Raw genomic sequence first — 57,671 nt, forward strand, 5'->3', positions numbered from 1 at the left:
CTTATATTTTATGGGAAGTTTGGAAATTCATTAGCCCAGCACTATATACCAATGAAAAGAAGAATGCTAAGGTTTTTGTGTTGTTCTCTTCATTATTGTTTTTCCTAGGAGTACTGTTTGGTTACTTCGTAGTGATTCCTATGTCGGTTAATTTTGTAGCGACTTTTACCGTGAGCCCGATGGTTCTAAATCAGTTTACGCTAGATTCTTACATCGGAATGGTAAAGACATCCGTGTTAGCGAGTGGGTTATTCTTTGAATTGCCTATAATCATCTATTTTCTAACAAAACTAGGATTAGTTACTCCGTCCTTTTTAAGAAAATATAGAAAATATGCTGTAGTATTAGTGCTTATCATCGCTGCGATTGTTACACCTCCAGATGTAGTAAGCCAGACTATTGTTGCAATACCAATGTTATTAATTTATGAAGCAAGTATCTTTATTTCAGTATTTGTTTCCAAAAAAGAAAAAGAATAAAAATGGCAGATATCATCGAAGAATTCAATGAGTACCGTTCTAGAATGAACGAAAAATTATTAGCTGACAATAATAAAATTGTAAAGCGTATTTTTAACCTAGACACAAATGCTTATGCACCTGGAGCTCTAGATGTAAAAACAAAAGAGTTATTAGGACTGGTTGCATCAGCAGTTTTAAGATGTGATGACTGCGTTAAATACCATTTAGAAACCAGTCACAAAGAAGGCGTTACTAAAGAAGAAATGATGGAAGCTATGGGAATTGCCACTTTAGTAGGTGGAACTATCGTAGTACCTCATTTACGCAGAGCATACGAGTTCTGGGAAGCTCTCGAAGAGTCTAAATAATTGTTAACAGCTTTAATTGTTGGTTTGTTTATTCGTTAATTTGTACCAATGAAACAAACCAACATTTAAATAGTTACATGCTGATAGTTTTAAACCAAAGAATATGATCTTAAGAGCCGAAAATTTAGTTAAAACATACAAAGGGAGAAGTGTCGTAAAAGGGATTTCTGTAGAAGTGAACCAAGGAGAAATTGTAGGTCTTCTAGGACCAAATGGTGCTGGAAAAACTACTTCCTTTTACATGATTGTGGGATTAGTAAAACCCAATTCAGGAAACATCTATCTGGATGATCTGAACATCACTGATTACCCGATGTACAAGCGAGCACAACAAGGTATTGGTTATTTAGCGCAAGAAGCTTCGGTTTTTAGAAAATTAAGCATTGAAGATAACATACTAAGTGTTTTACAGCTAACCAAGCTTTCAAAAGAAGAGCAGGTAGCTAAGATGGAAAGCCTAATAGAAGAATTTAGTTTAGAACACATCCGCACGAATCGTGGTGATTTACTCTCTGGAGGAGAACGTCGTCGTACTGAGATTGCTCGTTGTTTAGCAACCGACCCAAAATTTATCTTACTAGACGAGCCTTTTGCAGGGGTTGATCCCGTTGCTGTAGAGGATATTCAACGAATTGTAGCGCAGCTGAAAAATAAGAATATTGGAATTTTGATTACCGATCATAATGTTCAAGAAACACTAGCCATTACAGACAAGACCTACTTAATGTTTGAAGGAGGGATTTTAAAAGCCGGTGTACCTGAAGAATTAGTGGAAGATGAAATGGTACGTCGCGTTTACTTAGGTCAAAATTTTGAATTGCGTAAAAAGAAAATAGAGTTTTAAAAAGCTATCTCTAATGAAACAGCAAGGAAAACCTTCTAAGGAAACACTAGAAAGATGGCATAAAGACCCAGATAATTGGGTATTTGGCCTTTTTTACTTCAATAGAGAAGATCCAAGAATTTTCCCGCCAAAAAGAATTATTTGGACAGGATGGACGGTGAACTTTGCTAATCCTAAGTCGGTCTTTATTCTAATAGCTATAGTAGCCATAGCTGCACTTGCAGTCATATTAAAGAAATAAAAAATTACTCCACGGTGATAAACTCTAATTGTTGCAAGTCTCCGTTATAAATATTAACATCCACATTCCCACTGATTCCCGGTACGGAACCTTTTTCCGTGAACTGCCAGAACAACCAGTCTTCTTGAATTTTTTCTCTGTAGAAATTGTAATTAGCTATCCAAAAAAGATAATCACTAAATTCCTCTTTCAAGAAATCATCATAGTATTTTTCACCAGTGTAAATAATTGGTTTTACCTTATAATGTGCTTCTACTTTATTCAACCACCGTTTTAAACCAACTTTTAGCCTTGTTACAGATTGATTTTTAGGCAATTGTTCAATATCAAGAATAGGTGGCAAATCTCCCTTCTGTAACACTACGGTGTTAATAAAAAGCGCTGCCTGCTCAATAGAATTCTCATTAGGTCTGTAATAATGATAAGCACCTCTGATCATTTTATTTTTTTTGGCGCCAAGCCAATTCTCTTTAAACTTTTTATCCACGCGATCATTCCCAACGGTTGCACGTATAAAAACAAATTGAAGCGGGTATTTAGATTCTAAAGTATCCACAAATGACCAGCTGATATCCCCTTGATATTCTGAAACGTCAATACCAATTGCTTTACCTTGATGCTGCTCTAAAACCTGAAAATTCCTAACATCAGAAAGCCGTTTACTTTCAGCGGCTTCTTTTAAAATTTTAGTGGTTTTGAAACTAAAATAATACGCTAAACCTTCACGATAATGATAACCAAATGCTAAAAAAATAAAAACCGAAGAAATGAGAACAATATACTTTATGATTTTCCCACTAAAAAAGGACGCTTTCTTTTTAGACTTGTAATTTCTACTCCTGGTTGCTCTAATGGATTTCTTCCTCATTTAGCCATTACTTTTTAAGTAACTTGTTGTTTATTATAGATAAAAAAACATACATAATAATCACTAATGCAACTCCTAAAAATTGAAAGAAGACTAGTAAAAAAGCAGAGATCAACAAGAAGAATATTTGTAGCGTATTGTCTTTAAGTGTGAACTTTTTCACCTTTAAAGAAAACAACGGAATTTCAGCATTTAAAATATATGCACTACAAAGTGTGATTGCCAACAAAACCCATTGATTAGTTAAAATCTCAAGTAGTAGCAAAGAATCAGAAAATTTAATAATTAATGGTAAACTCATTATAAAGAGTGTATTGGCCGGAGTTGGCAACCCAATAAAAGAATCCGTTTGTCTGGTATCAATATTAAAATTAGCAAGACGATAGCAAGATCCCATAGTAATAATAAAACCAAGGTAAGCAAGCTCTGGAAAAGCTGCAATCTCATGCTGACTGTTTACCATCATGTAAAACATGACAAATCCAGGAACAACACCACTAGTCACCATATCCGCTAATGAATCTAATTCTAAACCAAGAGGACTGGCTACTTTAAATAAACGAGCAAAAAAACCATCAAAAAAATCAAGAAAAATTCCCAAACAAACAAAATAAAAAGCCGCTTCAAAATCCTGCTTAGAAGCAAAGACTACAGCAATACAACCGCATAATAGATTGAGTAAAGTAATTAAATTAGGAATATGTTTTTTAATGTTCATTTCAGTTTCATTTAAAGAAGTAAGCTTACAAAATTAATATAATATGTGAATGTCAGCCTCTTTTTAAACAGAGATTGTTAACAGCATGAGTCAGAAAATGATTTATTTAACCTTATGAAGAATATAGCTCAGTAAAAAATTATATTTTTGGTAAAAATATCAAACAGCCTCCTTGTAAAAACAATACAGTTGAAAAAAATTCAATTCCTAGTATTTCTATTAACTCTCACTGCTGGTCATAGTCAGACAGTCCGAAAATACTCCAATGAATTTATGAATATTGGTGTGGATGCTGCTGCATTAGCGATGGCAAATGCTGTTGTAGCGTCTACTTCAGATGTGAATTCTGGCTACTGGAATCCTGCAGGACTAATCAAACTAGAGGACAATCAGATAGGCTTAATGCATGCTAATTATTTCGCCAATATTGCTCAATATGACTATATCGCTTATGGTAGCCCGATTGATGAACGCAGTGCATGGGGAATTTCATTAATTCGTTTTGGTGTGGATGACATTTTAAACACCACTGAACTAATAGACAGCCAAGGTAATATTGACTACAATAGAATCAGTCTTTTCTCTACCGCTGATTATGGTTTTACATTTTCTTATGCTCGTAAATTAGCTGTTCCCGGCTTTCAATATGGAGTGAATGCTAAAATAATTAGAAGAGTCATTGGGCAGTTTGCTGATTCCTGGGGCTTTGGATTTGATGTTGGTTTACAATTCGAAAGAAACAATTGGCAGTTTGGATTAATGCTTCGAGATATTACCACTACCTACAATGTTTGGAATATTGATGAAGAGGAATATCAAAAAATTGCTGATGCGGTGCCTGGGCAGAACCAAGAGTTACCAGAGAGCACGGAGATTACTGCTCCAAAATTACAAGTGGGAATTTCGAAAAAATTTATAATTCGGTATGACTATAGTATTTTGGCTGCAGCCAATGCAAATATGCGGTTCTCAAAAACTAATGACTTAGTAGCTACAGAATATGTCAGTATCGATCCAGCAGTAGGATTAGAATTTGGATACACTGATTTAGTTTTTTTACGTGCAGGTGTAGGAAACTTTCAAAACAATTTACAGTTAGACAATACGACAAAAGTAGAATTTCAGCCCAACATTGGACTCGGGTTCAAATACAAAGGCATCCAAATTGATTATGCCTTAACAGACCTAGGAAATCAAAGTACAGCGATCTATTCAAACATTTTTTCGGTAAAAGTGGATTTATCCCTTTTTAGAAATTAAATATACTTATTAAATAAATTTAAGGCAATGCAGCATTCTATTTTAAAAAAAACAATCCTTTTTATAGCTATAATTCTTTCGGCTACTACAAATTTTGCACAAAGCATTACATTGTCTCAAGACGCACGAGTGAGTATCTTAACCTGTGGAACTGGAAACGAATCGTATTCACTTTTTGGTCACACAGCCATTCGTATTGCAGATCCTAAAAACTACATTGATGCAGTATATAACTATGGAGCTTTTGACTTTAACACCCCTAACTTTGCCTTAAAATTTATTAAAGGAGACCTTCAGTACTTTGCAGTAGCACACTCCTTTACTGATTTCATGAACGAATACAATTATGAAAAAAGAGCGGTGTATGAACAAGAGTTGAACATTAATCTAGCTTTAAAACAGAAATTATTCACTAATTTAAACAGCTCCTTATCGTCAGGAGAAAGTCATTATACCTATAAGTTTATTGATAAAAACTGTACTTCAATGGTCGTTGATATTGTAAACAAAACATTAAAAGGAAATGTCATCGTAAAACACGGAGATACTAATTTAACGTATCGATCCATCTTATATCCATATTTTGACAATCACTTTTATGAAAAACTAGGAACCAGTATTATTTTTGGAAAAAAGGTAGATCAGCAAGGATCGCAAATATTTTTACCTTTTGAACTGTTAAAAAGTTTAAAAGCCACAAAATACCAAAATAATCCTCTTGCCAAAGACAGCAAGACATTACTAGCCTTTAATGAAACAACCCCCTCTTCCTGGTGGAACAATGCTTATACTTATATACTGTTTTTGCTTTTTATAGTACTGATAAACCATAAGAAAATCGCACAAGTATATTTACTTTTAATCGCATTACTAGGGCTGTTTTTTGTTTTTGCTGGTTTTTATTCTGATCATCAAGAATTAGCATACAATTACAACATTTTATTATTAAACCCTTTATTGCTGTTTCTACTATTATTTAACTATAGAGACAAAATGAAATGGACGTATAATTTAGCCATTTTTAATCTGATTTGTTTAGTGGTTTATTTGGCGTTAATTATCAATAAGGCACATTTGCTTATCGTACTCCCTTTGATACTCACTAACGGAATTTTGTTAGCTAGAATAGCTTTTCAAAATAAAAAAAGCACAAATTCGATTCTTTAATATTTTAATTAAGCGCTTATTGCCCCCTATAGAATAGTATGGTTGTAATTGTTTTTAATGTTATATTTAAGTCTAGGTAAAAGCTTCTGTGTTTGATATAATAAAGATCATATTGCAACTTAGTCAAACTATCTTCAACTGTTTCCCCGTAAGAGTAATTTACTTGCGCCCATCCCGTAAGACCTGGCTTTATAACGTGTCTTGTTTCATAAAACGGCATTCGCTCAGCAATTTCCTTTACAAAGAAAGGGCGCTCTGGTCGAGGACCAATAATAGCCATATCGCCTTTTAAAACATTCACAAACTGAGGAAATTCATCCATTCTTGTTTTGCGTAAAAATTTACCGAAACTAGTCACCCTGCTATCATTGGATGTGGTATAAACAGCTCCATGACTTTCGGCATTTTTTATCATTGTCCGAAATTTCAAAATATTAAAAATTACTCCATCTTTACCTACGCGTTCCTGGGTATAGAATAACTTTCCTTTATTCCCTAGCAAGTTTCCTAAAAAAATAAGAGGACATAAAAAACCTCCAATAATTAAGCCTATAAACGATAAAACAATTTCAATTATTCGTACAACAGACAAATACAATTTGTTTTGGTTACTGCGGCTAAAAGGGAAAAAACGATAAAAATCCCTTTCAATATATTGTACCGGAATTCGTTGTGTTTTATTTTCATAAACCTGAGTATATTCTCTAATAATATTCCCAGATTCTAGTAAATGTAGTAATTGCAAATACAATTCAGTAGTTATTCCCTCAGTTCTCTGAGAGGCAATTACAATTTCAGAAACTTTGTTACTTTTTACATAATTAGATAGATCCTCTCGTCGTATATTTTGTACATAATGGGTTCGCGAAACTTCCTCTTCAATATAATCTGAACTTACGTAAGCAACAATTTTATAATTTGGATCAATATTTTCAAGTCCAATAATTAACTCTTCTACCTGATCATTATCACAAATTAATATGGCATTTTGAAAAAACCTATTAGAAGCTAAAAATTTAACATAGAAGATTCTCCACAGAAACAGTGAAACAATAATTACTACATAAAATGTAACTATTTGCAAACGATTGGGAGGCAATAAAGGAGAAACTATAGGAGTTAACAAGTACACTAGAACAGTTGTGGAAACAGTAAAGAGCGTACTCTTTAAAACCTGGAATTCATTACTTGCTACTTGTAGATTATACATTTCGAAAATAGTTCCGAAAAAATTAAGATAAACAGCTAATACAATAATCCATGGTAAGTTGGTCACCGAATCCAATAAGTATTCTATAGTAAATGCACTTCCTATTAAATACAAAGCTGATAAAACGACTAAAACATCAAAAAGACGAAGAATCATTTTTCTTTCTGATATTTCAAAATGTATTTTATTTTTCGGCATTTATTTATCGCATTTATTCGTGCAATTTACTCATTTTGCTTAAAAATTCTTATAAAAACGTATCTTTCTGTCAACAAATTAATATGTTAAATTGATGGGGGAAAAATTAAAATTCCTATTATCTACATTATGTTAATTCTCCATATTTTTTTAGACCTCTTTCTATTTTTTAGTTGATTTTAGTTGAACATTTAACAAAGAAAGAGAGTACACAAAAGCGGGAACAGCTGTTCGCATTGCAGCATGATTAATCGTTAAAAACCAAAAAGCTACAAAGCATAGCAAATACATATTAAATTTGTTTTCGACATATAATACTAACGGTGTTATAAATAGAATTAACAAGGCCAATATACCTAGTGAACCATGTTCAGCTAGCATCCTAGTGATTTCATCATGAGACAAAACCTTATCCCCTGTCTCTTTCTCCCTAACTTCTGCTCCTTTACCTACACCTACTCCAAAAAATGGATTTTTAAAAAATATATTAATCTCATTTTGCGCGACATCTTCTCTACCAGTGAATTGACTTTCTTTGGCCCTTCCTGCAGCATCTTGATTAGCATATCTTTTATCAATTAAACCTCCGGTTTGAAAAGAAGTATAACCCCAAGTTGCTATTAATGCTATTAAAATCAAAATAGCTACATAATTCAATTTCACTCTGCCATTTAAACCAGTTTTCAGATACAAAAAGAATAATAGTAAAACGATCATTAAAAAACCAGTAATCATTCCACCTCTTGAAAAAGTCACCATTCCTCTATAGGTAATGTTAAGTGCAAGAATTAAATTGATTAACAACAAGAGTTTTGATGGGGATTCTAAAATGATTCGTGAAAAAAAAATAAACATCCCTAATCCTAAAAAGGTGGCAACTTGATTTGGACCAAAACCTCCAGAGGTTTCAAAATTGGACTGTGTGCTAGTTATAACATCTTGGATATTTGGTGTGTAAAAACTTAAATAGACCATGCAAGAAACTATTGGCAAACCTATACTTAGCAATAGATTATTCATTTGTTTCATTGAAATAGCTCTACGATACGTATATAGAGATGAAACACCAAGACACACAGGTCCTGAAATATTGAACGCTATAGTTGTCCTAATATTACTGTCATAATTAAGGCTATACGTCGCTATTATTACTCCTGGTACTAATAGTAACAAAAAAAGCCAATACGGCAACGCGCCTTTTGAAAACCCACTGTAGTACATTCCTATTAAAATAAAAAATACAACAGCATACTTTGATATTTCATATAATGGATTTCCACCTGTCATACGCAAAAAGACTTCGCTCCCTACTACATAAGCTGCAATGATTAGTGCTTCATTATTTTTATTTTGAGTTTTTATAACATAATAAAAACCTATAATAAAAATAGAATACCCGTAAATTTTAGACACAAATGGAAACAGATATATTAAAAGACCAATACCAAGATGGAGTAAAATTAAATTGAGATAATTAATATCTACTTTAGTCATTTCCAATTATTTTATATTTTGAAATTATCAGTTTTAAAATTTTATATTCTGAAAAATTTTCAAGGACATGCATTTGTAATTTTTGCCCACATTGATCTCTCATTGCTTTATTCAACACTATAGAATTCAGTTGTTTTTTTAATTCTGATCTTTCTACAGGATTAAAAAGTAAACCTGTCTTTTTATCTATTATTATCTCTGGACATGAGCCCACGTTTGTTGACAATGTAGGCAAAGCAGATAAACCGTACTCTAACAAACTAACAGGAAAACCCTCAGATGTCGAAACCAAAACTCCTATGGTGGATTGGGACAAAATATTTTGAATATCATTTTTGGCTCCATAAATAAATACCGCATTTTCTAAATTATTGCAATCTAAAAATTCTTTTAATTGTCTCGAATAATCATCCTGATAATCTTCTCCAATCAAATGTAAACTCCAGTCTAACTTATTTAATTGTAAATGATAAAAACATTTAATTAAATCCAGATGATTTTTGGGCTTTTTAAGGTTTGCCAGACATACAATACGTTTACCTGGAACACCTTTTAATACAGTTGATTTTATTATATTTGGAAGGAGAATTGCAAAATTAGGAATATAAAATACTTTCTTACAAAATAGATGCTGTTTTACCCAAAACTCCAACTTTTTGTTTACCACAAAAACAGCACTAAAAAACAGTGAACAGAACATTAAGATCAAACCATCCTTTGAAGACTGCAGCACCCGAGCTCCATAGTGTTCATGCCATACAATCTTTATTTTAGGAGATATTAATTTTAACAAAACTGCTGTAAAAAAAGAAGTTCCATGAGCATGAACTATATTAACATTATTTTTAACAATGTATCTTTTTAACCGAAAAATAGATTTAAAATCTAATGTCTTTTTCTTTTCTAAAAATAAATATGAACATTCATTGCTTATCGTTTTTAAAAGTGGCCCTTCTTTTCGAGTCACCACTAATCCCGAAAAATCAATTTTATCAGCCAAAGCATTAGCGTAATTTACTGCCATACGCTCTGCTCCACCTGCTTCAAGAGAATCTATAAGTTGAACAATACGCATTAGCCGATTAATTTTTTAATTTCATATTCAAAAACATCAAGCGTATAGGTTTGAGACCAATCGAAAGCGTTTTTTTGTTTCATTTTGTACTCACTATTATTTTGCAAAACATCTGTTAACTTTAACGAATCCTCCTTGAGATCCATCGCTAACAATATACCTCTATTCTCATAATCCAACATAAAGGGAACGCATGAAACAGCAGATGCAATAGGCACAACTCCCCAAAACATGGCTTCGGCAATTGCCTTTGGCCAACCTTCACTTTCCGAAGGAAGCAGTACAAAATGACTTTGTTGGTATCCTTTTTTCAATGTTGCTTTATCCTGATTTCCTTTTAACGACACGATCCCGATCAAATTATTAACTGCAATATAGTCTTCTAGAACTGCTCGTTCTACACCTTCACCGTATATATTTAAACTAACATTAAAACCTTCATTTAATAGCTCTTCAACAAGTTGTATGGCATAAAGCGGATTCTTTCCTTTTACTAAGGCCCCAACAAAAATAAAATTAATAGTAGCTTCTAAGTTTTTTGCAACTAAACTTTCTTTTTCGTTTTCAAAATAACTAGCTGTAAAAAATGACTTACAATTACTAGTTTGCCCTTCCCAAACTCCATAAATTAAAACCTGCATATTTCTGGTCAAAAAAGTATTTTGAAGTATTTTTTGTTGGAGTTTATAAGTCCAAGGTTGTTTTGCTTTTGGATCCCAATTTCCAGCATATTTAGCCGTTTTTGATTTATTTGGAAAAAAAATCTGTACAATACAGCCCAACAAGCCTGTATTCCCGGGACATCTAAGATGGATATGATCGGCCTGACGCATCGCTTTATATATCCTAAACATATTTATTGGAATATAAAAAGTTGCTTTTGCTATTGATATTACTGTTGTAACATCAAAATTAAAAACAGGCTGAAACTTAATGTTATCCTTCTTATAATTTACATCAATTGCTGATCTTGTTTGATTTGATAAAGGCGCAACAATCACAAGCTCATGTGCTTGCTTTGCCCAAATATTCATTTCATAAACATAAGGTGCATAAGCAAAATATTGGTTTCCGTTTTTGATGTGTGGAACACTTGTGATAATGGTTAAATTCATCTTATTTTGGTTTATTAATCAACAAACTCCACCAACCTAAAGTTCTACCCAAGGCTTCAGTAAATGCTTCTTTTCTACTTGAACTTGTAATTACATTTGTAAAACGAATCACCGTTAATAAAATAGTAATGGCGTGCCATTTTAACCGATGTTGAATTGTTGGGTTTGGATTTTTAGTACGCCAGACATACCAGCCATTCCGTACCACCATTTTGCCATATACGTACTGATTAGGCCTACCAGCAGCATCATGGTAATGATTAAGTTTTGCAGCAGTATTCAAATATAATTTCCCTGTTTTAGCAACTCTCAATGTAAAATCGGCGTCTTCATACAAGCCATATCCATCAAAATAAGTGGAAAACTGAAGAGTATTAAAAACTGTTCTTTTAAAAGACGAAACACCTCCCATCAACATTTCTACAGGATATACTTTCCCGCTTGGAGGTAAAAACCCCACACTGCGTCCGTGCGAATACATGGATGAATATCCGGGCGGGCAATCACTATGGAGACCCATTTTTTTGCGCATCACAAAACGACTACCGTCTTTTTGTTTCCAGCCATCAAAATAATATTCTTTAATTGTTGGTTTATAATCATAGCCTACAAACTCACTTTTAGTTTCATTTATAATATAGCCTCCTACCCCTAAAGCTTCAGGATATACTTGATACGTTTTTAGTAGCTGTTCAAAATAATCGGCATCAAGTACCGTATCATCATCAAGAAAACAAACCACTTCTATCTCCTCACCCACACGTGCAACACCATAATTACGTTGTTTGGTTAGCCCTCTTTCGGTCTCTAAAACTTTAAAATATTCTAAATTACGAAAAGGATTCTGCTGTAAAATAGCTTGTGTTTCATCATTTTTAGAACCATCTACAATTAAAATTTCATCTGGATATAGGGTTTGCCCTTGTACCGATTGCAAAAGCTTCAGCAAAGGTTTAGGACGCATATACGTACAAACAATTAAAGAGAATTTCATCCTATGGTATTTAATTTATCCGCCCAATAAAGACTTCTTTCCCATTGCTTTTTAAAACTTTTAAAATAAGTATATGGATTTTTTATTGATTGATGCTGGTAATACTTATAAAACAAAATAGTCTTATACCCTAAATTTTGCTGTTTTGTTTTATGCATTATTTGAAACAACATTACAGTAGGAGATGGTTTTGGCTGAATTTCATCATGCTCCCAAGCTAGTTTTGGCTTAGTTCTAAAGCCACCCATTGGTGCTTTTAAGTGCATAATTATAGGCTCAGGCAAATACAACACATCAATACCTTGATTTCTAATTTGCATCCCGAAATCATTGTCTTCTCCATAACCAAATTCATAACCTTCATTAAATGAAATTTTGCTCAGGAGTGCCTTTTTAACAAAACTATTGCCCGCTCCAAAAGTTTCAGCTTGTTTTACATTCGAAATTAAAACTGCTTCTCTATTTTGAGGATAGGCCACCGAAACTGCATAAGCTCCATACTGCTCCAGTTGTACAAAAACAGATTCAATTAAAGTAGATTCAAAACGATTGTCATCATCCGCTAGAAAAACCCAGTCACTTTCTACCTCTTGCAATGCGAGATTTCTAGCATTACAAGCTCCTGCTTGATGCGTGAAAATATGTTTAATTTCAAAAGGCCAACTTTCCTTTACTAGATAATCTAAGTCGGAAACACTCTCATCAATTGGGTTTTGCTCTACAACAATGACCTTTTGCGGCAATACTGTTTGTTTTGCTAAATCCTTTAAAACATCGTGCAAGTATTTTTCCCTCCCTATTGTCGGGATAATAACATCAATGGTTTCCTGTTGTACAACATCCTCATTTGAGACGACTTTTATATCCTCTAAATTAATCTTACTTGCTACTCTTCTTTTATAAAACAGCGAAAGAAAAAAAGGGAAAATCGGCAGCTTCTTTTCGTACCATAATAAATTAAGAAACAATAAAAAGACCCAACGCGTTTTATAATGTTGTTTTACAAATCGAAACATAGTGAACGTTGACGCTGTTATTTCCTTATTATTGTTTTGGTCGAATAGCAATCTAGGTTCGTAATAGCACAGCAAACCTTTTGGCATTGCTAACTTTGCAATTGAACTCAAATAATAATCCAAATTATTTTGACAAGGAATACTTTCTAACTTGACAAGTACCGAAGCATGAATCATGCCCACAGCACTACTCATTTGCCAAGTAGGAAAACGCACTTTTTTATTGACATTTACAAATAATGACTCATCAACATACCCAATTTGATCACTTATAAAAAAGCTATCATTTGGATTAAAAGAAAGCATTAATTTATTGTGGTGAAACAACTTGTTTACAACCTCAACATTCAAACCCTTCGCGTAATCTACGTGACACCATACTAAAACAACATCCGGATTCTTAGCCGCTATTTGTCGCAATCCGAAAGAGACTGGAACGGTAGCGTCAAAATCAATCAGTTCTCCTAATTCATTTTCGACCCTTGAAATGGCCTTGTTAGTATGATATATAAAAATCAAATTTTATTGAATTACAGTTTTATAAAAATCCATGCTTTGCTTTGCTACAACAGCAATGCTAAATTTTGCTATTGCTTTTTCTCTGGCGGCTAAACCCAACTTTTGCTGTAAAGCTGCATTTTCTAGTATAGAATTTATCTTAGCAGCATACAGGGAGTGTTCTTTTGGGTGCACCAAAAATCCATTTATACCATCATCAATTACATCCGAAGCCCAGCCAATATTGGAAGCTACTATCGGTTTGCTTAACGCCATTGCTTCTATCCACGAGACTGGTAAAGCCTCCGCAAACGAAGGAAAAACACAAACGGTTGCTGCATTTATATGCTGCTGAATTGTTGTATACGGTACCGCTCCAACATAATTGACACGCAATAAAGCTTCTGGCGTAAACAGCTCTTGCATCATTTCCCAAGTGGAAGCAGCGCCCGAAATAATGTCTGACACATCTTTACCAACTATCATCAATTCTGCAGCTGGATTTGTTTCAATTAATTTATTAAAAATCAAAGGTAATTCTAGCAGTCCTTTTTTTCGAATGAGACTTCCAAAATACAAAACAGTATTGGGCATTATGACGCTATCCTTGTTTTGATCAAACGCACTGACGTCAATGGAATTAGGGATGATCGTAAACTTTTTATTTAGCCCAAAAACAGCATTGGTTTGATCAGCGGTAAACTGACTAACGGAGAGTAAGGCGTCAGCCTTTTGTAATGCGCGTTTTTCATGAAATTTATTTTTCCATTTTACCTTGCGATGGTCTAAATTACAGAAATAGGTATCAGAACCATTCAAACGAATCACTATCGGGCATTTTTTCGGGCTAATAAAAGAGGTGATTCCTGTCCAATCTGGTGCTTCAACTAAATCAATTTGGTTGCTTTTATACAATTGATTGATAATTCGTTCGATTTTTTTTCGAGTAAAAAACCAAGACAAGCCTTTGATTTTTATGTTCTTAATTTGCTGAATCACCACATTCTCATCCTTAAAAAAAGCATCTTGATCTTGTCCGTACACTATAACGCGTACTTGACAACCAGCCGCTACAAGTCCTACCGCCAGGTTCTTGATGCTCGTGCCTATCCCTCCTGAATTTCCAGTAAGAACATGCGGATATTCTGGTGTAAGAAAAGCTATTTTCATTTTTTTGATTTAAAAAAATCGTGTATAATAACATTCGTAAACAGGCGCGCGCCTTCATCATTCATGTGACCACAAGAAGAAAAATACTTGTTTTCTACCACTGCATTTTCGTAATTGTGAATTTCAGGATACGCTTTGTGTACTTTATCAAAATAATTCATGCCCGTAACATTCTCACACATAGGCGTCATAATGGCAATAAAATGAATATTATTGGCCTTGCATAACGCTTTTATTTCTTCGTAATATTTATTGTGAGGCAACGGTTTTAACTTAGTAATGTTGTTTTTCATATTCCCTTTGGTTTTCCCTAAAGAGTAATACCCTCCATTTAATATCAACTTTGACTTTTTTTGAATTGATGTAAAAAAAGTTTCCCTGACGCCTATTCTTGTTTCAAACTTTAAGTACCTATAAAAAGGAATATAATAGAGCTCGTTAAAATCTTTTTCGTTTTCAAAATGTTTACGTACGGTTTCAGAGCTATGCAAATACGGCAAGTATTTAGCTGATATCCCTTCGGCCTGATGGTCATTTGATAGATTCAAGTCCGCTTCCAGAATCACATTTTTGATTTCGTATTTTCGTTCGATCATTAATTTAAGTAATAAGGAAGCTTCATATAAATGCCCGCCACTCATCCCGTAATTGAATGTTATCAAGCCTTGTTTTTCGAATAAATCGGACACAAAATGATTATTGGCTCTTGACGATCCTAAAATAACCACATCATATTTTCGGGCAGCAGAATTAAAAACATAATCAATTTTTCCTCTGTTTTTAGATTGTTTGTAAATGGTTGTAAAACCAAAGTCTAGCGCAATAGCCACAACTACAAGAACGAAGCTTATTTTTAAAATAAAAAGTAAAAACTTTTTCATATCAATTAGTACTATATATTTTTAAAACTGGAAGTAGATAAATTCTTTGTAATCAGAGTAGGTTCCTAAGGCAATAATAGCAGCAATTGCTAAAGCGACCTTCAACCAACTGTTTTTACCCGAAAGCGGTTCTTCTTTGAATCGATTATTCCATTCGACCACAACAAAAAGAATAATCATCAACAGTAGTTCTTGGTTATAGCGCTCGTTAGTTAAGTATTGCAAACTAAAATTCCCCTCAGTGAATATTCTTTTGATGTACAAAACGGCATCAGTAATCGACTTTGCTCTAAAAAAGATCCAAACCAAGCACGCTAATGCAAAAGTGTAAAAGATGTGCAGGATCTCTTTTGCGGAAGCGAAATTCCATTGCAACTGAACCATCTCCATATTAGACCTATTTTTATTAAGTACTAAAAGCGGTAAGAAATACAAGGCGTTTATAAATCCCCAAGCCAGATACGTCCAGTTGGCACCATGCCAAAAACCACTGACTACAAAAATAATAAACACATTACGCACTTGTTTCATTTTAGACCCTTTGCTCCCTCCCAACGGAATATATAAATAATCCCGAAACCAAGAGGACAACGAAATGTGCCAACGACGCCAGAACTCGGCAATATCTCTCGAAAAATAGGGGTAATTAAAATTTCGAAGTAAATCCATTCCGAATAACTTAGACATTCCCAATGCCATATCCGAATAGCCTGAAAAATCCCCATAAATTTGGAAGGCAAAATAAACCGCTCCCAACACTAAGGACCATGAATTCATGTGCGTATAATTATCGAAAATAGCATTGGCATAGGTGGCACAAGTGTCAGCAATGACCACTTTTTTTACCAGTCCCCATATAAATTGATAAGCACCTTGCTTGGCTTTCTCATAGTCAAACGTTCTTTTGACCTTAACTTGAGGTAATAAATGCGTGGCTCTCTCAATAGGCCCAGCAACCAACAGCGGAAAATAACTCACAAAAAGGGAGTAATCTACAAAGTTGTATTCGGCTTTTATCCTTTTGTAATAAATATCAATTACATACGATAATCCGTGAAAGGTGTAAAACGAAATCCCCACAGGCAAGACCACGTCTAGCAAAAACGGACTTGTTTTAAGGCCGAAATCACTCAAAAGTGTGGCAAACGAACTCGCAAAAAAGTTATAGTATTTAAAAACAGCCAGAAATCCCAAATTGATTCCGATGCTCAACCAGAACCAGAATTTCCTGATTTTTTCGTTCTTGTTTTTTTCTATTTGGATTCCGGTATAATAATCCAGAAAAGTAGAAAAAACCAATAAAAACAGAAAACGCCAATCCCAACAAGAATAGAAATAATAGCTTGCTAGAATTAAAAGTAGATTTTGACTGCTTTTGGTTTTATTAAAAACAAACCAATACAACACAAAAAAGATGGGTAAAAAAACCGCAAAGCTTAGGGAGTTAAAAAACATAAGTTATAATAAATGAAAGGCGCAAATATAATATTTCGGGAGCGTTATACTTATTTTTAAGAGAGTAATTGCAGGTGATTTTTAACCATTTTATGGAGCGAGAAATCACTTAAATCTGCCTCAAATGCATCTTCTTTGATAGCTACCTTTGAACTTAAAATATTTTGAAGAATTGTTTTTAGTCCTTCCACATCTTGTTCTTGAAACAAAAATCCGTTTTGATTATTCTGTACCAATCCTAAAACATTTCCTTGATTAGCAGTAGTTACCACTGGTAAATGAGACAACAACCCCTCTAAAACCGCGTATCCAAAAGTTTCTCCATGCGATGGATGTATTAAATAATCATAGTTGGCATACAACTCTTTGAGATTAGAAATACTCCCTTTAAAACTAAAATAATCTTGCAAATTGTATTCTTTAATACAGTTTTCTAGATCAGTTTGGTAATAACCTTCGCCATAAATAGCGATGGTAAAGTCAAATTTAACCTCATCGTTCAATAATTTAACCGCCAAAATTAAATCTTGAATTCCCTTTTCTTTTCGCAAATGCGAGGCAACTATAAACCGATTATTTGTAACAAAACTAGTTTTCTGTTTAAAGTTGTCTTGCTGCAATCCGTTATAAACAAGCTTCGTTTTGGATTTTATTTGTATCCCAAAATCCTGGATCATCGCGTGAACCGAAAAAAGAGATACCCCAATGAAGTGATCGATATATCGGGAGTACAGTAATCCTTTGACTCTTTTTTCGACTTTCTTTTTTAACGGATACCCATGCAACGGCCTAGGGTTATGATCGACTCCTATTACCTCAGCAGTCGATAACTGTTTTATTTTTTTAAAAAACGACGTACACAATGCTACAAAATGAGTGATAATATGGGTGTAAGTAGGCTCGTGCTTTTTGCTGAAATTCAGAAAAAAAGCTTCGATACTTTGATTCCCGCTTGCATAAATAGTGAGCTTGCTATAGTCACCATGATTCGATTTATTGGGGAAAAACCAATCTATTTGAATATTATTCTGTTTACAACTGGCATCAAACTCCCAAAAGAAATAATCCATACCTCCTACACGTTCGGGAAGCAATTCATAATTGCAGAGTATTGCTATTCTCTTTAAATTATCCATTGAGTTGTGCTAGAGATTGAGCAATACGCTTACTTGTTCCTTCAAGAGATGTGCTGATTTGCATGGCTACCAACCCTTTTCGTTTAAGGCTTCGACCAGCAGGATTTGCTAAGGCTTCATTCATTTGTTCGACTAATTCCTTTTCGTCTTTAGCAATAGTAACTGCTCCGCTGTCGATCACTTTTTTATAATGATCGTAATTTAAAAATCGTTGATCATTGTACAACCCATTTTCAAGATTACCAAAAACAGTATTGATTACGGGTTTATCAAATAGCATAAAATCCAAACTCATAGTCGAGCACATATTCACATTGAGATCAGCATATTGCAATAGTGCGCGTAAATCTTTGATATCTTCTATAGAAGGAATGCGTTGTGACCAGGCTTCTGCATGGTTTTCACGAGTTAGAATCCACTTGGGATTATTCCAACTAATTTCTGGAAACTCCGCTTTGATTGTAGCAAACCGAGTTGCTTCTTCGGCTGGAGAAGTACGAACTACAAGTTGACAATTCGTTATCTTACCAGCTCGAATCGCTTTAACTATCGCTTTAACAACTATTGGATCATTCCCTCCAATACTAGCATCTGCACAGCTGAAGCAAATAATTCTCTTATTTTTATCTAAATCAAAAAGGGTATGAAATTCATCTTTAGAACAACTATATTGCTCCATTGTATAGGGTTCAAACTGAGGCGTACCTACCACTTTTACTTTATCAGTAGTAACATTAGGGTAAAAATGCAACAACTCTTTTTTCATCAAATTACTCCAAACTAAAAAAGAATCAAAGGTCCCTAACATCCTTCCTTTTGAAGCCAAATTGTCCCAACTAAAAATAAAACTAGTTGTTGGTATTTTATTTTTAATCGCAGCATATAAAAAAGGAGCTAAATAAGGCGGTCTTTGGTGGGTAAAGAACAATTGTGTTGGTCGGTCTGTTGCTAATAGTTTGATATACGATTTTGTTACTTCATGATTTGAAAAACTAAAAAACTGTAATTTTTCGATTTGCATAATACTCCAATCAGAGTGGATTACTCTCGTAACAGCATAAATACATTTTACTACAATAGCTCTCAATGAATTCTCTTTAGGATAACCTGATGTCAATGTGTCGCTCATTCCGTAAAAAGATTTAAATCTTTGTAAATGTGCCACTTCTTTCCATTTTCTAAAAAACCAAGTTAACTTAGGTTCCTCAAAAACTGTTAATTCTCTGACATCAACGCTTTCTATCAACTTTGTTGGGAAAGCACTAATAGGTAAACCCGAATAAATAGTTACTGAATCAAATTCCTTAGTTGCGGCTGCAATGAAGTCACTCATAATAAAATTACGAAAACCAACCCCATCAGTTATTACTATTCCTAGTTTTTTCATTTCTTTTGGAATTATTAGATTCCTCTAAATTGCTTTTGATGATTGATGGTCCAAAACGTTTCTTTTTCAATTACTTGTAAAAATAATGCACTGCTGTTTCCAGAACCAAAATCAGGATTAACAGCTACTGTTTGATGATCATCAATAGTTTTCAAAGCACTACTGATGCTCTCCACCGAATAATCTACATTCAGAATATCAGCATGAACGGCACGGTTTTGTTGTCTTGTTCCAATATTGATGATGGGCAATCCGTAGTATGGTGCTTCCCTGATTCCTGCACTACTATTGCCAATAATGAATTGTGCGTTTTTGAGTAAGCTTAAAAAATACTCAAAACGCAAGGAAGGAATAACTCTGAAGCGGTTATTATTTTCGAATCGTTTGTATGTCGATATAATATATTTACTACCCAAGTCATTGTTCGGATAAACAACTACATAATTATGATGATCGTCCAGCAAACAATTGACAATATTATCTGTGTACTGTTCCATTTCATTAGCTTCTGTAGTTACGGGATGGAACATCACTATAGCAAATTTTTCAAAATCAATTTGATAATATTCTTTAGCAACTTCAAGGCTAGGCAAGGTATTCGAAAACATGATATCAATATCCGGAGAACCAATCGTAAAAACAGAGGAAGCAACTTCGCCCATTTGTAGCAATCTTTTGGCCGCTTCCTCATTCGAAACAAAATGAATATGACTCAGTTTACTTACACTATGCCTAATCAATTCATCTACCGTTCCTGATAATTCACCACCTTCAATATGAGCTACTAAAATATTATTTAAGGAACCTACTATTGCACCCGCCAGCGTCTCTACTCGGTCACCATGCACCACGATTAAATCAGGATTTATTTTTTTCGAATAACTGGATAGCCCTTCAATAGTTTTCGCTAGTGTCAAATCCATTGTGGCTTCGTCGGTGTGGTTTTCAAACGTATAAATGTTTTTGAACTGACAGCGTTGGATTTCCAATAGTGTATAGCCGTATTCTTCCTGCATGTGCATGCCGGTAACAAAAACAAAAACCTCAAAACTAGCATGAACATCCAGAATTGAAATCAAAGATTTTATTTTTCCAAAATCAGCACGAGTACCTGTTAAGAAAATTATTTTTTTCATTAATTATTTTTAAATTCCTATTGTCAGGCGGAGCGGAGTCGAAGCCTTTTTGTCAAATTACGTTTTATATAAACCAGATTCTCGACTCCGCTCGAATTGACAATCGTTGTTGCATGCATCACTGTCAGGGGGAACGGAGTCGAAGCCCTTTTATCAAATCACGTTTCATCTAAATCAGATTCTCGACTCCGCTCGAATTGACAATTGTTGTTTCAATTACGACTGTCAGGCTGAGCGGAGTCGAAACCCTTTTATCAAATCACGTTTCATCTAAACTAGATTCTCGACTCCGCTCGAATTGACAATCGTTGTTGCATGCATCACTGTCAGGCTGAGCGGAGTCGAAGCCCTTTTATCAAATCACGTTTCATCTAAACTAGATTCTCGACTCCGCTCGAATTGACAAACGATATTTCTCGGCGGAGTCAAAGCCTTTACTCAATATCCTCCAATTTCAATTGCTCATCATTCTCTATATCCCTCAAAGCAATCTTCCCTATCAACTCATTAAATCGTTCAGCTAAAATTTCACCCGTTCCGGGGCGTTTTACCCAAATATTATCCATGGTAAACGGTTCTCCCTTTTTTATTGGTTTAATAGTACATACTGTAGCAAATGCAAAATCTATGGTGACTTGTTCTTCTTTGGCTGGTTCTTTAGTGCCACCTCGCATTTGCCAGATTTCATTAGAACTCACAATTAAATCCTTTGTTGCCTTCTCATCCATACTACACACAATATCTGGACCTGTGCGTTGCATGGTATCTGTAAAATGACGCTCTAGGATACTTGCACCCAAGGCCACTGCCCCCAAACAGGCATTGTTATTTAAAGTATGATCTGACAAACCAAAAACCTTATCCGGAAAAGATTCGTGCAGCTCTGTCATAGCGCCAAAACGAACCAAATGAATAGGCGTAGGATATAAATTAGTAGTATGCAATAGCGCAACAGGAACCTTGTGTTTATCAAATATAGATACTGCCTTTGTAACACTATCTATAGTATTCATTCCTGTACTCAAGATAACGGGTTTACCAAACGAAGCAATCTGCTCTAGCAAAGGATAGTTATTGCATTCTCCCGAACCTATTTTATAAGCCGGTACATTAAATTTCTCTAATCTGTTGGCTGCCGCACGAGAAAAAGGTGTTGAAATAAAGATCATTTTTTTACTTTCAACGTACTCTTTTAGACTAAATTCTTCTGCTTCATTTAAGGAACAACGTTCCATGATTTCGTATATCGAAACATCTGCATTGCCTGGAATAACTTTTTTGGCAGCACCACTCATTTCATCTGCTACAATATGGGTTTGGTGTTTTACTACCTCCACTCCTGCTCGATGAGCGGCATCAACCATTTCTTTGGCAACAGCCAAAGAACCTTCATGATTGATTCCAATTTCTGCAATGACTAATGGCGGAAAATCGGGCCCTATTTTTCGGCCTGCTATTTCTATATATGGGTTCATAATTGTGCTATCAATTAGTTTTTAGGAATTTTTGAAATAAATATTCTGCGTAGTCAAAATCATCTTGGGTGTCAATGTCCACAGTAGCAAAAATATGATGTACAAGATAAGGAAAGCTACTTTCATTCATAATTTCGCCCTTTACTATTTGTTTTGCTTGACAGATATACAATAGCCCATTTTCAAAATAAAGAGGTGCTAAATCCTGAGAACGCTGACCAGCTTTGTAATTCATTGGAATAAAACGGTCCTCAACAATATTCCCTAGTTTATACTCGTTGCGGCTTACCGTAAATAAGCTACTCGACTGATTGTTGCTGAATGTAACAAAGGCTTCTTTCAATAAATTTTCGGGACGCAATGGGTTTGTGGGTTGCAATACAATAACATTTGCAACCTCATCCTCAATAGACTCTAAAACATGTTGCAAAGCTGTTATGGTAGGTTCTAAATCTCCCGCAATATTTACCGGCCTATCGATGACTTGAACTCCTTGTTCTAGTGCTATTTTCTTGATCGAAGGATCATCTGTACTTACATATATTTCATCTACAATATCCTGATTTTTTTTTGCGTAAGCGATAGCATGAACAAAAAGCGGAATCCCTCCTAAAAGCATGATGTTTTTATTTGGTAGGCGTTTGGAACCGCCCCTCGCTGGTATGATGACAATGTTTTTCATATCACTTCTATTTAAAATTAAAACCACTTTTCACAACATCCTTATTTTTTGATTGCAAAATAAGCTTGCGTATGACCACATGATTCAGCTCTTTGTAAGGCAAACAATTTCAAAATAATATAATGCACCACATCTTTTACATAATTAAAATGAAAATAAAACTTTGGACGTATTATTTTCCCGATGGTTGCCATTTCGATAATTTCGAAGCCGTTGTTTTCTAAATGAAATTTTACAATATGCGGCAAGGGAACATAAACGTGATGTTCTACTAAATGTTTATCTTGAAAAGCATATAGCGCATTTTTAAACAGCATTGAGAACTTGCTTGCCGCGCTCAACGGATTTGGGGTAGTAATCGCAATGAACCCTCCTGTTACAATATGGTTCGCAATGTTCCTAATACCTAATTCTGGATTTGACAAATGTTCTAAAACCTCTAAAAAAACGACAAACCCAGGCTTTTTAGATGTTGCAGCAGCGGGGTTATTGAGATCCCAAATGACAGATGCATCAATTTTCCTGATATAATCGAAAGGTTGCCACTCCATTTGAAATCGCTGCGCTATAGGCTGAAACCACCCAAATCCGGCGCCAATATCACTTATTGTTTTATTTGGCAATTGATTAATTACCTGCTTTAATTTTGCCTCAACCCACTGACTGCGGTCTAGCTTTTTATAATTTATCATCCGTAATTTTTTCGTGGCTTGGTTGCCAATATATTTTTGTTGGGCTTAATTTTGAATACACTTCCCATTCTTTGGGAGACAATCTCTTGCCCTGTTTAAAGAGTTTAGGGAAATTTACAATTAAATCCTTGAATGCTAATAGCAACACCAACAGTACATTTAATTCTCCTTTGAATACTTTTCGTTTTAACTGCATCCAGATTGAATAACTAAATTTTCGTGGCACTAAATGCAATGGAGTAAACATAAAAAGCAAATACCAACCTGAACGCAAAGAGCGTCTTAAACGCAAATTATGATCCAAATCGTTCCTTCGGGCTTTGACATTTACACGATGTTGTACTAAAACTTGAGGTACATAATCAACAGACCAATTGTTCTTAAACAATTCATAAGAAGCAAAATCCTCTTCACCGTAAAACTCGAACCATTCTGGGTAATTTGCAATACTACGCCATGCCTCCATACGCCACACATGTCCGCAACCTACAAAACTTTGTACTACCTGGTCTTTTTCGTTTGTGCTGGTCGAAATAGGTGCTTCGAGCCCCCAAAAGATGCGAAACGCAAGTAAACCGGACGCTGGATTGGTATCGAAATAGGCGCTAATTATTTGCAAAGGATTTTGGGTAATAAAATGGGCATCGTCATCCAAAGAAATAGCGAATGGTGTTGTAACTAAATCAAGTAATCTATTCCTACTGTATATTAATCCTTTACTTTCTTTGTTTTGAATTAGTTGAATTAGAGGATATTGTTTTGCAATAAAATCATGGCTTCCGTCAGTCGAGCCATCATCACAAATTATATAGTTCACTTGATCATAGCTAAACAAAGCGGTACATTTAGCTAAAGTAATCCTAAGATCTTTAATTCTATTTTTTGTGGTTATTAGAATCGTGAAAGCAGGTTTTGTCAACTCCATTCTTAATACCTTTTAATCATGTGCTTGGGTAATTTTTTCCAACGTAAAAAAAGTGTAGTCAGCCAACCAAACGATAAAAATTTTACAAAAACTCTGTTTTTAGCAAAATGCACTACTGCATTGATGGGTTTTCTCTTTGTAAAATTGATGGTAGAAAAATCTATTTTTAGCTCGTTTTTTGCAGGTACGACCATCCAATCTTCATGCACATTACCCATGTGAAAGGCATAATTATCCTGAGTTGTTAATCGCCAATAGTCTTTTTTTAAAGGTAATTGATCCAGATAACCTTCGCTGTCTCCTCCCATTTTGTAACCTATATAACTCACTATATGTTCGAAAATATCTTTTTTATAAGTTGCCACAAAATGTCCTGATCCTATCAATACTTTCAAATCTGGATTAATGGTTAATGACAAATTATATTTTAAATAATCTTGATTATAGTTTCTATCCCATCCTATACTGTCATAAAAACGAATTAAGGCTTCTTGATTTTTAACGGGACTAAAGCACATTTTACCATTGAACAAATTAGCCAATAACACATTACCGCAATGGCCTTCATACATTTTAAATTGAGGCACTATACCCACTACGCCCGCTTGCGGTACCTGATCGAAAATCTTGGTCGTTTCATTTTGCCAACTATTTAAAAACAAAACATCGGCATCTGCAATTGTGACTAACGGAATTGCATTGCCTGCAATTCCTTTTAAAACAGCATTTAGTTTGCCAATATTCTCGGTATGTATCAATTCCTGAATTAGCTTTTGTTCGTATAAATCATTGAGGTAGACTTTTACGTCATTACAACTCCCATTATTAACAATACTAATGCATGTTTTAGCGTGTACCGTTGCCACTAACGAATGGACACATAATTGTAAGATCTTAAAACTATCTTTAAAATAACCTTCTTGATGCGGTATATACACCGGAACAACCACCTGATGTAGATAATCTGGTGCACTTAACAGCTGATCTTTATGTGGGTTATGACCGACTCTCATTGAAAACTTTTCGATACAAATTATTAACTTTTATATTATTAATAGCATAATCCAAACGTAGTTTGGCAATATTTTCATTGAAAGCATATGCTTTAGCAATTAATAACTTATTATTCAAAGCCTTACAGATGACAGAATATATTTCATTGTTACACTCGGGATCATTAATTAAAAAACCGTTTATACCATCAGCTATAATTTCAGCGGTTGCATTTCCTGGATTAGACTGAATAGGGAAAGCTCCCATGACAATAGCCTCTAAAAGAGTATTAGGTATACCATCTGAAATACTGTTGCCAATATATAAAAGGGATTGCCCCATTAATTGAAGTAATTCCTGTTGAGATAACTCGTTACGTGTGAAAAATTTAAAAGGCAATTTTTTATTTTCGATAAAAGAGCACACTTCTTGGTGAGCCCCAAATATTACGATTTCATATTGTGGATAAGATAACTGTATCTTTTCCATTTCTTGTACAACAATTAAAGCTCTTCCAAAAATATGTTGGTACCCTTTTATTAAAATTATTTTTCGCTCTGCAATTTCCTTTTTATGCTTCGCCAAAAATTCAACCATATATCCAGTTCCTCCGGGGATTACCTCATTAAGATATCCAGAAAAACCTAATCCAACTGCTAGTTTACAGTCACGTTCACAATCCGCTTGCAGGTAATCAACCCTCTGCAACACCTTTCTTAATTTCGCATTATGCCTGCTTAAATCTTTGTAATAATACAGGTCACTTCCCCAGCACGAATAGATCCATTTTAAATTAGGAAATTTCTTCATTGTCCTCAAAATTGGATACGAACAATTTTGCATTTCAAAACTGTGAACGACATCAGGATTAATTTCTTCTATTATTTGCTTTAATTTTTCGTCAATAGTAACTTCAAGCAAAGGCTGGATAATATTAAAAACTGTGGACATTTTTTTTTTCAAAAAATATTCCCCTTTTATATATGGCATTTTTCGTTCTTTCCATTTGGCATATTGCTTCACTCTGGGGCAAGTTTGTAATTCCCCTCTATCTAAAACATCAAACCAATATAAATCATGTTCAGAGTCTTTTAAATTCTCGATCCATCGAACAAAATGAATTGAATTCATCGAAACAAAAAGTATCTTCATTTGCTACAACAATTTATAACCTTTATTAAATATACGGAACACCAAAAAAGCAAATAAGGTTTTAAAAACACCTAAAAAATCAAACAAATATAATTGTGAAAATAGAAGACCTTTTAAATAATACAAGTTATGTTCGTCACGTCTAACCATTGCTTCCCGAAATAAATACTTATAACGATCTTTTATATACACCTGAACAATTGAAAGATCAATTAGATTATTGTTTTTTATTATTTGAGAATGTTTATGCCTAGCTCTAAACTCCGACTTAACTTCATCTATATCTAGCTTTTTAATTTGTTGGGACAATGATCTACTGTGAACTCTATACTTAATAAGTACTTCATCTAAATAAGTGATTTTAGGCTTTTGATATATCATTCTTAAATTAAAATCCCAATCGTCTAAATTTCTTATGGTTTCATCAAATAGTTCAATTTGATTTGCAAGAAATTTTTTTGTCCACATGGGCGGCGAAACATAAAACTGTACTTTTCCAATTAAATAATCTTGAATCAAATTTTCAGAGTAGATATTATTTATTTTGTCCCAACACCCTGATTCTGCATCAAAATACTCTAGTTTACAAACACTTACATCTGCCCCCAAAGACAAGGAATTTAATTGCTTTTCTAAGAAAGTAGGACACATCAAATCATCACTATCAAACCAATTGATGTAAATTCCTTGCGATAGCTTGTATCCATAGTTTCTGCAAGAATTGGCTCCTTTAGGTCTTTCTATCGGCCTAGAATAATAGCTAAAGCGAGAATCCAGTTCTACATACTTACTGATTACAGAAAATGAATCATCATTGCTATGATCGTCAATAATGATACATTCCCAATTTGAGTATGTTTGATCCACAATACTATCTAATGTATCGCCTATTAAATCGGCTCTATTATAAGTGGGAATAATTATGGAAACTAGTTCATCGTTGGGATCAAACTTTGAATTATTCATAATAAACTATAGCTAGTTAAAAAAATTAAACTTGTATCTATCATTTTTTATCTTTTAAATAAAAATAAATTAGTTGATTACAATCACTAATTCAAAGTAAAATTGTGTTGAGAAAAAAATTTAGATAAACTGCAAATTTTTTATTCTTTAACTCAAATTTGAATTCAGAAATTAACCGCTAAGCACTTCCAAAATCAATAATAAAATCCATATTATCCTTGAATTGAAACTCACTAAAATAATCCCCAAATGAAGCAACAATCTCTTTATTATCTAAACAACTTACAATTAATGCTTCTAGTTTTATTGCTATATCGATTTGATCATTACTTGTAGCCATGTATTTGTCATCATTTATAATAGTGCGTAATTCACATACCTTTGGCAATAATGCTAAAACTGGCTTATTTAGTGACGCTATAAATGGCGCTTTCCCCAGCAAAATATTGCTATAATCTAACACACTTTCTATTAAAACAATAATATCAGCTTCCTCTTTCTGTTCGTTTGCAGAATTTGAAAAATCCAAACTATCTAAAATATGAATGGTATCAAATACTTTGTATTTTTCTTTTAATCTATTATTTTCCGAGCTCTTCAAGCGGAGAACTAATTCTGATTGCTCCAAAATCAATTTGTTTTTTCTAATCAACGCTACGTATGCATCAATTAAAATATCTATGTTCCGACCAAATTGTAACCCTCCATGATAGGAAATTGAAATTGGTTTTTGTTTTTTCCGAACCTGAGTTACTTTAGACAAATCAAAAACGTGTTTATCATACTGATGTGGCAGTGTATAAAACTTTTTTTGATTACCATAAATCAATTGCAAATCTTTTGACAGTAAATGCGAGGGTGTTGTACAGCGAAAGGCCTTTTGAACAACAGAATACATTGATTTAAAATCAATTAAGTCTTTTTCTGTCAGAGGACCAGTTCCTGAGGAATCAAAAAACAGTGGAAACGGATCATGAAAATTAATAATAGCTTTCGACAAAATAGGCAAGCCTTCTAAACCTAAAATAGTTTCATACTCTAATCCTGCACTACGAACAAAAACCAAATCATACTCATATGCATTAATTTTTGATATCGCTTTTTTATATTGGTTTAATAAAAACAATTTATACAATGACTTTGTAAAAACTCTTCTATAAATGGCATTTGTAATTTTTAATAAAAAAGAGGGCTTCCTTTTAATCAGATATTCAGATATACTATTCACCGGCAAAATCTCCTTATCATACTCGTGTTTGTAGTACATGAAATAATGCACATCTAGCACTGCATTGGGATATAAATGGGACAACTTACCAATAAAAGAACGAGAAACGATCCCTTCACTAGTTCCTGAAACCCTAAGATCTTGAACAATTATTAATATCTTCATGATGTTTTTTTTAGAACCATCAGACCACTTTTCATCAGGAACTTCATATAATTTTTAAAGTAACCTTTGCTCAAGTACAACTTCGTAAAAAGCACCCAAAACCGAATGTTTTTTTTATTATATAAAAACGTTTTTTCAAGATTCTCTTGTAAAACAGGGATTTGGAGGTCTTTAAAAAATTCTTTCCTCTCCTTAAGGAGATAATAGAAAAATTCAAAACTAGCTTCGTTTTTTAAAACTAAATTATCAGCTCTGGATGTGATGTTATCACCACTTAACCTAAATTGCACAACGGCCTCATTAATCGTATAAATTAATCCAAAATTGGATACTTCGAGTACCGCTAAAACATCCGAAAACCAAGCCAAAGGAAGATCTTTAAATTTATGTGTGAGCAAAGCATCTTTATTAAAAATAAATTCACTCAACGAAGAGCGGGTGCCACCCTTAAACTTACGCATCAAAAAATCAGTCGAAGCCTCATACATAGGATGTGTATATATACCCGATATTGTTGCATCGTTCTGATCGATTACTTGCGTTGCATACCGAATCACTTTGCAATTCTTACTTTCAACTAGGTCTTTATTTTGGTAAAATAGTGCCACGCAATTAGCATCAATAGTATCATCGTCACCTAGAATTATTACCCAATCCTCTTCTTGGACTTGAGCCAAACAACGTTCCCATTGTTGTGTTAACGATATAGAGCCTAGATTAGTTTCGTAATACTTGTAATCAAAATCAAATTGACTTTGAAACTTTTCTAAAAGTTGTAATGGATCCTCATTACTAGCATCATTTCCAATATACACTTTAAAACGTTTGTCCGTTTGAAGCGCCAGCGATTGCAAAGTAGCTTCAAAAAAACGGATTTTATAATACGGAATAACAATAGCTAATACCAATGCTGTTACTTTAAAGATCTAAGATTTAAAAAGACTGCTTTTGCTAGAGATAGCAAGCCAATTTTTTTTATTATTTTTTTACACAATAAACCAAACTGATAGGTATTTGACTTTTTTAAATTCACTTCTCTTTCTCTCCAATAAGTCATCCCGTTATGATTCCTAATTATAGCCGATTCGTAAAGCATTTGAAATTCAGCTTCATTTAAAAAATCTTTTAAATAACGAATGGCTTCAAGCGTTTCATTAAAAAAACCTTTGATTTGTGTGCGCCCTTTAGGGTTTAAACGGTAAAAAGCCAATTGTTCATCAATATAGAAAGTCTTTGGGGATTTTTGAAATATTCTAAGCCAAACTATCCAATCTTCCTGAGCAGTTAGACCCTCAGGAAATACAACAGCATCAAATAAATCTGCCTTAAAAAACCAACAATGAATAGGAATTGTAAAACCATCATTCCAATACCTTGCAAGATTCTCAAAATTAAATTCAAAATAGGCTAATTTAGAGAAAGGCGGTAGTACATCTATAGTCGAATTGGTAAACATTGCATAATTACAGCAGCAAACTTGAACATTGTTTTTAAATATTGCCTCAAGAGAAATTTGTACTTTATCTACTGCTAGTACATCATCTGCATCTAAAAACTGAATATATTCTCCTTTTGCGAGTGTTAGCCCACTGTTTCTTGCTGCACTAACGCCTTTATTTACCTGATTTGTATATTTAAACCTATTGTCTTTAGCAACCCATTCCGTTGCGATAATTTCGGTACGATCTATACTGCCATCATTTATAATAATACATTCCCAATTTGAATACGTTTGATTAAAAACAGATTGCAAAGTTTCATCCAAGAATTGATCTTGGTTGTAGCAAGGGATAATAATCGAAACTAATAAATTAAACATCTAAGTAGTGAGTATTACTTTTTATATTTTTTTGTCTACTAATGATCACTTGCTTTATGGTAGTATTAAAAACTTTAATTTTTTTTACCAATCCTTTCACTGAAGTATAATTTAAAGTAAAAAAACTAATAATCAAACCTTTATAAATGCTGCTTTTCTCAAGATTTACTACTGAAGAATTAATCTCTTCATTAATATTAGCGTAGAAAACCATGAGGTTCTTCTGATACAATTTAAAATATTTCTCCGAATAAACATCTATTTTATCTTCATCATGCTTATTAGCATCATGCCTTATAAATGCATCAGCAACAACTCCAATTTGCAAATTATGATACAGCATTCGTTGACAATAATTATTATCTTCTCCATAATGAAAAAAGATTGGATCAAATCCTCCAATTTTCTTTATGGCTGCTATTGGTATAAGCCAACAAGCTGCTTGAATAAAGTCGATATTATAAATATCTTTGCCTTCTTTTTTTAAAACAAAATCAGAATAAAAAGAGCGGGACTTATCTTTAGCCATGAATTTAAAAAAATAATCTTCTAATAAATCACCCGAGTAATCTAATTGAATAGGACTCAAAATTCCGTATTCTGGATACTTTACTGCTGTAGCAATTAAGTTTTCTAAAGAGTTTTCGCATACAGATGTATCTTGATTTAATAAAAAAACGTAATCCATCTCTGTCTGCAAAGCATAACTCATGGCAATATTGTTTGCTCGACCAAAACCTAAATTATTACTTTGCTCTAAAAGTACAACACTTGGAAAATTAGACTTAATATGAGGAACAGTGCCATCACTACTAGCATTATCAACTACTATTAATGTTAAAGGAATTGCACTTCTTAAAACGCTTTTTAAGCATTCATCTATCCATTGCATTCCATTGTAGGTAATAATAATTACGCAAGATTTCATATTTTAACTAGCTCTAATAGTGATTTTATAAAACGAACAAAATTATATTTAGACATTGGATTAAGTAGGTACAAACTAAAACTAGATTGTAAAATCAGTTTTTTACTACCAGATTTAAAACAGTAATTTAAAAACCTTTTGGCTGCAAAAATTTCTGCCTCGACACTATAATTCGTATGTACTGACATAGGAAGTAAATCCTTATACAAACTATGGATTTTGATCGTTGAAGTGATCCATTGATTATTTAAATTACCCCAAGAAAAATGTTCAATCAGTACCTGATTTGTCGCACCTATTTTGTACCCCTTTTTTCTTGTTTCGATCGCTAAATTTAAATCATAATGATGAAATCCTTGCAACGTTTCGTCAAAAAAAATATTTAATTCTTTTCGTAATACTAAAAAAACACCGTCTATCAAGACTACCTCGTTCAAATTACTTTGTTCGAAACCTACATTTTCTTTTATTATTTTTCCATCTGTATAATGTTGAATAATATTAACTGATTTGTACTTATCCTCACAATCCCACCATCCAGAAGGTGTACTTGTTTTCTGACTGCTACCAGCAATTCCTAGCAAACCATACTGTGGATTTGCAGTAAATATTGAAGTAATCACTAATCCCCAATCTTTTGTATGAAAAAGTATATCGTCATGAATAAAACACAAATAATCACCTATACTCTTCCTTATTCCTAAATTATAAGCTTCAAAAATAGAATATTGGTTGTTAGAATTATCAATTACAATTAATTCATAAACAACACCTACACTTTCTTCAATATTTTTATAAAGTTGTTGATTAATTTTCTCAGTCCGTGAACAAATAATGATTGAAATCATGAAACTAATTTTTTTAGTTTCAATTTAATTTTTTTTCTTAATTCAAATTTCTTTGAAAAGAAATTAAAAATACTCAGCGATGTAAACAAAGCTTTTAATTTTTCTTGATTTTTCAGATATAGCAATACTTTTTCATATTTTAATTCTTTAATGATAGCAGCATTATTTAGAAATATTACATCGTGATTTTTAATATTCTGTTTTTTTAAATAGGTGATCATTTTTGATCTCATTAAAAAGTCAATATTTATTATCGAAATTCTTTTCTCATTAAGTGCCGCTTTTGCAATAACACTTTGAGAATGGTATCTAAAATAATTTAACTTTTGTGCATTGAATGCTACATTATTATTTAAAACAACCTTAAAATACAGTAGCCAATCACCGCAATATCTTAATTCATTTTCGACCATAATATCTCCTACTATTTCAATAGCTTTTTTTCTAATTAACAAGGCACTAGCATTAGGAATGACATTCTTAAAAATTAAAAATCTTTCTATGAAATCATTACCCTCTAAGCTAAAATTTTCACGAAATAGAATCGAGTCTAAATCATCTGTATGATTAATCCAACTACCAGTAATAACTCCTTCTTGATTGACTTTATTTGATTGACAATAAGACAAAGCAACTGATTTATTTTCTAGCATGGGTTTAATAATTTCCTCTAAAAAATTAGGCTCACAAAAATCGTCTGATTCTGCAATCCATATATATTCTCCTTTGGCTAATTGGAGTCCTTTGTTCCATTGTACAAAAGTGTTACCGGTATTTATTTCGTTAAAAACACAATGACTTACTTTAGGATGTTTACTATATTGGATCAGTATATGCCTGCTGTTATCTGTACTACAATCATCTAATAAAATAACTTCATAATTGGAATAGGTTTGACTAAAAATACTATCTAAACGTTGTTTGAGATAATTTTCATGATTATAATTTGGAACTATTACCGAAACTAGAGATTGGAATTGCATCAAGGCTATTTTTACATTAAACGATTTAAAACCTGCATTACCTTATTCTTTTTTAAAATCTCTAATAACTTATAACCTCTGGTATTTTTATATCTTAAAAAGCTACCTTCCATATTCGACATTTGTATCGTCTTCTTTACAATTATACCTTTTAAAAACAGTTGATATTCTACTCCGGATAAAATATTCAACCCTATAAAATCAAGAGCTTTGAAATAATTTTCCAGCATAAATTTTTCATTTCTAGTCATTCCATTACCATTCATTCTATAAAACACTAAAGCTTCATTAATAAATATAATTTGCGGATCGCACTTTAATATACTAAGCCACATTACCCAATCTTCTTTTGCTTTTAAAGTTTCGGGAAAATTAAAATTTTGAAAATTTTGTTTAGAGAATAAACCACAATGAATAGGTATAGTAAACTCAAAATCCCAATTATTTAAAATAGACTCAAAAGTAATATTTGAAACATCATAGTAATTAAGCGGTTCATAATATTGTTCAACATCTGTCTCAAAGGTTTTAAAAGTAGTCACGATTAGAAAATTAGATTTTAAAGGATCTTGGTCTATGATTTTTTTCATAGATTTCTCTAATTTTTCAAAATCTAAAATATCATCAGCATCCAAAAACTGAATAAAATCACCTATAGCAATTTCAATTCCTGCATTTCGAGCACTACTTAATCCACCGTTTTCTTTGTAAATATATTTAAAACGAATATCTTTAATCAGCCATTCTTTCGCAACTATATCAGTATCATCTGGGCTACCATCATTGACAATAATACATTCCCAATCGCTGTACGTTTGATCCAATACAGACTGTAATGCCTCAGGCAAATATTGCGCTTGGTTGTAACAGGGAACTATTATAGAGATTAAAATTTTTGTCATTTGTTATTTAGTAAATTTCGCTTAACGGATAAAGCTACCTTCCGAATATATTGTAATTCTATCTTTTTGTCTTTTATAACTTTATCGAATACGATTTGAAATCCTTTTATATACTGTGAACGATCAAAATGATAAAATTCAGAATAAGCAATCCAAGAAGATCTCCATAAATGAATGGTATAACTTTCCTTTTGCACGTGTTGTTTGAAATTTAAAATATCGTCCTTGTGTTCGTAACTGAGGGGATAAAAATATGCAGCAGGATAAATGACAATTTCATTTTTCCGCACAATTGTATCAAATGAAGCATTAAAATCATAAGCATGTTTAAAAATATTTGTTACAATTCTGGGAATTGTAATTAACCCAAAATCGATTTCATTTGAGATTTTAATAACTTTGTATTGTTCCAAACAATTATGAATAAATACACTTTTTCTTATTGTTCCTACTATTGCACAATTAATAAATTCTAAACATTCTGCTCCTAAAAAAGTTTTATTTGATAGGAGACCGTCTAATGATTTTAACAGTAGCATGTCTGTATCAAGATAAATACCTCCGTATTCGTAAAGTACTTTTAATCGAATGTAGTCAGAAACGAAAGCCCACTTCTTTAATCTATAAGCCTCTTTTACAAATGGTAAACTCAAATCAGAATTGCTTTCATTCCATTCTATTATTTCATAATCTGGCAAATGTTTTTTCCATGACCGCATACAGTCCTTAACCAATTTTGGCTTCTTAGACTTCCCAAACCAACAATAATGAACTACTTTAGGAATCATCAATATAATTTTATCTCCTTAAGGTCTATAGCTACCATATCATTTAACTCGTTAAACAGATAATAACCTTTAGATCTCAATAGTACTACTGATTTTTTTTGATCTTCATTTTTCAAATTAACGAACTCGTATTTTATCATAGAAGGCCTAATGATATTGAAATCTAGCATTTTGAGGACTTCAAAATCAAAACCTTCCGTATCTACCTGAAAATAATCATTTTTTTTATGGTTAAAGTTATCATTGATAATATTCATCAAATTATCTGCCTCAACCGTAATACACAAAACATCTTGAGTATCAATATTAAGTTTTTTATGATGCTCACTATCAAATGAAGCAATCCCCTTTACCCATTCAGGATATTTAGATACTGAAGCCGCTGCAATTTTATAGATTAAAGCTTGCTTGTAAATAGGATGAACCGCCTTGCTTATCTTTACAATCTCAGGGAAATCTCTATAATTATCTTCTAATTCTTTAAAATAGTCTAAAACTGGTTCTACAACAACTCCAGATGATTTCCTTTGAATCACAAAATCATATAAAAAATCAAAACTAACTCCATCATTTGCACCTATTTGAATAAAATTAAAATTGGCATTAACTGCGAAATTACTCTTCAAAATCCTTTCACTAGAGAACATTTTTACTCTAAAAAAAACAGCTCTTCCAAATCTATTACCTACTTTAACCGCAAATAATAGCAGTAAATTTATAATGTATATCATATTGTTTTGATACTTATTTTTTGGTGAAAAATTTTATTCCATGTTTTATCTAAAATTCTTCCTGAACTAAAAACATCTTCACCAACTACCTTAAACTTAATTGCATTCTCCAAGCATTCATAATTGGGCCCATCATCTCCAAAATAAAGATTTATCCAATAATCACCGTTAGCAAATAATGGAAAATCATCAATGATGATAATCGCACTACCTTTTCCTTCCTTAACAACAATACTAGTACCAAGGTGTTTATTATTAATACCAATGTATGATATTTGATCTAGATCTTTTATCACAATTCCTACTTCACCTTCAAAAAAATCTCTACTACTAACAAAATCCAGTTTTAACTTAAGTTGAGAACCAGTATAGACTACTTCACTTAACTTCCCATTACAGTAGAGTTCTGCAGTCTCAATTCCGTAATCACTGTTTTTATCTACATGATTTTTAAAATCATAAACACCGTAGGGAGTTTCATTTGAATCAACATAAGCGGACATGTAATACCTTGATAACGCCTCTTCAACTCCACCATCAAAAACAACTCCACCATTTTCCAAAACAATCCCTCTTGTACACAAGCTCTTTACCGCCGCCATATTATGACTCACAAACAAAACCGTTCGCCCACCTTGTTTAGAAATATCTTGCATCTTGCCAATCGCTTTTTTCTGAAACTCGGCATCACCTACTGCCAGTACCTCATCGATGATTAAAATTTCGGGCTCTAGGAATGCGGCTACGGCAAAAGCGAGTCGCACTGTCATTCCGGAACTATAACGCTTTACTGGCGTATCTATATAACGCTCACAACCAGAGAAGGCAATGATTTCGTCTATTTTGGAGGCAATTTCTTTTTTGGTCATACCCAGAATGGCACCGTTCAGGAATATGTTTTCCCTTCCCGTCATTTCACCGTTAAAGCCCGTTCCTACTTCGAGTAAGGATGCAACACGGCCACCAAACTTGATACTACCCGTTGTAGGAGCTGTAACCCGTGATAAAATTTTTAGCAGCGTAGATTTACCAGCACCGTTTTTACCAATGATACCTAATACTTCTCCGCGCTCCACTTCAAAATTAATGTCTTTTAAAGCCCATACGTACTCACTTTCCCCTTTGGTAGATCGGTCATTAGTATCACCTATCTTCAAATACGGGTTCTCTTTACCGCGTATTTTATGCCACCACCGATTTAAATCATGACTCAACGTACCAGTACCTACTTGACCAAGGCGGTATTGCTTAGAAATATTTTCAGCTTTTAATATAATGTCTTTACTCATTTTGATGCTTTTGACTATTTGAAGTCTTAAACTTTGTTTGTCATTGATGGTAATAATTTACATCATTTTAAGTATAATTTTACTTAACCATTTTGCATAGCTACGCAACCCTGACTCCCTAAAAAGAAAAAATCAGAAAAAATCCTATTAATGATATCCTGCTGTAATAATATTGTTATCAACCTCTTAAAAATCAACTTGTCTTAATCTAACAAACGAAAATTACAACTAAAAATAATTAAACGGTATCAATAAAGCTCTTCTCAGTCTTATTAAATACTAAAATACCTATTAAAAACAATGCTACTGTCACAACAAATGTATAAGCCAGTCCTCCATAGGAAATCTCCCCTACATTTAATAGCATGTAACGAGTTGTTTCAATAATATAAGCCAGCGGGTTATATTGAATTAACCACGCATATTCAGGCATTTTTTCTCGTACTAAAGCCATAGGATAAACTACTGCTGAAACATACATTAATAATTGCACTCCAAAACCTATTAGATAAGTAAAATCTCTATATTTTGTAACCATTGATGAAATAATCATACCTAAACCGAGGCCAAGAATTCCCATTAAAAAAATTAGAATAGGAAAGGCTAGACTCCAAAAATTCAAACTGATGGTTGCTCCTTGAAAGTAATAATAAATATAAAAAGCAATAAAAATAAAAAATTGGATTCCAAATTTTAATAAATTTGAAATGACTATTGAAATGGGAACAATAATTCTAGGGAAGTACACTTTTCCGAAAATACCTGCATTAGCACCAAAAGTGTTTGACGTACCAGTAAAACAAGCAGTAAAATAATTCCAAATTGTAATTCCAGCTAAATTGAAAAGGAAGGATGGAACATTTCCCGTAGAGATTCCCGCCAGATTATTAAAAATTATAGTAAATGTAATAGATGTGAATAAGGGTTGAATTAAGTACCATAGCGGTCCCAAAACTGTTTGTTTATAAACCGTAACTACGTCTCTCCTCACAAAAAGAGTAAGTAAATCGCGAAATTGCCAGACCTCTTTAATGTTTAGCGAGAAGAAATTATTTTTGGGTGTTATTTCAAACAACCATGTGGTATTATTTTCTTGGTTATTCATTTATTATTTTTAAATCAACATACACCTATAAGAAACATTTTTAAAATGGATTGGGTATGTTAAAGCACAATTGTAAAGTTAACGTCTAAATCTAATTTAAACAAAAAACACAAAGATATACTTTGTGTTTTACTATTATTTAATAAAATGAGATAATAATTATACATCTAAATTTTCAAATGTTGAATTCATACTTTTAAACTCTGGTACAATTTTCTTCATTTGAAAGACGATTGCACTGTTATCAAACTGACTTGAAATACTGATAAGTTCATTTATCTCAATATGGAGCATTTCGTACTCATGCAGGATTTCTTGTGCAATCATTATTTTACTATGATATGTTGGAATAGTTTTAGACGTGTTATTAAGTAATTCTTCAAATAGTTTTTCTCCAGGTCTTAAGCCTACTACCTTAATTTCGATTTCTTTATCAGGAATAAAACCTGCAAGCTTTATCATCTTTTTTGCTAAATCTAAGATTTTAACAGGCTTACCCATATCAAAGATGTAAATCTCCCCTCCATTACCCATAGCGCCAGCCTCGAGCACAAGCTGACATGCTTCTGGAATAGTCATAAAATAACGAATAATATCAGGATGGGTAATTGTTAGTGGACCTCCACTAGCAATTTGTTTTGTAAATAGGGGAACCACAGAACCATTTGATCCTAAAACATTACCAAAACGTGTAGTTATAAATTTAGTCGCGTTTTCATCGCCTTTTTCTTTACTTCTAAGTTGTAATGATTGTACATATTTTTCAGCTATTCGCTTACTGGCTCCCATAACATTACTTGGATTCACTGCCTTATCAGTAGATACCATTACAAACTTTTTAACCCCATATTGACATGACAAATCTGCTAAGTTTTTAGTCCCTTGTACATTTGTATGTATCGCTTGTGCAGGGTTATCTTCCATCAAAGGCACGTGTTTATATGCGGCAGCATGAAATACAACTTGTGGTTGATAAGTTTCGAAAATCTGGCTTAAAGCACTTTTATTTCTAACATCAGCAATAACCGTAACTATTTTGGCTTTAGAAATGATATTCGCAATTTCTAAACTCAAATTGTGTAAAGGTGTTTCTGCTTGATCTAAAATAATAACTTTTTTAGGATTAAAATTTAATACCTGCCTAACAATTTCACTACCTATTGAGCCAGCACCACCAGTTATTAGAATGGTACGATCTTTTAATTGTTTAGAAATCAACTTACTATCTAAGACTATCGGTTTTCTATCTAATAAATCCTCAATTTGAATCTTTTTTACCTTTTGAGATATCTCTTTTTGATTTTCCCAGTTCGTAATTACGGGTACATTATAAACCTTAAAATTATGTTCTAAGCACTGATCAACTAGGATAATTTGTTCTTCTTTTGTCAAACTTTTATCTGCAATAATGACTGCCTCAGCACCTACAGTGCGCATTAATGTAGGTAACTTCTTTTTTTGTATTAAAATTGGAAGATCCAGCATACGCTTTGAGGCGTTTTGATTATTCTTATCGACAAAACCTACAATTTTAAAACGAGATGGACTTTCAAATTTAAGCGCATTAGCAACAGATATAGCATTCGCATCTGTTCCATAAATGATCGCCCTTGTTAAGTTCGTTTGGGTATTTTCTGAAACATACAATTCAAAAGATTGTTTGACAATAACGCGATATAAGAACAATCCACAAAATGACAAAACAGTATTAATAAAAAGCCCCGTATTTAAAACAATTTTAGTATCATAAAATACATCAAATAAAAAGTTTATGAGTATAAAAATTAAAAATACTGAGGACTGTGAAAACACTATTTTGATAGCATCCACAAAGGAGGAATGTCTAATAATCCCTGAGTACGTTCTAAATAACCAAAAGAAAAATATATTAACAAGGAAAAAGCTGCATACAAAAAATGAACTGTGCGAAGTTAGTACATATTTTAACCCAGTACCTTTAAATATTAAAAAAGTAAAAATAAACGCAAATACTAAAACGAATGTATCAATAAGTACAATAATCCATCTAGGAAGATAACTTAGATTATTAATATTTAACCTCAAAACTTTTTCAAAAAAACTATGCTGTATTTGCTTTTTGAAATATCTTTTTATATTACCGTTCATTATATACGATGATTGTATTGTTTACCGCTTTCATTTTAAAAAGCTTATTTTTGTTTAAATGAATTAACTTTTCAGTCAGTAGAATGGATTATTATAAATCTATAAATTGACAGTTGTAGCGTAAAAGTAATTTATATTTGGTTTTTATCCTATATAAAATAGACTTTTCAATGGTTAATTAATCTTCATTAAATCTATAGATATTCTTGTGAAAAAATTGCTTATCATTTCATGAATTATTGATTTGATAAACGTCTATCCTTCGCAAATAATGATTTAACAGTTGTACTTATTCTTAATAAATCATTTTTAGTTATGCTATTCCCAGATGGCAAACATAATCCATTAAAAAATATTTTTTGAGCTATTTTACCACCGTAATAAGGATATTTTTCAAATATAGGTTGTAAATGCATTGGTTTCATTATCGCACGAGATTCGATATTTTCGACTTCTAGCGCCAGCATGATTTGTACTCGTGAAATTCCGTATGTTACTTCGGGATCAACTAAAATAGTAGTAAGCCAATAATTTGAAAAATAATCTTTATTGGGTTCACAAAAAACTGTTACACCATCAATATTGGCAAATAAATCAGTATAAAACTCATGAATACTTCTTCGTGTAACCACATGCTGTTCTAAAACTTCCATTTGTGCACGGCCGATACCTGCAGCTATATTACTCATTCTATAATTATATCCTATTTCACTATGCTGGTAATGTGGAGCGTTTTCTTTGGATTGAGTAGCTAAAAACAAAGCTTTATTTTTTAAAGCAATGGAGGAACAAACAAGAGCACCTCCGCCTGAGGTAGTTATAATCTTGCTACCATTAAAAGAAAGTATTTTCATATCACCAAAGCTGCCACACTTCTCGCCTTTATAACTGCTACCTAAAGCTTCTGCACTATCTTCTAATATTGGTATCATATATTTATCGGCCACCATTCGTACTGCGTCCACTTGGTAGGGCATTCCATATAGATGGACAGCTATTATAGCTTTTGGTTTTTTTCCGTTGTTTATTCTATCTATGATAGCTTCTTCTAAGGTAATTGGACATAGATTCCAGGTATGTAATTCGCTGTCAATAAAAATAGGGGTTGCACCTAAATACATTATTGGATTGGCAGAAGCAGAAAAAGTCAAACTTTGACAAATAACTTCGTCACCTGCCTCAACACCTAACATTATCAATCCTAAATGAATAGCTGCTGTACCCGAATTCAAAGCAGTCACATAATTTCCCGCACCTAAGTAATTCTCTAAATTTTCTTCGAATACAGTAATGTTTTCTCCAACTGTAGATACCCAATTGGTATCAATGGCTTCTTGAATGTATTTCATTTCGTTTCCTCCCATTTGAGGTGTAGAAATCCAAATTTTATTCTCAGCCATTTCTTAAAAATTAATAATCATTCAGTTTGTACTTTCACTGTAAGCAGAATAATATTTATGCCCTATTACTACGCACTTTACGAATAATGATTCCCCTACTCCCTAAATATACAAACGTCATCAATAGTAAAAAACCTACTATAAAAAGCAGTGACAAACTTTCTTTTGTAGCCATATATATCACAATGACATTGATTCCCAACTGAAGTAACGCATAAAAAAATGCGACAGCAACATGAGAATATCCCATTTCATTGGCCAGATACTGATACAAATGAGAACGATGAGGCTCAAATATATTTTCTTTCTTAAGCAACCTATTTACTATAGTAATGACAGCATCAGTCCCGTAAACACTAAAGAACAAAATGTATCCTAATTGACCCGAATCTGTAATTGTCTTTATCATAAAATAACCCAAAAAAAGTGCCATACTAATACTTCCCACATCACCAGCAAAGGTTTTTGCTTTTTTTCGAACATTGAATATTCCGAAAACTACACAAGACAACCCCATTGTGATAAGAAGTGGTAAGCTTTCTTCGTTTATTGGTAAGTAAGCAAAACTTATAATTGTAGTTAGTGCATACAATACCGTTATTCCGTTAATACCATCCATAAAATTAAAGGCATTTATCCAGCCTATCATTAAAACAAATACTATTGGAAGTAACCATATTGATTCATAAAACAAACCTAAATCAAAAAAAACTAAACTAACTGCAATTACGTGAGTAACAAAACGCGGTAATTGTGATAATGGTTTGATATCATCTATAAAACTAACCAAAGCTACTAACGTCACTGCTACAGTTAGTTTCCAGCTAGTATACCCCAAAGCAAAAGCTATGATCGCTGCTATTGGAAAAATAATACCCCCACCGCGCAATGTTATTGCCGTATGAGACGATCTACTATTGGGTTTATCAATAATATTAAAGTGATTTGCTATTTTAAAATAAATCAATTCAACAGCTATAAGCAACACTAATAATGCAATGTATTCCATTTTATGTACTGTTGTTCTACCATATAAGTAAAACAGTTAAAACTTAGTTTAAAATTTTTGCTTAATCAGACCCAGTAAGTATTCACCATAACCAGATTTTTTCAAAGGCTCAGCTAAATCTCTTAACTGTTGTTCTGTTATGAAACCTTGTCTCCAAGCAATTTCTTCTATGCAACCTACTTTTAATCCTTGACGTTCTTCTAATACTTGAACAAACTGTCCTGCTTGCATCAAACTGTTAAATGTTCCTGTATCTAACCAAGCGGTACCTCTACTTAATATACCTACTTTAAGTTTTCCTTGTTCCAAATATACTTTGTTCACATCGGTGATTTCATATTCACCACGCGGACTTGGCTTGATATTTTTAGCGATTTCAACTACTGAATTATCATAAAAATACAATCCAGGAACTGCATAATTTGATTTTGGTTCTAATGGTTTTTCTTCGATAGAGAGTGCTTTGAACTCTTTGTCAAACTCTACCACACCATAACGTTCTGGATCTGATACATGATAAGCAAATACAACGCCACCTTGCGGTTTTGTATTATAACGAAGCAACTCTTGCATATTAGAACCAAAGAAAATATTGTCGCCTAAAACTAAAGCTACATCATCATTACCTATAAATTCTTCTCCAATAACGAAGGCTTGTGCGAGACCATTAGGCAAAGCTTGCTCTGCATAGCTAAATCTACAACCTACCGCTGATCCGTCGCCTAATAATTTTTTAAAATTAGGTAAATCGTGCGGTGTTGAAATTATTAAAACTTCGTTTATTCCTGCCATCATCAAAGTAGATAACGGATAATAAATCATGGGTTTATCATAAACTGGCATCATTTGCTTACTCATGGCTAATGTCAACGGATGCAATCGTGTTCCTGAACCTCCTGCTAATATAATTCCTTTCATATTTTATTTTGTTATTAGTAATTCGAAGAGCGTGATCCGAATTACATTCTTATTTATTATTCACATATCTGATAAGACCAAAAAGCATCTTTTTGATTTTTTCAATTTGACTTAAGTAGCTTTCAACGGAATTTGTAAACTGTAATCGATTGGCTAAAATTAATTGTGTTTCTAATTCAGATAATGAGCCCATCGCAATATATAAGAATGGTATAAATTCTTTGTCCCCTTTTCTGCCTGCTCCTTCAGCAATATTACTCGGAACAGAAACTACTGCTCTCTTAATTTGACTTGATAGTCCGTATTTTTCTTCTGATGGAAAGTTTTTTGTTAACGCATAAATATCTTCTACGAGTACCATCGATTGTTCCATACATCTAAATCTTTATGATCTTTCATATTCTTAAATGATTTTAATCCAATTATTTACTCCTCCATTGATGACTATTTTTATTATTACGTCAATTGTATTAGTTTAAATTGAAAACCTAGTAAGGAATTACTATCAACTCATCAATTTACGAATTACAAATCACGAATTACTCATATTGTTTTTCATAATAAGTCGCGTATTCTCCAGAAGTGATATTATTCAACCAAGTTTGATTTTCTAAATACCAATTCACCGTTTTTTCTAATCCTTGCTCAAAAGTAACCGACGGTTTCCAACCTAATTCTTTATTGATTTTATTAGCGTCAATAGCATATCGTAAATCATGTCCTGGACGGTCTTTTACATAAGAAATCAATTGCTCTGATGTACCTGCTTCACGACCTAATTTCTCATCCATGATTTTGCAAAGTAATTTCACCAAATCAATATTTTGCCATTCATTAAAACCTCCAATATTGTAGGTATCGTGATTTACTCCTTCATGAAAAACCAAATCTATTGCAACTGCATGATCTTCTACAAACAGCCAGTCACGGGTATACTTTCCATCGCCATAAACAGGTAAAGGTTTATTTTGAATAATATTATTAATGAACAATGGAATCAATTTTTCTGGAAAATGAAAGGGGCCATAGTTATTAGAGCAATTGGTTAAAACATAAGGCAAATCATAAGTCTCCCCATACGCACGTACAAAATGATCTGAACTAGCTTTGGATGCCGAATAAGGTGAATTAGGATCATAAGCTGTCGTTTCAGTAAATAAGCCTTCAGGTCCTAAACTTCCGTAAACCTCATCTGTACTAATATGGTAAAAACGCTTTCCTTCCATATCATCTTTCCAGATCGTTTTGGCAGCATTCAATAAATTCATCGTACCGATGACATTTGTTTTCACAAATGATAATGGATCTGTAATGGAACGATCTACATGAGATTCTGCGGCCAAGTGCAATACACCATCAAACTGATGCTCTGCAAACAAGGCATCAATAAAAGCTGCATCAACGATATCTCCTTTTACAAAAGTATAATTTGGCTCGTTTTCAATATCTGTAATGTTTTCTAAATTCCCTGCATACGTCAATGCATCCAAATTGAATATTTGGTATTGCGCATATTTCTTTACAAAAAGACGTACTACGTGCGACCCAATAAAACCGGCACCGCCGGTGATTAATATTTTTTTCATTTTATTTTATATTTTCAATAATCGTCAATATCAGTGATTGAACAACTTTAAACATTAAACTTTAAACATTTTCTCAAACTATCCTTATAATCAGGCACCACTACTCCATAAACAGCTTTTATTTTAGTTTTATCCAATAAAGAAAAAGCAGGACGTTTAGCTGGCGTTGGGTATAATGAAGATGGTATACCTCTTACTTCACAAGTATCACCTGTTATTTCTTGAATAGCCAATACAAATTCATACCAACTAATATCTCCTTCATTAGAATAATTATAAATTCCAGGAATCCATTTACCACTAATCAATATGTCCATCATCGCTTGCGCCAAATCGGCAGCGTAAGTAGGTGACCCTATTTGGTCATTCACCACTCCCAGTGTATCACGCTCACTAAGCAAACGTTGCATCGTTTTTACAAAATTGTTTCCAAAACGACTGTACACCCATGACGTTCTAATAATTAACACATCTGGATTAACAGCCAAAGCGGCTAACTCTCCTGCGCGTTTCGTAGCTCCATATACATTGATCGAATTGGTAATAGCCTCTTCTTTCAAAGCAGTTGACGAAGTTCCATCAAAAACATAATCTGTCGAAATGTGTATCAACTTCACCCCATGCTCTTTTGCATAGGTAGCAACCACTTCAACAGCTAGATGATTCACTAGATCAGCTGATTCCGTTTCCGATTCCGCTTTATCCACAGCAGTATAAGCGCCACAATTCAATAGAATGTTTGGTTGGATAGTTTCTAATTGACTTTTCAATACAGACAAGTTGTCTAATGAAACTTGTGTTCTATCCGCAAAAATCCATTCGTATTGTGAATAATTCTCGGATATTATTTTTAACTCAGAACCTAATTGTCCTGTAGCTCCAGTGACTAAAATTTTTTCCATTTTGTTTTTTTTACACAAAAGCACAAGGATATTATTGCTGCTTTTAATTTACTTTGATTATTCCCCTTACAAAGAAATTAAAGTCTCCATCCAACATACATCTTTAAACCTTAAACTTTTAAAATCTTTTTTTAAAACTCCCAATCGATGTCATTAAAACTTGGCAAAATTACATCTTTCTCAGAAACAATAACTTCACCAGCCTCTACTTTCCAATCAATATTCAATGTAGGATCATCATAACGAATCCCTCTTTCACTGTCTTTATGATACAGTTGATCTACTTTGTACATAACAGAGGCCGTTTTACTCAAAACCGAAAAGCCGTGAGCAAAGCCGTGAGGCACCATCAATTGTTTTTTATTATCAGCACTTAAAACGACACTAAAATGCTGTCCGTAAGTAGGTGAATTTTTACGCAAATCTACCGCCACATCCAGAATTTCACCTTGCAAGACACGAACTAACTTCGCTTGCGCAAAAGGATTGATTTGCAAGTGCAATCCACGAATTACCCCTCGTTTTGAGAAAGACTGATTGTCCTGTATAAACTGATAGTTGATCCCATTTTCATGAAATTTAGCTTGATTATAAGCTTCAAAAAAATAACCCCTTGAGTCTTCAAAAACTGTTGGATTAACTACTACTAAGTCTTCTATAAATGTTTTTTCAATTGTCATTGTTAATTTATTTTAAGCTAATTTATTTAATTTTATATCATTAATTGTCTTGCTATTTATCAATCTTCGCTTTCTATCAAAAAACCAGCCCCACTTATCAAAATAGTAAAAGGCAGAAGTAAAATACATTTTTAAATTGGCAAAAGTTAAAAATGATTTAAACAAATGATCATGATAAACAATTTGATTGGGATAAAATAAAGTTTTAAATCCAGCATCATAACACCTTCTTGTGATATCTAGATCTTCCATATGCATAAAAATGTTTTCGTCAAAGCCATTAATTTTTTTTAACGCCTCAGTTCTAAAAACCATAAAACAACCTGATAGATACGGAACTTCCATTATTGTATCATACCCACTGAATCGCAATTCAAATTTCTCTATTATTTTTCTTTTAATACCCGAAACTGGCAAAAATCTCCTAGCAAAAAAAACAAAAGGACTTGGGATTAATTTCGCTAAATACTGTATATTACCATCAGGATACAATACTTTAGGCATTACTAAACCAATGTTACAGTCATTATCCATAAAGTCAATAATATCCTCTACAACACCTACTGAATAATAAATATCAGGATTCAAAATAAGATGGTACTTTGTTTTCTCTGAGTACTTTCGTATTGCTATATTATGTGTGGAACCATAACCTGGATTGGATGGATTATGAATATATTCGGCTCTAGAATCAATTATAATATCCTTTAACTCATCCGTAGGTGAATTATCTACCAAGACTAGCTTAACATTTAAATCTGTATTGAGAAAACTTCTTATAGCATCCAAAAGTTGCTTTCTGTCGTTTTTATAAATTACTAAACTACAAACTATATCGTACATATGTTAGAGTGTTTTATTAATTAAAAAAAATCTCAAAAAAATATAATAAACTAAAAGGATTCTAAATGACACTTTTTTGAAAAAAGAATATTTACTGATGCCTGAACCGGTATCTGAAACATTTTTAGAGTGCTTCCTATAACTAATAAGCCTCTGCTGATTGAATTTTACAGAAAAATATAATTCCGCATTTATCCCAATCCAACTGTCATGCATAGGAATATGTTTAGGAAAAGGTAGAATCTTATCTTTAAGTTCCTTTCTGAAGGCCATGCAGCACCCAATATAGCTGTTGCTTACTAAATTATTTATAATTCCTTTTTTTGAATTATTAAATTCAAAAAAAGAATTGTGGATTACTGCTTTTGACTCTGAATCAAAAACCGAACAATCCGAGAGAATTAATTGATATCCTTTCTCAAAGTCATTTCTACATTCCGTAACCTTATTTCCTTCCCAAATATCATCTTGATCTGAGAGAAAAATATAATCTCCAGAAGAATTCAATATGGCATTTTCAAAATTTTCAACTAGACCTTGTCCTTTATTTTTGAAAATTTTAATTCTACTATCATTATAATTTTGAATAATATCCACAGTACTATCAGATGAATTATCATCTGATACTATTAATTCATCAACTAAACTTAATTGGCAAAGTATGGAATCTAATTGTTCCTTAATATATTTTTCCCCGTTATATGTTGCTATGCAAACTGAAATCATAATAAATTATTCTAATTTTCTGTTATATCCTACGGTAAAATCCCTATTAATGTAGGAATACATTATAATCATCACAAGCATCCCTGTTGAACTAACTAACAATGGATTGGTTCCGCAAATAAATAAATAAGTCCCAAAAGCAGGAATAATATATTGATTATAAGTATTAATTTTTTTATTAATTAGAAGATTAATCATTGGGTAAATTATCAATATTATAAAAAACAATCCAAAGGGAACCCCAAAATAACGTATTAGCTCAATATAGGTAAGTTCAACTTGTGAAGTAAATCCATTTTTACCTATTGAATAAAATTTACTCCCCAGCCCTTGTCCCCATAATAAATATTGTGGATGCTCTTCAAAATTATCCATCAAAGATACATAGTGACCATATTTAGTCTTTGCTGATGCTTCCTTTTCTTTAAATGATAAACTCAAAGCAAACATTGACATAGCAGTAAGCATTGATATAAAAACAACTAAGGAATAAAAAGCGTTTTTCCTTTCTTTTAAAAAAATATAAATCCAATAAATAATAACACAAATGGCAGAAAGCATGTTTGCCCGCGTACCAGATACTAGTAAACAAGCGAAAAAGATTGATATTAAAATCATCCTTTTCGCTGTAAAACCACGTCTAACAAGCACTGAACAATAATAAGATAAAGGGAAAACAAGTACTGGGCTTGTTTTATAATATACCATAAAAACCTTATATCCATAAAAGTTCCTGCTCGCTATCATTATGGTTTCTGTCTCCATATTAAGATAATTGTATACTTGTCCAAAAAGGGCGGGATTATAAAGCGGAAGATAATATATTACAAATGTAGCTAATGGTATAAAAATTGAATATTTAGTTACATATTTTCCAATATCGATATCCATATCCACTACAATTATCAATAAAAATAAAATAAAAATCGATTTTAAAAATCCAAATGCAAATTCATAGTCGGTATTATCACCCTGACCAACTGCAGTACAAATTCCAAAAATAGTAATGCATATCAATAAAAATATAATTACTATATACTCTTTATAATATTTTATTTTGGATCGTGACCTTAAAATTATCCATCCAAATATTACCAATATAAATAATGGTATTTTTAAATGAAAAATACGATCGGTCGGATCTATTAATAAAATTAATACAAGAAGTGACAATAAAAATTTAACAACCCGAATAATCATATATAGTATTTTAAAGAGTGTCCTAAAAAAAGAACTTTTACACTTAATATCTACTTTTACTCATCTCAAAAAAAACCTAACAAGCTCCAGCCTTATAATTTTAGAAAGTCAAAAAAAGGATCAAAAAATTTATTCTCGACAGGAATAGTAACGCTATTAAACAAACTTTACTTAAAATGCAAAACGCACTATGTAATACAATTACAAATCTTTTTTTTCTAAACTTGTAATATATAAGATATTTAACAAAAATATTCATAAATTTTTTAAAGCATTCGCTTAAGCCATTCGTTTATAGAATACTTAAACAATATCTCATCAGAAGTAGGATTAAATTCAGTTTTAAAAAAATCAGTATCGAAATCCGGATTTTCCCTATCTATTATTAATATATTTTGTGGATCATAAAAATCATAATTTACAATATCGCTATTTGTGGTAATTATTTTCTTTTGCGCTCCCAACAACTCTATAGTTCTCATTGTCAAACCAGTCTGTTGCGGATGAGCTATATCCAGAGTAGCTTTTGACTTCATAATTAAGTCCAAATTCATTTTTGCAGTAATCGATTTAAAGATAAGATACTCTTTACAACCTTTTAATTCTTTACCTACAAGCTTATGTAAAAGATAATTCATGTAGCCGGTATAGAGAATTACTTTAGAGTGCAATCCTTCCCTTTTGCAAAAATTCACAATCTTCTTTGCAAGTTTTAGCCTGTCTGAATGATACCAACCTAAGAAATATAAATCGTACTTTAATTCCTGCTTATCATAAAGCCGGGCATCATATTCTTTCCTGAAAAAAAGTGGATTAAAAATAAATTCTTTATTTTCAAGACAATCTGCCTTGTCAAACGAATAGACATTGTCAAAATTTTTAGCCGTTCTTTTACTTTCCGGAATCCTTACAATAGAATCCCATAGATATAAAACCCATTTACTGTTAGGATTTTTACTTTTGATTTTATCTATAGCACCCTGTGAAAGGCATTCACCTTTTATCACAAAGATAAGATCATAGTTAGATTTACAGGCATTTGCTATATGCATGCTTGTCTTTTCATTATATAATTTTATTTTATTCTTATTATTTCTTCTTAAATAATACCTGTAAGGGATTCCTGCCGGAAATTCGGAAAAATAATCAACATCATAACCTAACGAATTAAATTCGCTGATTATCGCCTGATCATAATCATAAAAACCGATTCCTATAAACAAAGCTTTTTTCCTAACCATTATTTAAATAATCCTTTTTCTTTCATTTCAGCAATACTCGCTTCGTATTTGCTTTCTTTAATTTCTTGTGTAAGTACCCATTTAGTAAATTTCTTAATACCATTTTCAAAATTGTACTTAGGTTCAAATCCAAGCATGGCTTTTATCTTGGTAAGGTCAGCATAGTTATGACGGATGTCACCCAGCCTGTAGTTACCTGAAATAGTAACATTTGTAGTGCCTCCGTAATTCTCTATAAGCTTATCAGCTACTGTGATAACATCGGTCGCTTCACCAGTACCTACGTTAAAAACTTCTCCATTTGCTTCTTCTTTTTCAAGGCCAAGAATTGTAGCGGCAACTACATCATCTATATACACAAAATCACGTGTTTCTTTACCATCCTCAAAAATATTGATATCTTTCCCATTCTTAATAAGTGTTGAGAAAATAGATAGAATTCCTGTGTAAGGATTTGACAATGACTGACCCGGCCCGTAAACATTCTGATATCTGAACGCTACCGGAGCAATACCTATTGTAGGACATACCGTCATGATCATCTGTTCCTGGTTTTGCTTTGTAATACCATATACAGATGAAGGGTGGATTTTAGAATCCTCATCTGTAGCGACTAGCTTAAGTGGTTTAGATGCCCCCTTATATTTTACTTCATAATCTCTGGCAGACATATAATCATCAGTCCTGTGTTTTGGATATACATAGGTATTTAGTTCATCTGACCAATACCTTCCCTCTCCATAAATAGATCTTGAAGATGCAATAACAACTTTTTTAACCGAATGCTCTCCATTTGCAAGAAAGTCTAGCATCAATGCAGTACCACCAATATTAACATCGGTATATTTCTCAATTTCATACATCGACTGTCCTGTGCCAGTTTCCGCAGCAAAATGTACTATAGCATCTTGTCCTGCAATGGCTTGTTCCCAATCTTCTTTTGAAGTTACAGTACCTTTAATAAATTTTACTTTATCTTTTACATTTAAGAATAAAAATGAGTTCTCTTCAGGATTATCACCGTGAATCTGAGCTGATAAATTATCTAAAACAGTTACATTATAGCCTTTTGCAATTAACTGTAAAGACAAATTAGAACCTATAAAACCAGCTCCGCCGGTAATCAGAATATTTTTCATTTAATTTTTATTTATTATTTATTTTAAAAAATCACCTTTGTCGTCCGTTCTCAGCCACTCATTTTTTTCAAATGAATACCTCTTAATAATTTTAGCCGGAGCTCCCGCAACAACACAAAAATCGGGAATAATTCCGGAAATAATACTATTAGCTCCTACCGTACAATGTTTACCTAAAATAGTTCCCGGCAAAATTACAGAATTGTTATAAATTTTGCAGTCATCTCCAATATGAACAGGATTCACTTTTATTTTTTGTCTTTCAATAGGAAGGTTAATATCTTCGTAAGGATGATGAACGTCGGTTATAGTTACATTTGCAGCGATTGCTGTATGTTTACCTATATAAACCCTATCGGCACAAGTTAAGTGTAAGTTTTGCTGTATAGTACAATAATCATCTAATATTATATGTGGTGTAAAGGACACACCTTCATAGGTTGTTATTGCTTCTATCCTTGCATTATAATATATATATGCATGATCATGGATAGAAACAAAAGCACGAGTAATAATTAAAGGCTTTTTAACGACCACTTTTTGCCCTAAATATTTAAATGCACGTTTATTCAAAACATGCCAAGTACGCCTTTGCAGAGATAAACAAATTCTTTTAAGCATATTATAGATTGTTTATAAAATCGTTAAACACTTTTTCATTAAACGGCTCAAACATTGTATATACTTCTGCATCAATAAAACTATTTGCGTCAAACTCAAATATATTTCCAGCATTCTCCACCAAATATACATTAGCATTACCTATAACATCCTGATGTGTCAGGTAATCCTTAATTTTATAAAGATATACTTTAACCTTATAATGAAGCGCTTCGTATACTGCTGTAGACTGTATAGCAAAAATTGCTTTTGAAATGGGAAGTATCTCCCCCATAGATCTCTGCGATGCTATTACTTCGATAGTATCATGCACCTCATATAGTGATGTTATGGCATTAAACTCATCAAACTGGTTAGGATGAAGTTTTATGCATATCTTGCCTTTATAGCCACTCTCCAATAAGCTTTCTACGAATTGCAACAAATCATTACTATAAATATTTGCGAATATGAACGTAATATCGTATTCTTTTGATTCACTCACTGTTCTCTTTGCATAAAAATTATTTCCCATAGGAATGATATTCTTAACTGGAAAGTTTAAATTACTAGTCCAGAAATCTGAAAAAGTGAAAAATGTATCAGGAAGAGTTTCCATCGCTCCCGACTGAATAATGCTTGGGTAAGAATACGCCGGATGTACATATCCTATAAGTCCATGCTGAAGTTCAACAACCTTAATATTAAGTTTATGTGCTGCTTCAAATAAGCCTTTCTGAATACCATTTTGCACTAAAAATATAGCTTTAGGTTTCACCTTGGCAAACAATTTCAGATAATGAGATTTAGAGATTTTATAATTAGTGATTATCCCATTTATATCACTTGTAAGATCAAGATCAACATTAAATTCTTTCTTTAAAATTTCGGCAATCCTATATTTCTCAAATACTTTTTTAGAAAGTTTAGACTTTAATCTCCACTTATAAGAACTCATCAATAAACCAAAATCAAAAATAGAATTATAGTGATTAATAGTATATTTATTGAAACTTTCAATTACAAAAGAGTCACAATGAATAATACTTAAGATATCATCAGATATATAATCTACATCTTTTTTATCAGCATCTTTGTTTCTTGAAGTAGCAAAACAAATATATTTATATTTTCGCGAAGCTTTTAAATTAAAATTTATATATCCCAAAATGTTACCAGACAAAGTAGAAAGCAGAGTCATTTTAGATTTTCTTGCATTTACAGAAGGTAAGAGCTTAGTGCTACAAAATTTAAAATATAATAAATAAAAAACATCATGCCTCACAAGATCCCAATACAATATTCCTTCACCGTCTTTTTCAGAAAAAAAACTATTTTCTATTTCAATTTTTTGAAATTTATCAGTAAACTCGATTATATTCATTAAAAAAATCTTAGATGAAAATTAGAATTTTTTATAATTAATGACTTTAGCTTTTGGCAAAGCAGAACTGTTAAAACTATAAGAATATCAATTGATACAACTATTTTAAAATTCATAAGTGCAATATATTGTATTTATATTAACGGCTTGGATTTATCAATTTAGTCTTTAACTGGTTAACATTTATGTAAAACCATTTGGCTGTAATTATGGCAAATACGATAAATAATACTAGTTTTAACAATATATTAGAAATTATACCCTTTAAAGGAATTAGTATATCGTATAGGTAGGGAATTAAAGCTACTAATATGATTAATATAACCTGAGGAAAAATAAATCTCTTTTCTATCTTTAAACTAAATTGGCATATCACATTCACCGTTAAAAAAGAGGAAATTGACGCAATAATTGCTCCATAATAGCCGAAAACGGGAATAAGTATTAGGTTAATAACAATCGAAATTATACCTGATAGAATAGTAGTATAAGAAACAATTTTTTGTTTGTTTTCTGTTATTAAAAGCATATCTAAATATATATTAATACCTGATATTGCCACTGAAGTCACTAATAACGGAACGATTTTATGGCCTACCAGAAAGTTTTTTGATGCCGCTATCATAAATATTTCTTTACTAAAAATAGAGACTCCAAAAGCCCCCACAATAATAACTGAGAGATAACTTTTATACAATAAAGAATTTACAGCAATAAAATTGGAACCTGCATATTCTTTAAACAAAATAGGTTCAATAGTTTTATAAAAAGCTTGAATTATTATATTTAAAACTAAAGCAAGTGTAAATGCAACAGAATAAATCCCCAATGCATCTAAAGAAATATACCTCTCTAAAATAATTCTATCACTTAACGAAATTAGTATATAAGACACACTTCCTGGGAGAAGTGGCACGCAAAACTTTAGTGCCTTTTTTAATATAGAATAATCAATTTTAAAATATCCGTTTTTGTTAATATAATAGAGGTAAATAAAAACATATGGGATATTCACATATAACCTACCATAGTAACTTCCTTCCAAACCCCATTTAAAATAAACAACAAAAATTAAAACAAATAAATATTGTAATAATGTTCTAGATAAACTGACAGCTAAAAAGCCTTTTACATCTTGATTAACTCTATAGAGGGCTAAAGGGATAATACCCATAACATCAAAAAAGTTATTTAATATAGCTAAAATAAAAAACGGATAAAAAGGAACATTAATATCAAAAGCCTTTATTAATGTAGGAAAAAAAAGTAGCTGTAAAACTAATAGCAATATATTAAACAACAAAACGGTGCAAAAAATCGTACCCACTAATTTTTTTCGATTTTTTACACCTTCCTCCTTGTAAAATTGACTTAACAAATAAGTATTTAGAGACAAAGATGCTAATACAGATACGAACATCATTACTGAAGTAGTGTAACTGTTTATGCCATATTCTTCTGTTGTAAGATAAACTGTCAGAACTGGTAGTAAAATAAAAGATAAAATTCTGGGAATAATTTCACCAATAGAATACAGGATAGTACTAGATAAAAAACTTTTATTATTGAACATATTAAATTGCAATAATATAGCATGGAGTTTGTGTTTCAGCCATGCTATATTGATCTAAGTTTTTTTAATCTTCTAATCCTTTACCAGCTACATTATGTCTCAATTTCCACTTCCCTTCTTCATCTTTACCCCATAAATGTGGAGATCTGAATTTATCACATAAATCATGAAACTCTTCTGCAGTCATACCAATATATTCCATAATGTCATTAAAATATCGATCTGGAAACTCTCCATCAAAACGATTAACTAGTGCAACCCCTTCCTCTCTTGTCAAGTGTCTGTTTCTAATTTCCTGTGCAGCATCATAGGTGGCACGACCTATTCCAAATTTAATAAATGTGGTATAAAAATGTAAATCATCAATTTTGTCATCGATACCACTATACTTACTAAAGGTACCCTGCGTTCTATGAGGTCTTGCCTTGAAACCAGTGTTTTCTACGGCGTAATAATATACTTCTTGTGGCGTCCACCTCAGATAATAACCCAAGTAATGTACTTCAATATTCGCTTTTTCTAAATCCTCTAGTTTTGGTGGTAAAAACGACATCAAATCACTTAATCGTACTTCATACTTTTCCATCAATTCTTTAATTGAAACACCTGCTAAATACACCTCGTCTAAATGCTCAAAACTAAAATAAGATTTATCACGTAAAGAAGTAGTATTATCGGCCAAAGGGTTTCCGTATTCCGCTTCATTTTCACCATAGAATATAAGATTGATGCCATGCTGAGCTGCAATCTTTGGAGCTAAATTCTTTTGCCCAAGAATAAATGTTTGAAATGGGTGCAACAAGTTTTCAATAGACAATTTTGTCAACAACTTCATTATCTTTCCATTGCGATAAAAAGAAATATTATCAAAACCAGAATCCAACCAGTTTTTCCAGTTTTTCAAACCATAATCCGTATATAAAATAGGAGGCCAAGTAACTGTTAATGGATTCATGTTGTATTTGTATTTCAAAACATGAGCCTGATATGCACTATCTTTACCACCACTTCCTGGAACTAGACAGTCGTAAGAACCATCATTTTTTCTATACTTATCAAGAAGTGCTACTAACTCTTCTTCACGCATACCCCAATCAATATTATCTTTAATTTCTGCAGTTCTACAAGCATCACAAACACCATGCTCATCAAAATTCATGGTTGTTTTTTTACTATCTTTTGTGTGCTTAAATTCTACAGCCGATGTTGGTCGCTGATTAGACATCACACATTTTGTACAAAACGTAACTTCTTCAGGCAATCCGTAATACGCCTCTAATTTTTTCTTTTCTGACATTACAATAAATTATTAATTAAAGCCCAATTTTTATAAATAGATATTCCTTTGCTTGCACTTTTTTCTGGGTGAAATTGAGTGGCAAAAATATTGCTTTTTAAAATGGAAGAACAAAACTCGATTCCATCATAATTTGTATTGGTTAAAATACAAGAATCATGCGTTGGCTTCACATAATAAGAATGTATAAAATACATAAAATCATTTTCTTCTATTTGAGATAATGCTGAGTGATCCCAATCTTGCTGCAATTTATAAATAGTGTTCCACGCAATATGTGGCACCTTTATATTTTTTCCTTCCAACTTTTCAGGAAATCTTTTAATCACTCCTGAAATTAGATCTAATCCTTTACCTGCACCAAACTCTTCACTTTCTGTAAAAAGCAACTGTAGTCCAAGACAGATCCCAAAAATAGGTGTACCGCTATTTACTTTTTCTTGTATTGCAGTGTCAAGTCCAAATTTCCTCAAATTAATCATGGCTTCGATGAATGCTCCTACACCGGGAAGAATCAAGGCATCTGCGTTCAAAACATCTTCTTTATTAGAACTAATTTCAGCATTTATTCCTATGGTATCGCATGCTTGTTTAACACTGAATAAATTACCCAGTTGATAATCAATTATAACTACCTTTTTCTTACTATTATCCATTATAATCTGCATTCAATTTTATTAATT

57 protein-coding genes (1 of these 57 running past the window's edge) are annotated in these 57,671 nt (G+C 32.5%); 6 read left to right on the forward strand and 51 right to left on the reverse strand.

What is annotated here, in order from left to right:
- From tatC to ACEN2K_RS10210, 4 genes are all read left to right on the forward strand, one after another.
- Positions 1-479: twin-arginine translocase subunit TatC (gene tatC, locus ACEN2K_RS10195; protein WP_441759233.1), on the forward strand; the 479-nt coding region annotated here is incomplete at its 5' end.
- Between the two features lie 2 nt (positions 480-481).
- A complete protein-coding gene (locus ACEN2K_RS10200) occupies positions 482-829 on the forward strand; it encodes a carboxymuconolactone decarboxylase family protein (protein WP_026706953.1) in 348 nt (115 codons plus the stop codon).
- 103 nt (positions 830-932) lie between these two features.
- Complete coding sequence (gene lptB / locus ACEN2K_RS10205) at positions 933-1,673, forward strand: LPS export ABC transporter ATP-binding protein (protein ID WP_441759234.1); 741 nt, start codon at positions 933-935, stop codon at positions 1,671-1,673.
- A gap of 13 nt (positions 1,674-1,686) precedes the next feature.
- Positions 1,687-1,914 carry a DUF5808 domain-containing protein gene (locus ACEN2K_RS10210; protein ID WP_441759235.1) on the forward strand — a complete coding sequence of 76 codons (228 nt, stop codon included), beginning with the start codon at positions 1,687-1,689 and terminating at the stop codon, positions 1,912-1,914.
- 4 nt (positions 1,915-1,918) lie between these two features.
- Here the strand turns inward: ACEN2K_RS10210 and ACEN2K_RS10215 are convergent, their stop codons facing one another.
- Positions 1,919-2,782, reverse strand: coding sequence for a glycoside hydrolase family 25 protein (locus tag ACEN2K_RS10215; protein ID WP_441759236.1), 864 nt, complete (start codon positions 2,780-2,782; stop codon positions 1,919-1,921).
- Between the two features lie 7 nt (positions 2,783-2,789).
- Complete coding sequence (locus tag ACEN2K_RS10220) at positions 2,790-3,500, reverse strand: CDP-alcohol phosphatidyltransferase family protein (RefSeq protein ID WP_441759237.1); 711 nt, start codon at positions 3,498-3,500, stop codon at positions 2,790-2,792.
- A gap of 273 nt (positions 3,501-3,773) precedes the next feature.
- On the opposite strand from ACEN2K_RS10220, the gene ACEN2K_RS10225 reads away from it, so the two are divergent.
- Both ACEN2K_RS10225 and ACEN2K_RS10230 read left to right on the forward strand, forming a co-directional pair.
- Positions 3,774-4,760 (forward strand): PorV/PorQ family protein, encoded by a 987-nt coding sequence (locus ACEN2K_RS10225; protein ID WP_441759399.1) that lies wholly within the window; start codon positions 3,774-3,776, stop codon positions 4,758-4,760.
- Positions 4,761-4,787: 27 nt separating this feature from the next.
- The gene (locus ACEN2K_RS10230) at positions 4,788-5,927 is read left to right on the forward strand and encodes a lipoprotein N-acyltransferase Lnb domain-containing protein (RefSeq protein WP_441759238.1); all 1,140 of its coding nucleotides are present in this window, start codon (positions 4,788-4,790) and stop codon (positions 5,925-5,927) included.
- Positions 5,928-5,943: 16 nt separating this feature from the next.
- Here ACEN2K_RS10230 and ACEN2K_RS10235 read toward each other — a convergent pair whose 3' ends face one another.
- The 49 genes from ACEN2K_RS10235 to hisF form a co-directional block, all read right to left on the reverse strand.
- Positions 5,944-7,335: an exopolysaccharide biosynthesis polyprenyl glycosylphosphotransferase gene (locus ACEN2K_RS10235; RefSeq protein ID WP_441759239.1), complete on the reverse strand. Its 1,392-nt coding sequence runs from the start codon at positions 7,333-7,335 to the stop codon at positions 5,944-5,946.
- A gap of 162 nt (positions 7,336-7,497) precedes the next feature.
- Entirely contained in the window at positions 7,498-8,829 is a 1,332-nt protein-coding gene (locus ACEN2K_RS10240) for an O-antigen ligase family protein (RefSeq protein ID WP_441759240.1), read from the reverse strand.
- Positions 8,822-9,904, reverse strand: coding sequence for a glycosyltransferase (locus tag ACEN2K_RS10245; RefSeq protein WP_441759241.1), 1,083 nt, complete (start codon positions 9,902-9,904; stop codon positions 8,822-8,824). The genes ACEN2K_RS10240 and ACEN2K_RS10245 overlap by 8 nt, the downstream gene beginning before the upstream one ends.
- Positions 9,904-11,019, reverse strand: a complete 1,116-nt coding sequence (locus ACEN2K_RS10250; protein WP_441759242.1) for a glycosyltransferase — start codon at positions 11,017-11,019, stop codon at positions 9,904-9,906. The genes ACEN2K_RS10245 and ACEN2K_RS10250 overlap by 1 nt, the downstream gene beginning before the upstream one ends.
- 1 nt (position 11,020) lies before the next feature.
- The gene (locus tag ACEN2K_RS10255) at positions 11,021-12,013 is read right to left on the reverse strand and encodes a glycosyltransferase family 2 protein (RefSeq protein WP_441759243.1); all 993 of its coding nucleotides are present in this window, start codon (positions 12,011-12,013) and stop codon (positions 11,021-11,023) included.
- Positions 12,010-13,548 (reverse strand): glycosyltransferase family 2 protein, encoded by a 1,539-nt coding sequence (locus ACEN2K_RS10260; protein ID WP_441759244.1) that lies wholly within the window; start codon positions 13,546-13,548, stop codon positions 12,010-12,012. The genes ACEN2K_RS10255 and ACEN2K_RS10260 overlap by 4 nt, the downstream gene beginning before the upstream one ends.
- A gap of 3 nt (positions 13,549-13,551) precedes the next feature.
- Positions 13,552-14,697: a glycosyltransferase family 4 protein gene (locus tag ACEN2K_RS10265; protein WP_441759245.1), complete on the reverse strand. Its 1,146-nt coding sequence runs from the start codon at positions 14,695-14,697 to the stop codon at positions 13,552-13,554.
- The gene (locus tag ACEN2K_RS10270) at positions 14,694-15,578 is read right to left on the reverse strand and encodes a hypothetical protein (RefSeq protein ID WP_441759246.1); all 885 of its coding nucleotides are present in this window, start codon (positions 15,576-15,578) and stop codon (positions 14,694-14,696) included. The genes ACEN2K_RS10265 and ACEN2K_RS10270 overlap by 4 nt, the downstream gene beginning before the upstream one ends.
- 21 nt (positions 15,579-15,599) lie before the next feature.
- Positions 15,600-17,033: an MBOAT family O-acyltransferase gene (locus tag ACEN2K_RS10275; RefSeq protein ID WP_441759247.1), complete on the reverse strand. Its 1,434-nt coding sequence runs from the start codon at positions 17,031-17,033 to the stop codon at positions 15,600-15,602.
- 56 nt (positions 17,034-17,089) lie between these two features.
- Positions 17,090-18,169, reverse strand: coding sequence for a glycosyltransferase family 4 protein (locus tag ACEN2K_RS10280; protein ID WP_441759248.1), 1,080 nt, complete (start codon positions 18,167-18,169; stop codon positions 17,090-17,092).
- Complete coding sequence (locus ACEN2K_RS10285; protein ID WP_441759249.1) at positions 18,162-19,556, reverse strand: hypothetical protein; 1,395 nt, start codon at positions 19,554-19,556, stop codon at positions 18,162-18,164. Before ACEN2K_RS10285 ends, ACEN2K_RS10280 begins: the two co-directional genes overlap by 8 nt.
- A 14-nt stretch (positions 19,557-19,570) precedes the next feature.
- Positions 19,571-20,692: a UDP-N-acetylglucosamine 2-epimerase gene (gene neuC, locus ACEN2K_RS10290; protein WP_441759250.1), complete on the reverse strand. Its 1,122-nt coding sequence runs from the start codon at positions 20,690-20,692 to the stop codon at positions 19,571-19,573.
- A 434-nt stretch (positions 20,693-21,126) separates the two neighbouring features.
- Positions 21,127-22,167, reverse strand: a complete 1,041-nt coding sequence (locus tag ACEN2K_RS10295; RefSeq protein WP_441759251.1) for an N-acetylneuraminate synthase family protein — start codon at positions 22,165-22,167, stop codon at positions 21,127-21,129.
- Positions 22,168-22,177: 10 nt separating this feature from the next.
- Positions 22,178-22,849: an acylneuraminate cytidylyltransferase family protein gene (locus ACEN2K_RS10300; RefSeq protein ID WP_441759252.1), complete on the reverse strand. Its 672-nt coding sequence runs from the start codon at positions 22,847-22,849 to the stop codon at positions 22,178-22,180.
- 41 nt (positions 22,850-22,890) lie between these two features.
- Positions 22,891-23,541: a class I SAM-dependent methyltransferase gene (locus ACEN2K_RS10305; protein ID WP_441759253.1), complete on the reverse strand. Its 651-nt coding sequence runs from the start codon at positions 23,539-23,541 to the stop codon at positions 22,891-22,893.
- Positions 23,528-24,466, reverse strand: a complete 939-nt coding sequence (locus tag ACEN2K_RS10310) for a glycosyltransferase family 2 protein (RefSeq protein WP_441759254.1) — start codon at positions 24,464-24,466, stop codon at positions 23,528-23,530. The genes ACEN2K_RS10305 and ACEN2K_RS10310 overlap by 14 nt, the downstream gene beginning before the upstream one ends.
- A gap of 2 nt (positions 24,467-24,468) precedes the next feature.
- Positions 24,469-25,479: a glycosyltransferase gene (locus tag ACEN2K_RS10315; protein WP_441759255.1), complete on the reverse strand. Its 1,011-nt coding sequence runs from the start codon at positions 25,477-25,479 to the stop codon at positions 24,469-24,471.
- Positions 25,463-26,611, reverse strand: coding sequence for a glycosyltransferase (locus ACEN2K_RS10320; RefSeq protein ID WP_441759256.1), 1,149 nt, complete (start codon positions 26,609-26,611; stop codon positions 25,463-25,465). The genes ACEN2K_RS10315 and ACEN2K_RS10320 overlap by 17 nt, the downstream gene beginning before the upstream one ends.
- Positions 26,612-26,614: 3 nt before the next feature.
- The gene (locus ACEN2K_RS10325; RefSeq protein ID WP_441759257.1) at positions 26,615-27,577 is read right to left on the reverse strand and encodes a glycosyltransferase family 2 protein; all 963 of its coding nucleotides are present in this window, start codon (positions 27,575-27,577) and stop codon (positions 26,615-26,617) included.
- A 178-nt stretch (positions 27,578-27,755) separates the two neighbouring features.
- The gene (locus tag ACEN2K_RS10330; RefSeq protein WP_441759258.1) at positions 27,756-28,970 is read right to left on the reverse strand and encodes a hypothetical protein; all 1,215 of its coding nucleotides are present in this window, start codon (positions 28,968-28,970) and stop codon (positions 27,756-27,758) included.
- Positions 28,967-29,878 carry a glycosyltransferase gene (locus ACEN2K_RS10335; RefSeq protein ID WP_441759259.1) on the reverse strand — a complete coding sequence of 304 codons (912 nt, stop codon included), beginning with the start codon at positions 29,876-29,878 and terminating at the stop codon, positions 28,967-28,969. Before ACEN2K_RS10335 ends, ACEN2K_RS10330 begins: the two co-directional genes overlap by 4 nt.
- A 5-nt stretch (positions 29,879-29,883) precedes the next feature.
- Complete coding sequence (locus tag ACEN2K_RS10340) at positions 29,884-30,789, reverse strand: glycosyltransferase family 2 protein (RefSeq protein ID WP_441759260.1); 906 nt, start codon at positions 30,787-30,789, stop codon at positions 29,884-29,886.
- Positions 30,782-31,717: a glycosyltransferase family 2 protein gene (locus ACEN2K_RS10345; RefSeq protein ID WP_441759261.1), complete on the reverse strand. Its 936-nt coding sequence runs from the start codon at positions 31,715-31,717 to the stop codon at positions 30,782-30,784. The genes ACEN2K_RS10340 and ACEN2K_RS10345 overlap by 8 nt, the downstream gene beginning before the upstream one ends.
- The gene (locus tag ACEN2K_RS10350) at positions 31,714-32,565 is read right to left on the reverse strand and encodes a glycosyltransferase (RefSeq protein ID WP_441759262.1); all 852 of its coding nucleotides are present in this window, start codon (positions 32,563-32,565) and stop codon (positions 31,714-31,716) included. Before ACEN2K_RS10350 ends, ACEN2K_RS10345 begins: the two co-directional genes overlap by 4 nt.
- A complete protein-coding gene (locus ACEN2K_RS10355; protein ID WP_441759263.1) occupies positions 32,562-33,548 on the reverse strand; it encodes a glycosyltransferase family A protein in 987 nt (328 codons plus the stop codon). Before ACEN2K_RS10355 ends, ACEN2K_RS10350 begins: the two co-directional genes overlap by 4 nt.
- Before the next feature lie 11 nt (positions 33,549-33,559).
- On the reverse strand, positions 33,560-34,450 hold the full coding sequence (locus ACEN2K_RS10360; protein WP_441759264.1) for a glycosyltransferase family 2 protein: 891 nt from the start codon (positions 34,448-34,450) through the stop codon (positions 33,560-33,562).
- Positions 34,447-35,238, reverse strand: a complete 792-nt coding sequence (locus ACEN2K_RS10365) for a glycosyltransferase family 32 protein (protein ID WP_441759265.1) — start codon at positions 35,236-35,238, stop codon at positions 34,447-34,449. The genes ACEN2K_RS10360 and ACEN2K_RS10365 overlap by 4 nt, the downstream gene beginning before the upstream one ends.
- Positions 35,238-35,969: an FkbM family methyltransferase gene (locus tag ACEN2K_RS10370; protein WP_441759266.1), complete on the reverse strand. Its 732-nt coding sequence runs from the start codon at positions 35,967-35,969 to the stop codon at positions 35,238-35,240. The genes ACEN2K_RS10365 and ACEN2K_RS10370 overlap by 1 nt, the downstream gene beginning before the upstream one ends.
- Complete coding sequence (locus ACEN2K_RS10375) at positions 35,966-37,258, reverse strand: ABC transporter ATP-binding protein (protein WP_441759267.1); 1,293 nt, start codon at positions 37,256-37,258, stop codon at positions 35,966-35,968. Before ACEN2K_RS10375 ends, ACEN2K_RS10370 begins: the two co-directional genes overlap by 4 nt.
- 238 nt (positions 37,259-37,496) lie before the next feature.
- Positions 37,497-38,363: an ABC transporter permease gene (locus ACEN2K_RS10380; protein WP_441759268.1), complete on the reverse strand. Its 867-nt coding sequence runs from the start codon at positions 38,361-38,363 to the stop codon at positions 37,497-37,499.
- A 159-nt stretch (positions 38,364-38,522) separates the two neighbouring features.
- Positions 38,523-40,490: a polysaccharide biosynthesis protein gene (locus tag ACEN2K_RS10385; protein WP_441759269.1), complete on the reverse strand. Its 1,968-nt coding sequence runs from the start codon at positions 40,488-40,490 to the stop codon at positions 38,523-38,525.
- A 236-nt stretch (positions 40,491-40,726) separates the two neighbouring features.
- Entirely contained in the window at positions 40,727-41,890 is a 1,164-nt protein-coding gene (locus ACEN2K_RS10390; RefSeq protein ID WP_441759270.1) for a DegT/DnrJ/EryC1/StrS family aminotransferase, read from the reverse strand.
- Positions 41,891-41,945: 55 nt separating this feature from the next.
- Positions 41,946-42,899: a UDP-GlcNAc--UDP-phosphate GlcNAc-1-phosphate transferase gene (locus ACEN2K_RS10395; protein ID WP_441759271.1), complete on the reverse strand. Its 954-nt coding sequence runs from the start codon at positions 42,897-42,899 to the stop codon at positions 41,946-41,948.
- A gap of 48 nt (positions 42,900-42,947) precedes the next feature.
- Positions 42,948-43,817: a glucose-1-phosphate thymidylyltransferase RfbA gene (gene rfbA / locus ACEN2K_RS10400; protein ID WP_441759272.1), complete on the reverse strand. Its 870-nt coding sequence runs from the start codon at positions 43,815-43,817 to the stop codon at positions 42,948-42,950.
- Positions 43,818-43,866: 49 nt separating this feature from the next.
- Positions 43,867-44,190, reverse strand: coding sequence for a four helix bundle protein (locus ACEN2K_RS10405; RefSeq protein WP_441759273.1), 324 nt, complete (start codon positions 44,188-44,190; stop codon positions 43,867-43,869).
- A gap of 166 nt (positions 44,191-44,356) precedes the next feature.
- Positions 44,357-45,403, reverse strand: a complete 1,047-nt coding sequence (gene rfbB / locus ACEN2K_RS10410; protein ID WP_441759274.1) for a dTDP-glucose 4,6-dehydratase — start codon at positions 45,401-45,403, stop codon at positions 44,357-44,359.
- A 47-nt stretch (positions 45,404-45,450) separates the two neighbouring features.
- Entirely contained in the window at positions 45,451-46,305 is an 855-nt protein-coding gene (gene rfbD / locus ACEN2K_RS10415; RefSeq protein WP_441759275.1) for a dTDP-4-dehydrorhamnose reductase, read from the reverse strand.
- A gap of 131 nt (positions 46,306-46,436) precedes the next feature.
- Positions 46,437-46,985: a dTDP-4-dehydrorhamnose 3,5-epimerase gene (rfbC, locus tag ACEN2K_RS10420; protein ID WP_441759276.1), complete on the reverse strand. Its 549-nt coding sequence runs from the start codon at positions 46,983-46,985 to the stop codon at positions 46,437-46,439.
- 12 nt (positions 46,986-46,997) lie between these two features.
- On the reverse strand, positions 46,998-47,828 hold the full coding sequence (locus ACEN2K_RS10425) for a glycosyltransferase family 2 protein (protein ID WP_441759277.1): 831 nt from the start codon (positions 47,826-47,828) through the stop codon (positions 46,998-47,000).
- A 3-nt stretch (positions 47,829-47,831) separates the two neighbouring features.
- Positions 47,832-48,554 carry a glycosyltransferase family 2 protein gene (locus tag ACEN2K_RS10430; protein WP_441759278.1) on the reverse strand — a complete coding sequence of 241 codons (723 nt, stop codon included), beginning with the start codon at positions 48,552-48,554 and terminating at the stop codon, positions 47,832-47,834.
- Between the two features lie 6 nt (positions 48,555-48,560).
- Positions 48,561-49,754 (reverse strand): hypothetical protein, encoded by a 1,194-nt coding sequence (locus ACEN2K_RS10435; protein ID WP_441759279.1) that lies wholly within the window; start codon positions 49,752-49,754, stop codon positions 48,561-48,563.
- Positions 49,755-50,020: 266 nt separating this feature from the next.
- A complete protein-coding gene (locus tag ACEN2K_RS10440; protein WP_441759280.1) occupies positions 50,021-50,995 on the reverse strand; it encodes a hypothetical protein in 975 nt (324 codons plus the stop codon).
- Positions 50,995-52,134, reverse strand: a complete 1,140-nt coding sequence (locus tag ACEN2K_RS10445) for an NAD-dependent epimerase/dehydratase family protein (protein WP_441759281.1) — start codon at positions 52,132-52,134, stop codon at positions 50,995-50,997. The genes ACEN2K_RS10440 and ACEN2K_RS10445 overlap by 1 nt, the downstream gene beginning before the upstream one ends.
- 18 nt (positions 52,135-52,152) lie before the next feature.
- Complete coding sequence (locus tag ACEN2K_RS10450; protein WP_441759282.1) at positions 52,153-52,755, reverse strand: acyltransferase; 603 nt, start codon at positions 52,753-52,755, stop codon at positions 52,153-52,155.
- Position 52,756: 1 nt separating this feature from the next.
- Complete coding sequence (locus ACEN2K_RS10455; protein WP_441759283.1) at positions 52,757-54,118, reverse strand: hypothetical protein; 1,362 nt, start codon at positions 54,116-54,118, stop codon at positions 52,757-52,759.
- A gap of 139 nt (positions 54,119-54,257) precedes the next feature.
- Positions 54,258-55,691, reverse strand: a complete 1,434-nt coding sequence (locus ACEN2K_RS10460; RefSeq protein ID WP_441759284.1) for a lipopolysaccharide biosynthesis protein — start codon at positions 55,689-55,691, stop codon at positions 54,258-54,260.
- Between the two features lie 64 nt (positions 55,692-55,755).
- The gene (locus ACEN2K_RS10465) at positions 55,756-56,988 is read right to left on the reverse strand and encodes an N-acetyl sugar amidotransferase (RefSeq protein ID WP_441759285.1); all 1,233 of its coding nucleotides are present in this window, start codon (positions 56,986-56,988) and stop codon (positions 55,756-55,758) included.
- Positions 56,988-57,644, reverse strand: coding sequence for an imidazole glycerol phosphate synthase subunit HisH (hisH, locus tag ACEN2K_RS10470; RefSeq protein ID WP_441759286.1), 657 nt, complete (start codon positions 57,642-57,644; stop codon positions 56,988-56,990). The genes ACEN2K_RS10465 and hisH overlap by 1 nt, the downstream gene beginning before the upstream one ends.
- Positions 57,644-57,671, reverse strand: the 3' portion of a protein-coding gene (hisF, locus tag ACEN2K_RS10475) for an imidazole glycerol phosphate synthase subunit HisF (protein WP_441759287.1). Its footprint extends 818 nt past the window's final position; 28 of the gene's 846 nt are visible here — the last part of the coding sequence; its start codon lies off the right edge, out of view; it ends in the stop codon at positions 57,644-57,646. Before hisF ends, hisH begins: the two co-directional genes overlap by 1 nt.

The sequence above is a fragment of the Flavobacterium sp. W21_SRS_FM3 genome (assembly GCF_052113625.1).
Taxonomy (GTDB): domain Bacteria; phylum Bacteroidota; class Bacteroidia; order Flavobacteriales; family Flavobacteriaceae; genus Flavobacterium.

Bases quoted from the DNA above. Each gene is read 5' to 3' on its own strand.
- ACEN2K_RS10200 (WP_026706953.1), top strand. From the start codon at position 482: ATGGCAGATATCATCGAAGAATTCAATGAGTACCGTTCTAGAATGAAC.
- lptB (WP_441759234.1), top strand. From the start codon at position 933: ATGATCTTAAGAGCCGAAAATTTAGTTAAAACATACAAAGGGAGAAGT.
- ACEN2K_RS10210 (WP_441759235.1), top strand. From the start codon at position 1,687: ATGAAACAGCAAGGAAAACCTTCTAAGGAAACACTAGAAAGATGGCAT.
- ACEN2K_RS10215 (WP_441759236.1), bottom strand. From the start codon at position 2,782: ATGAGGAAGAAATCCATTAGAGCAACCAGGAGTAGAAATTACAAGTCT.
- ACEN2K_RS10220 (WP_441759237.1), bottom strand. From the start codon at position 3,500: ATGAACATTAAAAAACATATTCCTAATTTAATTACTTTACTCAATCTA.
- ACEN2K_RS10225 (WP_441759399.1), top strand. From the start codon at position 3,774: ATGAATATTGGTGTGGATGCTGCTGCATTAGCGATGGCAAATGCTGTT.
- ACEN2K_RS10230 (WP_441759238.1), top strand. From the start codon at position 4,788: ATGCAGCATTCTATTTTAAAAAAAACAATCCTTTTTATAGCTATAATT.
- ACEN2K_RS10235 (WP_441759239.1), bottom strand. From the start codon at position 7,335: ATGCCGAAAAATAAAATACATTTTGAAATATCAGAAAGAAAAATGATT.
- ACEN2K_RS10240 (WP_441759240.1), bottom strand. From the start codon at position 8,829: ATGACTAAAGTAGATATTAATTATCTCAATTTAATTTTACTCCATCTT.
- ACEN2K_RS10245 (WP_441759241.1), bottom strand. From the start codon at position 9,904: ATGCGTATTGTTCAACTTATAGATTCTCTTGAAGCAGGTGGAGCAGAG.
- ACEN2K_RS10250 (WP_441759242.1), bottom strand. From the start codon at position 11,019: ATGAATTTAACCATTATCACAAGTGTTCCACACATCAAAAACGGAAAC.
- ACEN2K_RS10255 (WP_441759243.1), bottom strand. From the start codon at position 12,013: ATGAAATTCTCTTTAATTGTTTGTACGTATATGCGTCCTAAACCTTTG.
- ACEN2K_RS10265 (WP_441759245.1), bottom strand. From the start codon at position 14,697: ATGAAAATAGCTTTTCTTACACCAGAATATCCGCATGTTCTTACTGGA.
- ACEN2K_RS10270 (WP_441759246.1), bottom strand. From the start codon at position 15,578: ATGAAAAAGTTTTTACTTTTTATTTTAAAAATAAGCTTCGTTCTTGTA.
- ACEN2K_RS10275 (WP_441759247.1), bottom strand. From the start codon at position 17,033: ATGTTTTTTAACTCCCTAAGCTTTGCGGTTTTTTTACCCATCTTTTTT.
- ACEN2K_RS10280 (WP_441759248.1), bottom strand. From the start codon at position 18,169: ATGGATAATTTAAAGAGAATAGCAATACTCTGCAATTATGAATTGCTT.
- ACEN2K_RS10285 (WP_441759249.1), bottom strand. From the start codon at position 19,556: ATGAAAAAACTAGGAATAGTAATAACTGATGGGGTTGGTTTTCGTAAT.
- neuC (WP_441759250.1), bottom strand. From the start codon at position 20,692: ATGAAAAAAATAATTTTCTTAACAGGTACTCGTGCTGATTTTGGAAAA.
- ACEN2K_RS10295 (WP_441759251.1), bottom strand. From the start codon at position 22,167: ATGAACCCATATATAGAAATAGCAGGCCGAAAAATAGGGCCCGATTTT.
- ACEN2K_RS10300 (WP_441759252.1), bottom strand. From the start codon at position 22,849: ATGAAAAACATTGTCATCATACCAGCGAGGGGCGGTTCCAAACGCCTA.
- ACEN2K_RS10305 (WP_441759253.1), bottom strand. From the start codon at position 23,541: ATGATAAATTATAAAAAGCTAGACCGCAGTCAGTGGGTTGAGGCAAAA.
- ACEN2K_RS10310 (WP_441759254.1), bottom strand. From the start codon at position 24,466: ATGGAGTTGACAAAACCTGCTTTCACGATTCTAATAACCACAAAAAAT.
- ACEN2K_RS10315 (WP_441759255.1), bottom strand. From the start codon at position 25,479: ATGAGAGTCGGTCATAACCCACATAAAGATCAGCTGTTAAGTGCACCA.
- ACEN2K_RS10320 (WP_441759256.1), bottom strand. From the start codon at position 26,611: ATGAAGATACTTTTTGTTTCGATGAATTCAATTCATTTTGTTCGATGG.
- ACEN2K_RS10325 (WP_441759257.1), bottom strand. From the start codon at position 27,577: ATGAATAATTCAAAGTTTGATCCCAACGATGAACTAGTTTCCATAATT.
- ACEN2K_RS10330 (WP_441759258.1), bottom strand. From the start codon at position 28,970: ATGAAGATATTAATAATTGTTCAAGATCTTAGGGTTTCAGGAACTAGT.
- ACEN2K_RS10340 (WP_441759260.1), bottom strand. From the start codon at position 30,789: ATGTTTAATTTATTAGTTTCGATTATTATCCCTTGCTACAACCAAGAT.
- ACEN2K_RS10345 (WP_441759261.1), bottom strand. From the start codon at position 31,717: ATGAAATCTTGCGTAATTATTATTACCTACAATGGAATGCAATGGATA.
- ACEN2K_RS10350 (WP_441759262.1), bottom strand. From the start codon at position 32,565: ATGATTTCAATCATTATTTGTTCACGGACTGAGAAAATTAATCAACAA.
- ACEN2K_RS10355 (WP_441759263.1), bottom strand. From the start codon at position 33,548: ATGCAATTCCAATCTCTAGTTTCGGTAATAGTTCCAAATTATAATCAT.
- ACEN2K_RS10360 (WP_441759264.1), bottom strand. From the start codon at position 34,450: ATGACAAAAATTTTAATCTCTATAATAGTTCCCTGTTACAACCAAGCG.
- ACEN2K_RS10365 (WP_441759265.1), bottom strand. From the start codon at position 35,238: ATGATTCCTAAAGTAGTTCATTATTGTTGGTTTGGGAAGTCTAAGAAG.
- ACEN2K_RS10370 (WP_441759266.1), bottom strand. From the start codon at position 35,969: ATGATATACATTATAAATTTACTGCTATTATTTGCGGTTAAAGTAGGT.
- ACEN2K_RS10375 (WP_441759267.1), bottom strand. From the start codon at position 37,258: ATGAGTAAAGACATTATATTAAAAGCTGAAAATATTTCTAAGCAATAC.
- ACEN2K_RS10380 (WP_441759268.1), bottom strand. From the start codon at position 38,363: ATGAATAACCAAGAAAATAATACCACATGGTTGTTTGAAATAACACCC.
- ACEN2K_RS10385 (WP_441759269.1), bottom strand. From the start codon at position 40,490: ATGAACGGTAATATAAAAAGATATTTCAAAAAGCAAATACAGCATAGT.
- ACEN2K_RS10390 (WP_441759270.1), bottom strand. From the start codon at position 41,890: ATGGCTGAGAATAAAATTTGGATTTCTACACCTCAAATGGGAGGAAAC.
- ACEN2K_RS10395 (WP_441759271.1), bottom strand. From the start codon at position 42,899: ATGGAATACATTGCATTATTAGTGTTGCTTATAGCTGTTGAATTGATT.
- rfbA (WP_441759272.1), bottom strand. From the start codon at position 43,817: ATGAAAGGAATTATATTAGCAGGAGGTTCAGGAACACGATTGCATCCG.
- ACEN2K_RS10405 (WP_441759273.1), bottom strand. From the start codon at position 44,190: ATGGAACAATCGATGGTACTCGTAGAAGATATTTATGCGTTAACAAAA.
- rfbB (WP_441759274.1), bottom strand. From the start codon at position 45,403: ATGAAAAAAATATTAATCACCGGCGGTGCCGGTTTTATTGGGTCGCAC.
- rfbD (WP_441759275.1), bottom strand. From the start codon at position 46,305: ATGGAAAAAATTTTAGTCACTGGAGCTACAGGACAATTAGGTTCTGAG.
- rfbC (WP_441759276.1), bottom strand. From the start codon at position 46,985: ATGACAATTGAAAAAACATTTATAGAAGACTTAGTAGTAGTTAATCCA.
- ACEN2K_RS10425 (WP_441759277.1), bottom strand. From the start codon at position 47,828: ATGTACGATATAGTTTGTAGTTTAGTAATTTATAAAAACGACAGAAAG.
- ACEN2K_RS10430 (WP_441759278.1), bottom strand. From the start codon at position 48,554: ATGATTTCAGTTTGCATAGCAACATATAACGGGGAAAAATATATTAAG.
- ACEN2K_RS10435 (WP_441759279.1), bottom strand. From the start codon at position 49,754: ATGATTATTCGGGTTGTTAAATTTTTATTGTCACTTCTTGTATTAATT.
- ACEN2K_RS10440 (WP_441759280.1), bottom strand. From the start codon at position 50,995: ATGGTTAGGAAAAAAGCTTTGTTTATAGGAATCGGTTTTTATGATTAT.
- ACEN2K_RS10445 (WP_441759281.1), bottom strand. From the start codon at position 52,134: ATGAAAAATATTCTGATTACCGGCGGAGCTGGTTTTATAGGTTCTAAT.
- ACEN2K_RS10450 (WP_441759282.1), bottom strand. From the start codon at position 52,755: ATGCTTAAAAGAATTTGTTTATCTCTGCAAAGGCGTACTTGGCATGTT.
- ACEN2K_RS10455 (WP_441759283.1), bottom strand. From the start codon at position 54,118: ATGAATATAATCGAGTTTACTGATAAATTTCAAAAAATTGAAATAGAA.
- ACEN2K_RS10460 (WP_441759284.1), bottom strand. From the start codon at position 55,691: ATGTTCAATAATAAAAGTTTTTTATCTAGTACTATCCTGTATTCTATT.
- ACEN2K_RS10465 (WP_441759285.1), bottom strand. From the start codon at position 56,988: ATGTCAGAAAAGAAAAAATTAGAGGCGTATTACGGATTGCCTGAAGAA.
- hisH (WP_441759286.1), bottom strand. From the start codon at position 57,644: ATGGATAATAGTAAGAAAAAGGTAGTTATAATTGATTATCAACTGGGT.